Origin of the sequence: Acetobacter okinawensis JCM 25146 (assembly GCF_000613865.1) — a bacterium.
GTDB classification, from domain to species: Bacteria; Pseudomonadota; Alphaproteobacteria; order Acetobacterales; family Acetobacteraceae; genus Acetobacter; species Acetobacter okinawensis.
The window spans coordinates 1-51,608 of sequence record NZ_BAJU01000016.1 but is presented as its reverse complement, the minus strand read 5'-3'; the positions used below and the strand labels follow the sequence as shown (position 1 = coordinate 51,608).

Here is a 51,608-nt window from a genome sequence, read left to right as displayed (position 1 = left end):
GGGGGCTGGGCACAGGGCCGCGCTGCTGCTCTGGGCATGCAGCGTGGTGGGTTGGCACAACAGCAGAATGGCCAGCACAACGCCGGGCAGGTGCAACTGGTGTTGCACAATGGCACGGACGTAGCCGCGTAAAGGCAGGTCATTACGCATGGGTGGAGGACGCCAGTAGCACACGCCACGTGCCGGGCAGGTTGCCAGCAGATCTGCCATAAGCAGAGCCCCGTTCTGGACAGGGGGCGTGTAGCGGTCGGCAATGCTGCCGTGCAGCGAGTCGTCATTCATCCTTGCGTAATCCGGAAAAGCAGACCACGGCAGCAAAGACGGAGTTCCAGTTTTCGTCAATCGCACGCAAAGGCCATGCCGTGTTGTTGTGGTGACATGGATGTTCACGTTTTGCCCTATGTCTGGGCGCAAAAAGGCCGCTGCCAGCCGATTTTGGCTGTCCTGAGCACTTCTGGCGGCCCTGCGTTCGGTAAAATTAAGGTGCGACGCCAACGTGCGATCCTGCATGTCTGGTGGCGCGCAGGCCACAGTAGCGGTGGTATTTCCAACACACCATGTACTGATGGCCCGGTGCGTCACCAGATCGGCATAGCGGCGGATGGGGCTGGTAAAATGAGTATAAAGTGGTAGCCCCAGCCCGTTATGGCGGCCTGCCGTGGCGCTATAACGTGCGGCAGGGCGGGGGGGTGTGGTTGTTGGAGCCGCATGCACCCTGTACAGGATCGGCAGGTGGTGCTCATGCGCCAGACTGGCGGCCAGCATGTTTGCGGCGATCATAAAGCTGGCAACCATGTCGTGGGTTGCAAGGCGCTCGCGGGGTACAAAGGCAGCAGGCTGCCCATCGGGATGGAAGGTGATGGCCCAGGCATCTTCATCCAAACGCATGGGCGCGCGTTTGGTTGCGGCCTTTTCCAGAGCACTGGCTGCGGCACTGAGGGTTTGCAGCAGTGTGGCGGGCAATGCGTGCGCCGGATGCGTGGGCGGCAGGGGGGTGCCGTCCAGCAGGGCCTGTGCATCATGGTAGGTCAGGCGGGCGGCACTCCGCATGATGCCGCGCTTGATTGTGCCTGCCACTACCTCTCCCTCATGCGTGATCTGGATGTCCGCAAACAGGCAGAGCCTGTCCTGACCCGGCAGGAGCGAGCAGGCATTGGCCGACAGGCTGGGCGGCAGCATGGGGACTGTGCGGTCAGGCAGGTAAATGGATGTGCCACGCAGTCGGGCCTCCCTGTCCAGCGCGGACCCGGCTGGTACGGCGTGGCTGACATCTGCAATGGCAATTAGGAGATGGAACCCGGCATCGGTGGGTTCCGCCCATATGGCATCGTCAAAGTCCTGCGCGGTTTCATCATCCAGCGTGATCAGGGGCAGGGCGCGCAGGTCCTGCCGGTCTGCGGGGGCGGGTTGGCCTTGCATGGCGGCTGTGCAGTCGGCTACGCGCTGCCCCTCCTGCTCGGCAGCATCGGAAAAAATGGTTGGTGCTGCGTGTGTGAGCAGGCTGAGCTGGCTGGCCATGCCCGGCGTGTCCGCCCGTCCGTGTGCTACGGGGTTGTGTACGGCCAATGTGCCGTCGGGCATGGTGCACAAAGTTCCCATGACCACCGCCCCGGGTTCGGGCAGGCTATGGTGCTCGGGTGTTGCGAGTGCAAATGTGCCCGCAATCTGGGGGTTGCAGGCCCATAACCGCTCCATGGGGGTGCCAGTCGGGTCAATGGCGCGGGAGAATGCTTGCTTTTCTGCCACGCGGGCCAGCAGGTGCTCCGCCCGTGCCTCTCTGCGGTGGGTGCCGCATGCGGGGCGTAAGCGGGCCAGTACATATCCCCCGGTATGGGGCAGGGCAGGTCTGGTGCGCGGGTGGTCAGGGCAACAGGAGTTGCCGCCGGGTCGTCTGCCAGAACGCCGCAGGGTGTGCCGTCCATACGCAGGTGGGTTACGCGGACCCGTGCAGTTTCGGGCAGGCCTATGGCGGCCCTGAGCCGGCCTGCAGGCAGGTCCAGCAACGCGCCGCTCAGGGCCATGTCGTGTAGTATGGCTTTGAGCCGGGCCTTGTCACGGATGGGGCGTTCAAATGCCCGGAGAATATCCGTCAGTCCAACAGGGGCCGTTCCATCCAGTAGGAAGGCCCGAAGTGCTGCGCTGGAAGGAAGGGCAGCAACTTCAGACCTGCCGGGCATGGGTTATTCAGCCTTTTTTTTGCGTGTTGTGGTGGTGCTGGCCTTACGGGCTTTTGGCTTGGCGGGTTCTGCGTCCCCTTGTGCGGTTGGTGTGGCTTTTGCCTTGGTTGTGCTTTTTGCCGCCGTTTTTGTTGCTGTTTTGGTCGCTGCCTTGGTGGTGGTTTTGGCAGCGCTTTTGGGGCGGCTTTTTTCTTGGGCGCGGCCTTTTTGGCACCTGCTTTGGCTTTGAGCGGTTTGCCTTTGTCTGCCAGCAGGGCCACGGCCTCTTCCAGCGTGACTGCATCCATATCCGTGCCGCGTGGCAGGGTGGCTACAAGCTGCCCATGCTGGGCGTAAGGGCCAAACCGGCCTTTGCGCACCATAACCGGCTCGCCGTCCTTGGGGTGGTTACCCAGATTGCGGATGGAGGCCAGTTTTTTGGCCAGTGCATCCACCGCCCGGTTCAGCCCCACGGTCAGGACATCATCATCCTTGTCGAGCGAGCCATAGACCGCGCCCATTTTAACGTAAGGCCCAAACCGGCCCAGACCGGCCTCTATGGGTTCGCCCGTTTCGGGGTGCAGGCCCACAAGGCGGGGGAGGGAGAGCAGACCCACAGCCTGCTCCAGCGTAATGCTGGCGCCATCCATGCCTTTGGGCAGGGAGGCCCGGCGGGGTTTGGCTTTTTTGTCGGCAGGATCAGGCTCGCCCTGCTGCGCGTACAGCCCCCACGGCCCTTGGCGGACTGTAATGTCCTCGCCCGTCTGGGGGTGCTGGCCGAGCAGGCGCATGCCGTCCTTGAGCGCAGAGCTGCCATCGCCTTCCTCAGCGCTGTCGGCTGTCAGCCTGCGGGTAAACTGGCATTCGGGGTAGTTGGAGCAGCCAATGAACGCACCATAACGCCCGAGCTTGAGCCCAAGCCGACCCGTGCCACAGGACGTGCAATGCCGTGGGTCTGACCCATCCGCACGGGGGGGGAAGAAGAATGGCCCAAGGTCCTTGTCCAATGCGTTAAGCACATCGGTAATGGTCAGTTCCTTGGTGTCACCCACCGCCTTGGAAAAATCGTGCCAGAAGGAGGCAAGAACTTCCTTCCACTTGGCCTGCCCGTCTGAAATATCGTCGAGCAGTTCTTCCAGGCTGGCGGTAAAGCCCGTGTCCACATACCGTTCGAAGAAGGACACAAGGAATGCCGTTACCAGCCGCCCGCGGGCCTCGGGGACAAAGCGCCGGTTTTCAAGCTGCACGTAGCTGCGGTCCTGCAACACGCTCAGGATGGAGGCGTAGGTTGATGGGCGGCCAATGCCCAGCTCTTCCATTTTTTTGACCAAAGACGCTTCGGAGTAGCGTGGCGGAGGCTGCGTAAAGTGCTGCTCGGCTTCCACGCCCTCACGCTTGAGCGGGTCTTTTTCATGCATGGGGGGGAGCATGCGGGAATCGTCATCGGCTGCGGCTTTCTCGCTATCATCGCGTCCTTCGCGGTAGAGCTTGAGAAAACCGTCAAACGTAAGGATTGAGCCATTGGCGCGCAGCACGGTCTGTGCGGAGGGGCCAGCAATATCCACCGCAACCTGATCCAGCGTTGCCGATTCCATCTGGCTGGCAACAGCACGCTTCCACACCAGCTCGTACAGGCGGCGCTGGTCGTTGTTGAGGTAGCGGGCCATGGATTCGGGCGTGCGCGAAATATCCGTGGGGCGGATGGCCTCATGCGCTTCCTGCGCGTTTTTGGCTTTGGATGTGTAGTGGCGTGGCTGGGCAGGCACGTAGTCAGGGCCGATCTTGCTGCCAATATGGCCACGAATGGCCTGCACGGCCTCCTGCGCCATGGTCACGCCATCGGTTCGCATATAGGTGATGAGACCAACGGTCTCTCCCCCCAGTTCCATCCCTTCATAGAGCTGCTGGGCGGTGCGCATGGTGGTCTGTGCGCTCATGCCCAGTTTGCGCGATGCCTCCTGCTGCAAGGTGGAGGTGGTAAAGGGTGGCTGTGGGTTACGCCGGACCTTGCGCCGCTCAATGGAGCGGACACTCATCTCTTCCGCTTCCACCGCACGTTTGGCCGCCTCGGCCTGCTCGGCAGTGCCAAGGTCGAACTGGTCGAGCTTTTTGCCGTTCAGATGCGTCAGGCGCGCGGTAAAAGGCGCGCTGGCGGGGGTGAGCAGGGAGGCGGTAACGCTCCAGTATTCCCGGGGCTTGAAAACTCGATCTCGGCTTCACGCTCACAGATCAGGCGCAGGGCCACGGATTGTACACGCCCCGCGCTGCGCGAGCCGGGCAGCTTGCGCCACAATACGGGCGAGAGGGTAAAGCCGACCAGATAATCCAGCGCACGGCGGGCCAGATATGCCTCAATCAGCGGCATATCCAACTCACGCGGGTGCGCCATGGCGTGTTTGATCGCGCTTTTGGTAATTTCGTTAAAGGTAACGCGCTGGACGTCCACGCCTTTGAGCGCATTGCGCTCCTCCAGCATGGCGCGCACATGCCACGATATGGCCTCCCCCTCCCTGTCAGGGTCAGTGGCGAGGTAGAGGTGCTTTGCCCCCTTGAGCGCCTTGATGATGGCGGCAACCTGCTTTGTGCCGCGCTCATCGGCCTGCCATTTCATGGAAAAGCCATCATCAGGCAGAACGGAGCCGTCTTTGGGCGGAAGGTCACGCACATGCCCAAATGATGCGAGCACCGTGTAGCCATCGCCCAGATATTTGTTGATCGTTTTAGCCTTGGCTGGGCTCTCGACCACAACAACGTCAGTCATACTCTCTCCGACCTGCCCGGAAGCAGCACTTACCTACTCGTTTCTGCCTGCCCGTTAGTGAGTCCAACGCGACCATCCTGATAGGTGGTTACCTGACCTGACAGCTCAAGCTGGGTGAGCGCGGCCAGAACGGCAGAAGCCGAGAACTGGCAGCGCCTTATAAGATCGTCAACAGCTATGGGTGTAAAGGACAGAAGATCAAGCAGGTGTTGGGCGGGGTCCAGGGCTGTAGCCGGGGGGGCAGATGGTGGAGGAGTGTTTCTTTTAACTAATTGTTTTTTATCTATATTTTTAAAATTTCTGTCTTCTGCTCCACGCGGTGCGGAGGGCAGCAAGGGGGTAAACAGATCGGGTGTGGATTTTGTGCCGTGTTGTTCCGCAACGGCCTGTTCGGGGTCAAAGAGTGCAATATGGGGCAGAATGTCGGCGGCGCGTTCGGTCAGTATGGCCCCTTTGCGCAGCAGGTCATTGCTCCCCCGGCAACGCGGGTCGAGCGGGGAGCCGGGTACGGCAAAGACCTCCCGCCCATAATCGGCGGCCATGCGTGCGGTAATGAGTGTGCCCGAATGGGGGGCCGCCTCCACCACAACACAGCCAAGGGCCAGCCCGGCAATAAGCCTGTTACGGCGCGGAAAATGGCGCCCTTGGGGGGCTGTGCCAAGAGGGGCTTCGGTTACAACCGCACCCATTTGGGCAATATGGTCCTGTAGGGCGGCGTTCTGTGGTGGGTAAGGGCAGTCCAGCCCACCGGCAATGGCTGCAATGGTCAGCCCCTGCCGGTACAGTGCTCCCTTGTGGGCAGCAGCATCAATCCCGCGGGCAAGGCCGGAAATAATGGTTAACCCGGAGTCGGATAGTTCAGTCGCAAGGCTTTCTGCCAGCCGTAACCCGTGGGCCGAGGCATTGCGCGCCCCCACAATGCCAATACCGGGTTTGCGCAGGCAGGCTATATTGCCCAGCACGCTCAGGACTGGCGGCGCATCAGGGATGTGGCGCAGCAGGGGTGGGTAATCCGCATCCAGCAGGGTCAGGAACTGCCCGCCCATGGCAAGGGTCGCGTCAATCTCGCGCGTAATGCTGTCCAGCGGGGGAATAACAGGCTGTGTGCGGCCTCTGGCGGGTAGGCCCGGCAGGGCGTCCAGTGCAGCGGCTGGCGTACCATACTGGGTGACCAGCCGGAGCCATGTGCGTGGCCCCACCTGCTCGGTCCGGGCAAGGCGCAGGGCAGCGCACAGGCTGTTCATGCCGTGGGGTGGCTCAACCGGCGCAAGGGCCGGTCAGTCCTTTTTCTGGCCAATGCGGGACTCGGTACCCCGTAGAATACGGCCAATGTTTTCGTGGTGGCGGGCAAGGACCAGCAGGCTGATCAGCAATGTGGCCATAGGCTTGGGGCTGGCCTGAAAGGAAAACCCATAAAGTGCCAGAATAACAACCGGCATGGCCACAAATGCGGCCAGTGCCCCGGCAGAGGAAATACGCGTGATCCGGGCCACGCCCAGCCACACCGCACACCCCACAAGCCCGGTAATGGGGGACAGGGCAAGTAATGCGCCCAGCCCGGTTGCAACGCCCTTACCCCCACGAAAACCCAGAAAAATGGGGAAGCAGTGCCCCACCACAGCTGCCAGAGCCGCAAGGGAGGCCGTATGGTCGGAATAATCCGGCGAGGTCATGACCCATGCGATCAGCACCGCCAGAAAACCCTTGGCCGCATCCAGCCCAAGGGTGGCTGCGGCAAGGTCCTTGCGCCCGGTGCGCAACACGTTGGTGGCACCAATATTGCCTGACCCAATGTTGCGCAGATCGCCTGCACCACCAAGGTTGGTCAGGATAAGCCCGAATGGCACGCTACCCAGCGCATAACCCATGAACGCCATGGCCGCCATGAGCCACAGCACGTAGGTGGGGAGTTGCCCGCTCATGCCGCATCTGCCTCGTACACGCGCTGCCCGGCTTTCCATGTGCCCAGCACGCGGCCTTCAAGCGGGCGGCGGTCGAAGGGGGTGTTCTGGGCCCGCCCGGCCAGCTTGCCTGCGGTCACAAGCCAGCTTTGCTCGGGGGCAAACAGGCACAGGTCTGCGGCAGCGCCCACGGCCAGCGTTCCGCCTTCCGCACCCAGTAGTCTGGCGGGGCGGTAGGTCAGCAGACCAAGGGCCTGTGGCAGGCTCAGCGTACCGTCATGCACACGTGCAAGGGTGACACCCAGCAAGGTGACCATGCCGGTGCCACCTGTTGCCGCCTGCGCAAAAGGCAGGCGCTTGTCATCCGCATCACGCGGGAGGTGGTCGGAGGCTATGGCGTCAATCGTGCCATCGGCCAGCCCTGCGCAGATGGCCAGCCTGTCTTCTTCGCTGCGCAGCGGGGGAGAGAACTTGGCGTAAGTTCTAAAGTCGCCAATCGCGTTTTCGTTCAGGTCAAAATACGGTGGAGCCGTGTCACACGTAACATTCAGCCCCCGTTCCTTGGCGCGGCGGATCAGTTCCAGCCCTTCCCCGGTGGAGACGTGGCCAAAGTGCAGGCGACCACCGGTCAGTTCGGCCAGACGGATGTCCCGCGCGATCATGATCGATTCGGCAGCGGTGGGAATTCCTGCAAGTCCAAGCCGTGTGGCCAGCGCGCCCGACGTCGCACAGCCCGAACCCGCCAGAGACGGGTCTTCGGGGTGCTGGACCACCATGGCGTTGAACCCGCTGGCATAAGCCAGCGCCAGCCGCATCAGGCGGGAGGGGTCTATGGCGCGGTTACCATCGGTAAAGGCGACGGCCCCAGCCTCGTGCAGCAGGCCGATTTCGGCCAGTTCCTTGCCTTCACACCCTTTGGTTAAGGCACCATAGGGCAGAATGGTCACGGCCCCGGTTTCTTCCCCACGGGAGCGGAGCATGCGAACAAGGGCAGGGTTATCAATGGCAGGCTTGCAGGTGGGGAGCACTGCAAGGGTGGTAATGCCCCCCGCAGAGGCTGCGCGTGTGGCGGAGGCTATGGTTTCGCGGTATTCATAACCGGGTTCACCAATTTCTACCCGCATGTCCACAAGACCGGGGCATAGCACAGCCCCTTGTCCGTCCACGTGGGTAGCGCCTTCGGGCACACCCTGTGCGCCGGGTTTGTCCGTGCCTGTAATCCGGCCGTTCTCAACCAGCAGGCGGCCGGGCTGGTCCAGCCCGGATACGGGGTCGATCAGGCGGACATTGTCAAAAACAACGGTGGTCATGGGGTTTGCCTGCTGCGAGTAAGGCGGTCCAGCACGGCCATGCGCACGGCCACGCCCATTTCCACCTGTTCCTGAATGACGCTCTGGTCAGAATCGGCAACGGAGCTGTCAATTTCCACGCCCCGGTTCATGGGGCCGGGGTGCATGACCAGCGCATTTTTGTGCGCAAGGTCCAGCCGCCTGCGGTCCAGACCAAAAAAACGGAAGTATTCACGCGCGCTGGGGATCAGCCCGGAGGACATACGCTCGCGTTGCAGGCGCAGCATCATCACCACGTCCACATCACGCAGGCCGTCCTCCATGCTGTGGTGGATATCCACCCCAAGCTGGCCAAGGTTGCCCGGCACCAGTGTTGGCGGGCCAACAAGGCGGACCGAACTGCCCATGGTGGTCAGCAGGTGAATATTGGAGCGCGCCACGCGTGAATGGGCCACATCCCCACAGATGGCGACCTTAAGACCACCCAGCGTGCCGTGGTGGCGGCGGATGGTCAGTGCGTCCAGCAGGGCCTGTGTCGGGTGTTCGTGCATACCGTCGCCCGCGTTCACGACCGAGGCTTCCACCTTGCGCGCCAGCAGGGCGGGTGCGCCGGACTGGGAATGGCGGACCACCAGCAGGTCGGTGCGCATGGCGTTGAGTGTGGCTGCGGTGTCCAGCAGGGTTTCCCCCTTGTTCACCGAGGACTGGGCGACGGACATGTTGATTACGTCTGCCCCCAGCCGCTTGCCTGCCAGCTCAAAGGACGTACGCGTGCGCGTACTGTCCTCAAAGAACAGGTTTATCAGCGTGCGCCCGCGCAGCACGTCGCGCGGGACCTTGCGGGAGCGGTTGAGCAGGGCATAGCTCTCGGCCAGATCCAGCAGCGGCTCGATCTGGTCTGGCGTCATGCCCTCCAGCCCGAGCAGATGCCGGGTGTGGCGGCCGGGAAAGCTAGCCATGCAGTACGGCTCCTATTCTGGCCAGTGTCTCATCCCGGCCCAGCGCGTGCAGGGTGGCATCAATACCGGGGGAGGAGTTGGAGCCGGTTACTGCCGCGCGCAGCGGCTGGGCAACCTGCCCGAGTTTGTGCTCACCCCGCTCGGCAAAGGCGCGCAGAGCGGCGTCAATGTTTTCGGGGTTGAAGGGGTCAACGACCGCCAGATCACGTGCCAGTTCACCCAGCAGGGCGCGGCCTTCGGGCGTGAGCAGTTTTTCGGCCTTGGCGTTCATGGGCAGGGGCACATGGCGACCAAGGAAGGCGGCGTTCTCGGTCAGTTCAACCAGAGTGCGGGCGCGCTCCTTCAGCCCCGGCATCAGGGAGAGCACGCGCGCACGTGTGGTTTCGTCCACGGTCACGCCATCAACTTTTTTCAGGCGTTCCATCACGTCGTCACTCAGGCGTACGTCATCGGCCTGACGCAGCCATACGGCGTTGATGTGGTCGAGCTTGGCGTAATCCATGCGTGAGGGCGCGCGGCCCACACCATCGATATCAAACAGCTTGATCTGTTCTTCGCGGGAGAGGATTTCCGCATCCCCGTGTCCCCAGCCCAGACGCAGCAGGTAGTTGCACAGGGCTTCGGGCAGGTAGCCCATGTCGCGGAATTCCACCACGGACTGTGCGCCGTGGCGTTTGGACAGCTTGGCGCCATCGGGGCCATGGATAAGGGGCAGGTGGCCAAAGCGCGGCAGGTCCCAGCCCATGGCGCGGTAGATCATGGCCTGACGGAAGGTGTTGGTCAGGTGGTCATCACCACGGATGACGTGGGTAATGGCCATGTCGTGGTCATCCACCACAACAGCGTGCTGGTAGGTGGGTGTGCCATCGGAGCGCAGGATAATCATGTCATCCAGCTCAACATTGGCGACGCGCACTTCGCCCTGCACCAGATCGTCAATAATCGCCTCGCCCTCACGCGGGGCTTTAATGCGGATCGCGTAGGGTGCGCCCTGTGGGGCATCTGCGGGGTCGCGGTCGCGCCATAGGCCATTATAGCGTGGGGGCAGGCCGTTTTTTGTGGCGTCTTCGCGCATCTGCTTGAGTTCTTCCGGCGTGCAGTAGCACTTGTAGGCCAGACCTTTTTCAAGCAGTTCCAGCGCAACCTCGCGGTGGCGTGCCTCCCGCGTGGACTGGAAGACGGGTTCCTCATCCGGCGTAATGCCCATCCACCCCAGGCCTGCAAAAATAACATCTACAGCCTGTTGGGTGGACCGTTCGCGGTCGGTATCTTCAATACGCAGGAGGAATTGACCGCCATGGTGACGGGCAAAGAGGAAGTTGAACAGGGCTGCGCGGGCGTTGCCAATATGCAGCAGGCCTGTCGGACTCGGAGCGAAGCGTGTGCGGATGGTCGTCATGGGTCGTGTCTTTATCACGCGCGGGCGCAAGGGGCTATATGCTGAACCCGATGTCTGTCATGGTGTTGTTTGCTGGCGAGCACAGGCGGCTTGTGCTGTGGGTGCCGGTGCTGCTCGCACTGGGCGCGCTCACCTATTTTCAGTGGCCCTGCGAGCCGGGGGTCGGTGTCGGGTGTGTGCTCCCCGCAGGGGTGGTGGCGCTGGGGCTTGGGGTGTGCCTTTACTGGCCGCACACTCTTGCTGCACGGCTGGGCGGTGGGGGCGTTACGGCACTGGCGGTGGGGTTTGCCGCAGCATGGCTTGCTGCGCATACGCAACCCGCCATGCCTGAACTACCGCGCCGGGCGGTTGAGGTGCAGGGGATTGTGCGTGATGTGGCCTATTATCCCGCGCCTGCAGGGCAGGGGGAGCCGGTGCGCCACGTCACACTGGTGGATGCCGTCATGCAGGATTTTGTGGATGATGGCATGCGCCCTCTACGCCGTAGTCTGGACATACGTCTGGCTGTGCAGGATGCGACCCCGCTGGTACCCGGCGATGGCCTGCGCGTGCGCGCATGGTGCGCCCTCCACCTTTTCCTGCTCTGCCCGGTGGGCGGGACAGGCAGTTCGAGGCATGGTTCGCCGCGCAGGCGGGGAGTGGTTACGCGCTGGAGTCGGTGCAGGTGGAGCCCGGCCTGCAACTCCCGCAGAGCAATCTCTGGCTTGCTGTGGACAGGTTGCGGGTACTGGTGGATGCGCGGATACGCCATGTTCTGCCGGTGCCTCCGGGTCGGTTGTGGCCACGCTGCTGGATGGCAGGGCCAGCGCGGTGCCGCAAAACATACGGGCTGAGTTTGCGGCCTCCGGGCTTGCGCATCTGCTGGCGGTGGCGGGGCTGCACCTTGGTCTTGTCGTGGGGGCGGCCATGCTGGCGTGCCGTCTGGTGCTGGCGGTGTGGCAATATGCTGCCCTGCGTTGGCCCTGCAAGGCTATTTCCGCCGTTGTGGCATGGGTGGTGGGCGGTGGTTATGTCCTGCTTACGGGGGCGCACCTGCCAGCCGAGCGAAGCTGGATGATGTCCAGCATTGTGGTGCTGGGGCTTGTTGTCGGGCGTAGGGCTGTGTCCATGCGTGGGCTGGCGCTGGCTGCCACCCTTATGCTGCTGCTAGCCCCGCAGATTGTGCTGGATGTGGCTTTTCAGATGTCCATGGCAGCCGTTATGGCGCTTGTGGCGGGGTATGAGGTGTTGCAACCGATCCTGCTCCGTAGCCTGTCCGGGTTGCGTGGGGCGAGCCATGCCTGTGCCCGGCATGGCGCCATGCTGGTGCTGACCAGCCTGCTGGCAGGCACGGCGACCCTGCCAGTGGTTATGGCGCATTTTGGCGTTGTGCAGCCGTTTTTTGTGCTGGCCAACCTGCTGGCCGTACCACTGATGGGGGTGTGGATTATGCCCTTGGGGTTGCTGGCGCTGCTGGCCATGCCATTCCATGCCGATGCCCCGTTTTTGCACATGATGAATGCCGGTGTGTGCGGTGTGCTGTGGCTGGCGCATAAGGTGGCAGGCTGGCCGGGGGCAAGCATTGCCGTGCCTGCCATGCCGGGCTGGGGGCTTGGCTGTGTTTTGCTGGGATTATGCTGGTTGTGCCTGTGGCGCGGCAACTGGCGGTGGTGGGGAGCCTGTGCCGTGCTGTGTGGTACGCTCACGCCGTGGCTTGTGCCACAGCCTGATATTCTGGTCAGCCCGGATGCCCAACTGGTTGGGGTGCGTGACCGCGCGGCGGTGCTGGTCATGGGGCATGCGCGTGATGCGCGCGCCATAACGGCGGCATGGGCGCAGGCACTGGCTCTGCCGGTTGTGGCGTTTTCCACCACTGCCGCGCAGGAGGCGCAGAGCCCCGATGGCAGCCTGATCTGTGGGGAGGAGGGGGCGGAGGGAAGCTGCGTCCTGCTCCGCCGTGGGCATGAGGCGGTTGTGCGGATACATGACCCATCGGACGGTCGGGTAAGCTTGCCGCAGAGCCTGTGCGCGCAGGCTGACCTGGTGCTCAGCGTTGCGCCACTCAGGGCATCATGCCTGAATGTACCTGTCCGGCTCGACCGTTTTACGGCATGGCATGCGGGGGCGCAGGCAGTTTTTCTGGGCAGTGGTGTTCGGGTTGTTACGGACCGGCAGGAGCGGGGCGAGCGGTTGTGGGTGCTCAAACCCGGCGGGCACGGCATGCCCACGCTGCCTCTGGCGCAGGCCGAGTAGGCAGGGGTGCGCACCCCTGCCTGCCGAAGAGCCGGGTTAACCTTCCGTGCTGTCGAACGCTTCCATCACTCGGCTGGAATAGACAAGAGCCGCGCCAGCGTTGAGCGCTACGGCCACGCCCAGTGCCTCGGCAATTTCCTCCTTGCTTGCCCCTTCCTTGCGGGCGGCTGCGGAATGTACGGCAATGCAGCCATCACACCGGGTTGTCACGGCCACGGCAAGCGCGATGAGCTCGCGCGTTTTGGCGTCCAGATGCCGGAGTTCGGGCAGGGGTGTTTCCAATGTTTGCAACCCCTTGAGCGTATTGGGGCTCAACTGCGCCAGCGCTTTGACATTTTTTTGCATATTGGCGCGATAAGCGTTCCAGTCGGTCATGACGAGGACTCCGATATGGGTATGATGGACCCATCAACAGCACCAGAGCGCTCCCACCTTGTCACGACACGGTTAGGAGAGGTGATGGTGCTTGCTTAAAGAGCCATCAAGCCGTTATCGGGCAGAATTATGACAGATATGAACACGAGCGGGGCCTCCGCTGCGACCGCACAGGGGCCTCTGGCAGTTTACCGGCAGCGTATTGCTGGCGGGGACATAAAGAGCGATCCGGATCAGGCCCGTGTGGTCGAACGTCTGGACCAGTTGTGGCGTGAACTGGCGAGCATGCCCGAACGCGCGCCACAGGCAGCCCCAGCCGCAGGCCGGAGCCGTGGCTTTTTGGCCGGTCTGGCCAAAAAGCTGATGAGCCAGCCAGCACAGGCCGCACAGGCCCGCCCGCGCGGACTATATATTGTGGGGCGTGTAGGGCGTGGCAAAACCATGGTCATGGACCTGTTTTTTGCCTGCGCGCCCGTGCGGCTCAAGGAGCGTATCCATTTTTTGCGCTTCATGCAGGATGTGCACCAGAAGCTGCATGCCCTCAAGGCGGCCAACCCCGGTATGACGGACCCCATTCCCCCCCTTGCCAAAGCCATTGCCGCACGTGTGCAGCTTTTGTGCTTTGACGAGTTTCAGGTGAACGATATTGCAGACGCCATGATTTTGGGCCGCCTGTTCGAGGCTCTGTTTGCTGATGGTGTGGTGATTGTGGCCACATCCAACACCGAGCCGTCACAACTGTTCCAGAATAGGCCGGGGGCAGATGCCTTCAAGCCGTTTATCGCCATCATCCGGCGGGAGCTGGATACGATCGAGCTGGATTCGCCGCGTGATTACCGGCGTGGGCGTGAGCAGGATCGTCAGACATGGCTGGTCCCTGCCAATGCACAGGCCCACGCAACGCTCGATTGTATTTTTGCGCATCAGGCGGCCTCGGCCAGTGTCGCGCCGGTTACGCTGGAGTTCATTGGTCGCAGCTTTGTGGTGGAGCAGGCGGCGGGGCCGGTCTGCCGGTTCGATTTCAACTCTTTGTGTGGAAAACCGCTGGGGCCGAACGATTATCTGGCGCTGGCAAAGCGTTTTCCCGTTGTCGTGATCGACAACATCCCCCTCATGGGACAGGACGAGGCCAATCTGGCACGGCGCTTTATTACCCTCATAGATGCCCTGTACGATAACGGAAACCTGCTGTTTGCCTCGGCTGCGGCGGCACCTGACAAACTGTTTACCGAGGGTGAGGGATCGGATGCATTCGCCCGCACTGCCTCCCGTCTGGCGGAAATGGGCAGTGAAAGCTGGCTGGAGCATGGCGCACAGGCGGCACAGGCGGCGCACAGCCTCGCTAGAGCGTGACAGGCGGTGCCCTTGTTACGGCCACATGGCCGGTCTAGCTCTTGAGACAGAAAGAGGCCGGGGGCTGTCTGCTTCTGGCAAGGGATATCAAGGGCACCTCGCCGTATGGGTGGGGTGAAGGAAAAGATGGTCCGGCTTACGTTGGAGTGTGACACAACATCTGGTCTGCGGCGCGTGAGCACCCCGCGACAGGGAGGAATGTGAGATGGCGGTATCGGATATGCTGGCAACCGCTCTGAACGGTGCCAATATCGCGTACCTTGCGGATTTGTATGCCCAATGGGCCAAGGATCCAAAAAGTGTAGATCCCTCCTTCGATATTCTCTTCAGCTCGCTGGGGGATGACGAGGCGGCCGTACTGCATGACGCGCTTGGTGCATCCTGGGCGCCGCGCCCGTCCATTATTACGGGGGAAGAGCCACCACCACCGGCCAAGGGCGGTCCCGCTGGCGGGCTTGCAGCACAGGATAGTCTGGCCATTGCCCGGCTGGTGCGCGCCTACCGCGAATTTGGCCATCTGGAAGCCACGCTGGACCCGCTGGGGCTCAAGGTTCCCGCCCCGCGTGCGGAGTTGGACCCGCAGACCTATGGCTTTGGCCCCAAGGACCTGAGCCGCGAGGTGTTTATTGGCTCCTTGCTCGAACCCCTGCTCAAGGGGCGCAGCACAGCCAGCGTTAAAGATGTTGTGGCCGCCCTGCGCGGTGTTTACTGCGGCAATATCGGGGCTGAATATCTGTATGCCCGCAATAGCGAGCAGCGTGAATGGTTCCGCAACCGGCTGGAAGGCGACAACTGGCAGCAAAATGTCAGCGTAGCCGAACGCAAAAGCATTCTCAAAAATCTGGCAGAAGCTGAAGGGTTCGAGGCTTTTTGCCAGAAGCGTTATGTGGGTGCCAAGCGCTTTGGCTGGAAGGGGGAGAAATCTCCATTCCCTCCCTGCACGCTATTGTGGACCAGTCTGCCGGGCAGGGTGTTGGCTCTGTCACTATTGGCATGGCGCACCGTGGCCGGTTGAACACGCTGGTTAACGTGGTGCGCAAACCCTACGTAGCCATTTTTAACGAATTCGCCGGTGGGTCCTTCAAGCCTGACAATGTGGAAGGCTCGGGGGACGTCAAATACCATCTGGGCTCTTCTGCCGATGTGGAGGTCAATGGGCGTTCGGTCCATATTTCCCTCCTGCCCAACCCCTCCCATCTGGAGGCGGTGGATACCGTTGTGCTGGGCAAGGTCCGCGCAACGCAGGATGATGCAGGTGATACGCAAAACCGCAGTGGCAGCATGGGTATTGTTATCCATGGTGATGCAGCATTTGCCGGTCAGGGCATTGTGTACGAAACCTTTGCCATGTCCCAGTTGCCCGGCTACCGCACGGGTGGAACCATCCATATGGTGGTCAACAACCAGATCGGCTTTACCACCAACCCGGAATGTGGGCATTCGGGCGTGTATGGCACGGACCTTGCCAAATCCATTGAAGCTCCGGTCCTGCATGTGAATGGGGATGATGCGGAGGCTGTTATCTATGCCTCGCGCCTTGCCGCAGATTACCGGCACGCTTTTGCCAGCGACATTGTGCTCGATATTGTCTGCTACCGCCGCCATGGCCACAACGAAACCGACGAGCCGGTCTTTACCCAGCCCGTCATGTACAAGGCCATTGCCAGCCACGAAACGCCCCATACCCTGTACGCACGCCGCGTGGTTGAAGCCGGTGCGATGACCGAGGCCGAAGCACAGGCCCAGTGGGATGCATTTCAGGACCGGCTGGAGGCCGACTACAAGGCCGCCGAGTCCTACAAGGTTAACAAGGCAGACTGGCTGGAAGGTGGCTGGAAAGGGCTGACCGCACCGGGGCAGAAGCCCGAACAGGCATGGCCCGAAACCGGTGTGGCCCTTGATGTGCTGCAAAAAATCGGCACGGCCATGACCACGGTGCCCGAAGGGTTTAACCTGAATTCCAAGATCGCGCGCCAGCTCAAGGCCAAGAGTGGCATGTTCAGCTCGGGTGAGGGGTTTGACTGGGCAACGGGTGAGGCTCTGGGTTTTGGCTCCCTGCTGCTGGAAGGCCACCGCGTGCGCCTGTCGGGTGAGGACTGCCAGCGTGGCACCTTCAGCCAGCGCCATGCCACATGGACCGATCAGGTCAACCAGACGCCCTGCACACCGCTCAATCATATTCAGGCTGATCAGGCAAAGATCGAAATCTGGAACTCGCTGCTGTCCGAATACGGCGTGCTGGGGTTTGAATACGGGTATTCCGTGCGCAACCCGCAAACGCTGGTGCTGTGGGAGGCGCAGTTCGGGGACTTTGCCAACTGTGCACAGGTTATTATTGACCAGTTCATTGCCTCGGGCGAGACCAAATGGCTGCGCATGTCCGGGCTGGTGCTGCTGCTGCCCCATGGGTACGAAGGGCAGGGGCCTGAACACTCCTCCGCCCGTCTGGAACGGTATCTCCAGCTCTGTGCTGAAGACAACATATTCGTGTGCAACATTACCACGCCTGCCAACTACTTCCATGCCCTGCGCCGCCAGCTCAAGCTGGATTACCGCAAGCCTCTGGTGCTGATGGAGCCCAAATCGCTGCTGCGGCACAAACTGGCTGTGTCCGCTCTGGCAGACTTTGGGCCGGGTACGCGCTTTAGCCCCGTTCTGCCGGAAGTCGATGCGCTGGGGCCGGATGCCAAGGTCCGCCGCGTGGTGCTCTGCTCGGGCAAGGTCTATTATGACCTGCTGGCCGCCCGGCGCGAAAAAGACATCAAGGATGTGGCTATCGTGCGTGTGGAGCAACTCTACCCCTTCCCCGAAGCAGCACTCGCAGCCGAACTAAAGCGTTATCCTGAAGCTGACATTGTCTGGTGTCAGGAAGAAACGGAAAACGGTGGCGCGTGGCACTTTGTGGATCGGCGTATTGAAAAATCCCTGACGCGGGCAGGCCATAAGGCCGGTCGTCCGCAATATGTGGGGCGTGCCGCTGCTGCCAGCCCGGCTACGGGTCTGGCCCGCATTCATGCTGCCGAACAGGCGGATCTGGTGGAGCGTGCCCTTGGGCTCAAGGCCGCACGCTGAGCAGGGTCTGGAATTTTAGAAAAATTGTCCGCCTTACGCGGAAGAAAAATCCTGTGTGGAAAAACCATTGCCCCACACAGGAGCTTTCTTGAGAAGAATGGGGAACAGGATGTCAGTCGAGATCAAGGTACCAACACTGGGCGAGAGCGTGACCACGGCAACCATTGCCAAATGGCTGAAGCAGCCCGGCGATGCGGTCAAGGAAGACGAGCCGGTCGTTGAACTTGAAACTGATAAGGTCAGTGTGGAAGTTGCAGCCCCTCAGGCAGGTGTGCTTGGCCCGCAGGCAGTCAAGGAAGGGGATGAGGTTGAGGTAGGAGCCCTGCTCGCAACCGTTGAACCCGGCAAGGCAGGGGCAGCCCCCGCAGCCAAGGCCGCCGCACCGGAAAAAAAGGTGGAAGCACCAGCCGCACCTGCAGCCAAACCCGCTGCCCCCGCGGTTGATTCTGCCGCCGCCCTGCCTGCTGCACGCAAGATCATGGCGGAAAATGGCCTGAACGCAGGGCAGGTTGGTCAGGGTAGCGGCCTTGGTGGGCGTATTACCAAGGGCGATGTGCTGGGCTTTTTGTCCCAGCCACAGGCGGCGGCCCCCGCCGCAGCGCCCAAGGCTGCCCGCAAGGATGACCCGCGTGAAGAACGCGTGAAGATGACCCGCCTGCGCCGCACCATTGCCCGTCGTCTGAAGGAAGCGCAGAACACGGCAGCCATGCTGACCACGTTCAACGAGATCGATATGTCTGGCGCCATGGCGCTGCGTGCCGAATTTCAGGACAGCTTTGTCAAAAAACATGGTGTGAAGCTGGGCTACATGTCCATCTTCTCCCGTGGGGTTATTGCAGCACTCAAGGAATTTCCCGCCATTAACGCTGAAATTGACGGCGAGGACGTGATTTACCGCGACTTCATCAACCTTGGTATTGCGGTTGGTGGCCCCAATGGTCTGGTTGTGCCAGTTATCCGCGATGCGGATAAAATGGGTTTTGCCCAGATTGAAAAAACCATCGCAGGTTTTGGCAAGGCTGCGCGTGAAGGTACGCTCAAGCTGGATGAACTCTCCGGCGGTACGTTCTCCATCACCAATGGCGGTATTTACGGCTCGCTGCTGTCCACCCCGATCCTGAACTCCCCGCAGTCGGGTATTCTGGGCATGCACTCCATTCAGGAACGCCCGGTTGCCGTAAACGGTCAGGTGGTTATTCGCCCCATGATGTATGTGGCCCTCTCCTACGATCACCGCATCGTGGATGGTAAGGAGGCTGTCAGCTTCCTTGTGCGGCTCAAACAGAATGTGGAAGACCCCCGCCGCCTGTTGATTGACGTCTGATCTGACACTGGCACAGGCCGGAGGCAGCATATATGCGGCGCTCCGGCCTTTCCTTTTTTGCAGACCCTAACGTGAGCGAGACAAGACCCATGCCGACCGAAATTAAAGTACCCACCCTTGGAGAAAGCGTAACCACCGCCACGGTAGGGAAGTGGCTGAAGCAGCCGGGTGAGACAGTCAGGGAAGACGAACCGGTGGTGGAGCTGGAAACGGACAAGGTGAGCGTGGAAGTGCCTGCACCTGCTGCCGGTCGGCTGGAAAACCACGCGGTAAAGGAAGGGGATGAGGTAGAAGTTGGCGCCGTGCTGGCCCTGCTCGAAGCCGGAGCGGCAGGCAAAACTGCCGCACCCGCAGCGCAGCCTGCACCCGCCGCTGCGGCTCCTGCACCCAAGGCGCAGGCACAGGCAGCCCCCCCGGCGCAGACGGATTACGATGTCGTGGTGATTGGTGCGGGGCCGGGTGGTTATGTCTGCGCTATTCGTGCCGCACAGCTCGGCTTTAAGGTGGCCTGCGTGGAAAAACGCGCAACTCTTGGCGGCACCTGCCTTAACGTTGGCTGCATTCCGTCCAAGGCGCTGCTCCAGTCCTCGGAAAACTACCACGCCGCTGGGCATGACTTTGCAGCCCATGGTGTGCTGATTGAGAGCGTTAAGCTTGATCTGGCCAAGATGCAGGCCCGCAAGGCCGACATTGTGGGTGCCAATGTGAAGGGCGTTGAATTCCTCTTCAAGAAAAACGGCATCACTTGGCTCAAGGGCCACGGCAAGGTGGAAGGCACGGGGCGGTTGAGTGTGGATGGCAAGCCGGTGACTGCCAAACACATCATCATTGCCAGCGGGAGCGATAGCGCCAACCTTGCAGGTATTGAGGTGGACGAAAAGGTGATTGTCACCTCTACGGGTGCGCTGGAACTGTCCGAGGTACCCAAGCGGCTGGTCGTAATTGGCGGCGGCGTGATCGGGCTGGAACTGGGCAGTGTGTGGCACCGCCTTGGTGCGGAAGTGACTGTGGTTGAATTCCTTGATCGTCTGGTACCCGGCACGGACAATGAAGTGGCTGCACAGTTCAAGAAACTGCTGACCAAGCAGGGCTTTAAAATGAAGCTGGGTCACAAGGTGACCAAAGCTGAAAAAACCAAAAAAGGCGTGGTGCTCAGCATAGAACCCTCCGCCGGTGGTGCTGTGGAAACACTGGAAGCCGACGTGGTTCTGGTCGCTGTTGGTCGCACGGCAGCCAGCAAGAACATGGGGCTGGAAGAAGCCGGCATTGCGCTGGACAAACGTGGCCGCGTGGAAGTGGACGCACATTACGCCACCAATGTCCCCGGTATTTATGCCATTGGGGACGTGATTGCAGGCCCCATGCTGGCCCACAAGGCGGAAGAGGAAGGCGTGGCTCTGGCCGAACTGCTGGCCGGTCAGGCGGGGCATGTCAATTACGACGCTATTCCCGGTGTGATCTACACATGGCCAGAAGTGGCCTCTGTCGGCTTTACGGAGGAGCAGCTCAAGGACAAGGGCGTTGCTTACAAAACCGGCAAATTCCCCTTCCTTGCCAACGGTCGGGCCCGCGCTCTGGGCATGACGGATGGCTTTGTCAAAGTGCTGGCAGACAAGCAGACAGACCGCGTGCTGGGTGTGCATATTATTGGCCCCGCCGCAGGTGAACTGATTGCTGAAGCCACAATGGCGATCGAGTTTGGTGCATCGGCCGAGGATATTGGCCGTGTCTGCCACGCGCACCCAACCCTGAGCGAAGCGGTTAAGGAAGCTGCACTGGGTGCAGATAACCGCTCCATCAACATCTGATAATTTTCTTATTGTTAGGACTAATGCCATACTCTCCCCCGTAGTTGCCTACGGGGGAGCATGTATGTGCAGGATTGGAAAACTGGCAGTCTGCTCGGCTATGGCTGGCAGTTTTCTTGCCATGGCCGATGTGCCCGGCGTATGGTGGCGTGGTGCGGGGGTGTTCCCTCAGGCTTATGCCGCCACACAACCCAGCCCCCAGCCAGATACAGTGGGGGATAGTGGCCTTGACCCCGATTATGCGGGGCAGGCAGGTGCTTCACAAACATCTTTCCCCCATCCTGCCGAACAGGGCGCTTCTCCGGTTGTAGCAATTGGGGAGGAGGAAGCGCGGCAGGAGGCTTGGGCGCTGACCTTGGCCTTCCGGCATGAAGTGCCAGTCGCTCTGGCGGTATCTGCTGCATATAAAGCGGCATGGGTGGCGCTGGCCCGGCAGCAACTTGAGCAGTCCGGCATTGTACTGGACCGGCCACAGGTGCTTGTTGTGGTGGATCGCAACCCCAAAGTGCAACGTCTGTGCCTGATTCTGGCTTTACCGGGCAGCAGTGCGGACTGGCAGGTCATAGGCAGCACCAAAGTGTCCACCGGCACAACAGGTCGGCAGTATTATTACATTACACCTACCGGGGTTTTTCCCAATTCGGCGCAGCGTCTTGGTTACCGGGCTTTGGGTACCAAGAACGAAAACGGCATTATGGGCAACGGCACCACCGGCATGCGCGTATGGGATTTTGGTTGGCAATGGGCGCAAAAAGGGTGGCTGCCAAGCCGGGACAAAGTGCAGATCCGGCTGGAAATGCATGCAACAGACCCGGTTTATCTGGAGCAGCGGCTCGGGCATACAGCCTCTGAGGGGTGTATCCGTATTCCATCATCATTGAATGTGTTTATTGACCGGCATGGCCTGCTTGATGCCGAATATGAGCAGAAAGCTAAAGTGGACCGCCGTTTTGCAGCCCTTTTGCGCAAAGACAGGGTCATCTCCTCCATAGCGGGTCTGTTTGTGGTGGTGGTGGATACGGCGGGTTATGCAACTACCCAGCCGGCAGATGCCCTTAAAAATGCAGAAACCCTGCACAGGCACGCCATGCAGGGTTAAAGCACTATAGTCCTCCCTCCAGAATGGTGTGCCGGAGGGATAGGGTCTTACAGGCCTGCGGGAATTTTGCCGCCGTTTTCTGCCAGTTTCTGGCGAACTTCCTTAATCAGCCAGATGTTCATGCTCGCGCTGTCTTCGGTATTGCCGGAGTAGGCGAGTTCTGCTGCCAGCTTTTTGCGGGCATCAAGCGAGCTATCCAGCCCCAGCAGCTTGAGCAGGTCCACAATGGACTCTTTCCAGTTCAGGTTCTGCCCGTTCTGTGCGGCAAGGCTACTCAGAACTGCGTCAACATTTACTGGGGTGCCAGCCGGGGGCACGGTGCCGGGGGCGGCGGTTGCTGCTGCGCTGGGTTGCTGGTTGGCATTGGCGGGGGAGGTCGTATCGGGCGTTGCGGCTTTGGCGTGATGAAAAATTGCGGACAGAATGGAACCAAAAATGCTCATGCTCAAAAATCCTTTTGTTATGGGCCGTGTGGTCTTGTCTGGCAGGGTAGCCTGATAAATCTGTCAGCAAAGAGACAGTTTTGCGTAAAGTCTGTGGTGTTGTGCGTGTGCACGGCCATGCCGCGCGCAGTGTAGCGCAAGGAGCCGCGTCGTGCATTGCTGTTTTGGGGCCGATGCCCGCAAAGCATCATCTTCCGCCCAGCAGGGGGGACGGATTTAAGAGCCATAATACATTGGCCGAAGCATTTGCAGGGAGGAGATGGCGTGTGACGTGTTGCCGCAGGAGTTTGCGTGCGACAGAGCGTCTATATCTCAAGAAAAGCTGCCGGGGAGGCAGTTCAGCGCCCCCGGCAGCCGTTCAGGCAGGCTTAGTAGCGGTATTCTTCGTGTTTGAAGGGGCCGCTGACTGGAACGTCAATGTATTTGGCCTGTGTTTCGCTCAGCTTGCTCAGCTGCGCGCCAACCTTGGCAGATGCAGGGCTGCAACTTTTTCGTCCAGCTTTTTGGGCAGGGTGTAAACCTTGACCTCGTACTTGCCTTCCGGAGCTGTCCACAGTTCGATCTGGGCCAGTGTCTGGTTGGTAAAGGACGCGGACATGACAAAGGACGGGTGGCCGGTTGCGTTGCCCAGATTGACCAGACGGCCTTCGGACAGAACAATCAGGCGCTTGCCATCGGGGAACACCACCTCATCAACCTGCGGTTTGATGTTGTCCCATGTGAAGTTGCGCAGCCCGCCGATCTGGATTTCGGAGTCAAAGTGGCCGATGTTGCACACAATGGCGCGGTTTTTCATGGCGCGCATGTGGTCAACGGTAATGACGTCCACGTTGCCGGTTGCGGTAACAAAAATGTCCCCACGCGGTGCGGCGTCTTCCATGGTGACCACTTCGTAGCCTTCCATGGCGGCCTGCAGGGCGCAGATCGGGTCAACTTCGGTTACCAGCACGCGGCAGCTGCATTGCGCAGGGAGGCGGCGGAGCCTTTGCCCACGTCACCATAACCGGCAACAACGGCAACCTTGCCAGCCATCATGACGTCGGTGCCACGGCGGATGGCGTCCACCAGACTTTCGCGGCAGCCGTACAGGTTATCAAACTTGGACTTGGTAACGCTGTCGTTCACGTTGATGGCGGGGACCTTCAGCGTGCCTTTTTTCTGCATTTCCCACAGACGGTGCACACCTGTTGTGGTTTCCTCCGACAGACCCTTAACCTGCGCCAGCAGTTCGGGGTACTGGTCATGCATCATGACCGTCAGGTCGCCGCCGTCATCGAGGATCATGTTCGGGGTCCAGCCATCGGGGCCCTGAATGGTCTGCTCGATACACCAGTTGAATTCGTCTTCTGTCAGGCCTTTCCATGCAAACACGGGAATGCCAGCCGCAGCAATGGCCGCAGCCGCATGGTCCTGCGTGGAGAAAATGTTGCAAGAAGACCAGCGCACGGTAGCGCCAAGAGCGACCAGCGTTTCGATCAGAACCGCAGTCTGGATGGTCATGTGCAGGCAGCCTGCAATACGTGCGCCTTTAAGGGGCTGGCTTGCGCCATATTCCTCGCGCAGCGCCATGAGACCGGGCATTTCGCCTTCCGCAATGGAAATTTCCTTGCGACCCCATTCGGCCAGCGAGAGGTCCTTTACCTTGTAGTCGCTCATATTATCCTGTCTTTCTATGCAAAGTGCTGGTTTGCTATACAGCCATAGCGGGCCATAGGCCAGACGCAACAGGTATGGCTGCTCTGGCTTTGTATGGTTTTCCTTGCCGGAGTCGTGGTTTTTGGGTGGCCAGCATGGCGGGGCAAGGGCTGGTGTGCTGGGTGTAACGGGTTGGTTTTTATGGCTGTTCTACGTTCCGTCATGTTTAATGTCGTGGCTTTTGTACTGACCGGGGTCATGGGCGTTGGCGCGTTGCCCATTCGCTGGTTCATGCCCGGGCGTGCGCTGGCTTATGCCAGATTGTGGTCGCGGCTGGTACTGTGGCTGTTCCGCTCCATCTGTGGGGTGCGTGTGTGCATCAGTGGGCTGGAATATCTGCCAAAGTCCGGCCCGGCCCTTATCGCATCTCAGCACCAGTCCGCATTTGATACACTGGTGTGGATGCTCCTCCTCCCCCGCCCGTGTTATGTGATGAAAGGGGAATTAACCCGTATTCCCCTGCTCGGGCCCATGCTGGTGCTGACGGGCATGATGCCCGTGGAGCGCGCAGCCGGAGCGCGGGCTATGCGCCTGCTGCTGGCCGGGACGGACAAGGCCGTTGCGGACAACCGCCAGATTGTCATTTTCCCCGAGGGAACGCGCACCCTGCCGGGTGAGCAGGTGGCGCTCAAACCCGGTATTGCCGCCATGTCCAGCCATACCGGTTTGCCGGTTATTCCCGTAGCCACAAATTCCGGCCTGTTCTGGGGGCGCAATGCGTTTGTCAAACGCTCTGGCGTGCTGCACGTATGCATAGGCCCCGCTGTTGGTCCTGCCAAAAGGGTTGTGCTGCTTGAAGAAATTGAGAAGAGCTGGCGTGCGCTGGAGCAGGATTGGGTTCAGTAAACGTGCTGACAGGCAGGGTATGGAAGGGGATAAAGTTCTTCGCTCTGTGGATAACTTTGTGGAGTATGGTCGGCTCCACAAAAGGGGTATGGCAGTAAAACGGCTGGATTTACTGGCGGGATCAAAGTAAATCGGATTGAATTCTTTTGCTTGTGCCAAGAGTTCCTGATAAGGATTTTTTAAAATATCCTTACTTCAAAAGGGAATTTTTTGTTTTATGTGCGCTTTTGTTTTGTCGACAAAACTGGCCGTGGTAAGGGGTAAGTCGTTATCAGGCGGGGGATGTCCACTCATGTTATGGGGGTGTGGATAACTTTGCGCGACAGGCGGAAGACTGCCATTTGAGGTGGGGATGAAGCACTTTGTAAAACCGGCCCTTGGCGTGTTGTCGGCGGTGTTGCTGCTTGGCGGCGGACTGGGTGTATTTAACTGGAAGAGCCAGCAGTATCTGAACCAGCTTGTCACCCATCCTTCCGGTTTGTGCCAGATTGCTTACCAGAGCCGGCAACGTGCAGGGGGGCTTTTGGGGAGCAGGCTGGTGCTGCGTGGTGTGCAGGTGGCCTGCGCACCCAGCACACATGCCGGGCCTGCCCCACGTGCTGTGGAATACACGGCCAGCACTGTTACGCTGGAGGCCGTGCCATGGCACCCCATGCAGGTGCGCATGCAACTGGGGGGAGCGCAGTCCCTGAGTGTGCCGTATGAGCATGATGGCGTGGAAGACAGGCGTGTGTTTGTGCTTGAGGGCAGCCCTGTGGCCGTTGTGCTGCCTGTGCGCTCGTGGCCTGCCGGGCGGGCCACCTTTACGGCGCCCTTTGTGCATTTGCGCGCCTCGGGCGTGAGCATGACCAATGTGCAGGGCGAATGGCTGTGGAACACGCAGGCCACGTTTCAGGCCAGTGTGCTGGGTCTTTCCCTCTCTGTTGCGCAGATGAGTGTTCCCACGTGGCCCCAGCATCTGGAGAACGTCAAGGCTGCCTTTTCCATGCCCGGCCCATATGAGCGTTTGCGTGTGCTGGAGGAGGAGGAGGAAAGTGGGCAGGCCATCTGGCCGGAACTGCTTGTGCAAAAAGCCTCGGCGGACTGGAACGGCCTCAGGCTGGGGGTGACAGGGCATGTGCGTGGTGGCCATGCTACGGCTGTGACCGGGGATTTCTGGCTTACGGTCAGGGACTGGAAGCCCTTTTTGGAGCGGTTGCACCCCGAAAAAATCCTGCCTCCCCAACAGGCGGCGGCCTTTAAGGACATGCTGGAAGACATGATCGACCGGGGGGACAGGTCCGGCGGCAAGCTTGTTCTGTCGCTCTCGGCACGGAATGGGTATGTGTATATGGGCGCTATGCCGCTGGAGCAGCTACTGCCGGTTGTACGGCTGGTTCAGCCTGACACCGGTGCTGCCTCTGCGCAATAAAGCCCCGGTACCGGCATATAGTGGGTTGTTAGAAAACGTCTTTTTGCTTGCGCAGGGTGGCAAGGGTTTGTGCGGAACCTGCCCGTAGGAACGGGTTTGTCGCACGCTCCTGCCCCAGTGTGGAGGGTACGGTTGGCAGGCCTTTGTCGCGCAGGGTCCGTACCTCCTGCGTTCGGGCGGCCAGAGCCTGGTTGTCGGGGTCCACATGCCGGGCAAAAAGGGCGTTGGAGGCTGTGTATTCATGCCCGCAGCACACAAGGGTCTGTTCTGGCAGGTCGTGTAGCCTACCAAGCTTGCAAACATCTGTTCCGCCGTGCCTTCAAACAGGCGGCCACACCCCAGACTGAACAGGACATCCCCGCAGAACAGGGCCGGGGGCTGGTCAAAATAATAGGCAATATGCCCCAGCGTATGCCCCGGCATGGCCAGAACCTGCCCGGTACTTTGGCCAAGTTCAATCCGGTCATTATCGTTCAGGGCCAGATCAAGGTGGGGCATGCGGTGCTGTTCGGCAGCAGGGCCTGCCACTTTGGCATTGTAGCGTGCGCGCAGGGCATCTGTGCCGCCAATATGGTCCTGATGGTGGTGGGTCAGCAGAATAAAGTCCAGCCTGCCGCCCTCCTTCTCCAGTGCGCGTTCTATGGCTGTGGCTTCGCCGGGGTCCACAACAGCGGTTATGCCGGTTGCCTCATCCCGCACGAACCACGCGTAATTGTCACTCAGAACCGGGATGGCGCGGATGGTAAGGGGCATGGGGGCCTCGTGCTCTGGTTGGGGGCTGGTCATGGCTTTGGTTGGCTAACATATGATAGGCATGAACCATGCAGAATGCCACGTTGCGCGAAGAAAGCTTTTACGGGACTCCATCGGGCCGGGTGTGTGTAAGCCTGCTGGGCGAGCGTTTGCGGTGGTTCTGGCCCGAGCTGGCAAACCAGTCCGTTCTGGGGCTTGGTTCTGGCGGGGCCATGCCGTACCTGCATACGCTGGGAGATAGCACGACCCTGCGGATAGGGGCATGCCTTGGCAGTGGCCGGGTGGACATGGCGTTGCAGCACGGCCAGACATGTGTTGTGGACCCGGCGGGTCTGCCGTTTGAGGAGCAGAAGTTTGACCGGATTGTGCTTGTGCACGCCTTGCATGGGCGGGAAAATCCACTGACCCTGCTCCGTTCAGCAGCCCGCGTGCTCAAGGATGATGGGCGGCTGCTTATGGTTGTCCCCAGTCGGCTGGGGGGGCGGGCACGGTTGCGGCGCACACCCTTTGCGCGGGATGCGGCGTTTACGCGCTCCAAGTTGCGGCAGGTGCTGGCCGGGGCCATGCTGCGGGCCGAGCAATGGGATGAGGCCGTGTTTTTGCCAGCCAGTCAGGCGTGCCGCACGCTCAGGCGGGGCAGGCGGATGGATATTGCGGGCAAGGTGCTTTGTCCGGGCGGGGGGAGTCTTATTCTGGTTGAGGCCGTGCCGGATATTTATTCGGCCCTGTCTTTGCCAGTGCAGCTTAAAAAAGGGTGGTTCGCACGCATGCGTCTGCCCGCAGCCGGTATGGCAGGTGCGTCCAGATCGGGAAAAACGCCCTAACCACGGTGGTGCGTGGCTGAACAGATTGTATTGTGCCTGCACTCATGGTGTTATCCGCCGGTTTTGTGTTCACTGTCTTTGGGGCCGGGTTCCATTCTTCTTTCTATCATTCTTTGTGGCCTGCTTCTGGTGCTGGTGTGGCTGGGTGTTTTTGCGGTCGTGCCCAACGCGCTTTTGCGTGGGGTGGCGTTCTGGCGGGCCGAAATTCTGGTGGGGCTGTGGGTCCTTGCTGGCGGGCTGGCGCTGGGTGGTGCCTCTTTTCGGGTGGAAGGGGAGCTGGGGTGGTTCCCTGTATTCGGGGCGGATGGACCATCCTTGCCCATGCTGGCCATTCTGGCCTGCGTAGGAGCGTTGGTGGGCCGGGGGCGTGCGGGTGTTGCCTGCGTACTGGCCTGTCTGGGCGTGCTGGCGCTTTCGCCTTTGGTGTTTGGTCTGTTTACGGGTACGGCGCTTGTGCTGCTCTGCGGGCGTGGCAAGCGTGGTCTGTGCCTGCCTTTTGCGGTGCTTCCCGCCTGTATTCCTGCTGACAGTGCTCTGTCCGTGCCGTTGCTGGGGGTCATGGTGCTGCTTATAGGGTGGGCGGTTAGTGTCCAGCGAGGTCCGCTGGCTGTTCTGCCCGCCTGTATTGGCCTGTTCCTGCTTGGCCGTCTGCTGGCGGAGGTTGGGGAGCTGCCCCTGTTTTCTCAGGCTGTGCTGCTGCTGTGTGGGGGTTTTGTGGCGTGCGCAGGGCTGGCGCAGGCCATGCGCAGCCAGCAGGGCATGGCACTGGTGGCGGGTTTGGCGGCGTGCTGGTATGGCATGCTGGTCTTTGCACTTGTGCTGGCTCTGGCCTCCCCTCTGGGTGGGGCAGACACGTTTCGTACAACGGTCATTCTGGGCATGGGTGCGCCTGTTGTTGCACTTCTGGGGCTGCTGTGGGTTGCCCAGAAGCAGGAAGCAGGTGGGGCTGCGGGGCTGATGAGTACCACCCGTAGCCGGTGGCTGCTGTGGGGGCTTCTGGCCCAGTGTTCCATATTGCCGCCATGCGGTGGCTTTGCCGTTCTATGGACGGCCTTGGCCGGGGGCGAGTATTCGGTCGAGGCGACGCAGCCGGTCATGGCGTTGCTGGCCGTTGTGCTGATGGTATTTTTTGTAGCCCTTGTGGGCATGTTCAATGCCGGGCTGGTGCGGGCGGGTCTGATGTTCCTGCCCGCTCAGGGGCAGGGAGCAGGCACACCGTCTGCCATGGTCCTGCCTTTGTGGGTCTGTGCGTTGCTGTCCTGTGTGCTGGCATTTTTGCCCGGTATCTGGTTGTTTGTGGCGGACCATCTTGTCGTAGGCCCCCCTCTGCCGCCCGCCACATGGCAGGACATGCTTGCCGTGCATTTTGCTGGGCATACGGCCAGCCTGACCCCTCTGCTGGTTCTGGTGGGGGTAGGGCTGGCTTTGCTGGTTACGGGTGTGCTTGTGCGGTTGTTTGGTTTTGTGCCCATGGCTCCAGTGGCGCGGCAGGTTGCCCCGTGGCGGCAGGGTGCCCCGCTGTGTGAGCAGGACATGGCCACATCTGTTGCGCAGGCAGAGAGACACACCGTGGTGGATGCCCTGCCACTGTGGTCCGCGTGGCGTGGTTTTTTTTCCACGCCTGCGGCTGTTACGGCTTTGCGTGGGCGGGGGCAGGGGAGTGCCCTGTTCCGCCGTGGTACGGTTTTGTGGCGCTACGGGCGCAGGAGCCTGTTTGTGGCCGTCGGCTGGTGCGAGGCACAGGGCATGGTTCTTATCCTGCTCCTGGATGGGGGCAGGGCTGCTGGCGGGGCTGTTTGTGGGTAAATGACGCATTCTTTCCCCTTGGGCTGGGCCTTTCTTTTTTTGCCATTTGCCATGCTGCAAACACTGGCCATGGTCATGGCTGCTCCGTGGCTGACGGGCCTGGTTGGCCGCTTGTCTGGGCGTTTGTCTGGTGTGTCCTCTTTTCCCGTCATGGGGCGTTGGCAGGACATTGGCCACCAGTTCCGCCGTCCCCGGTTGGGAGGAGATACAGGAACATTGCGCGCTGTGGCCTGTGCGGGTGCACTGGTTCTGGCGGTGCTGGGGTGTGGGTTAACGCCCGCATTTACGCTTGTTGTGCCGGGCCTGCCCGCTCCGGGGCTGCTGCTGATTTGCTGTGTGTTGGTTCTGGCCCTTGTGTTGCTGAATGTACTGCGTGCTTGGTGGCGGATTGGGGGCGGTACAGGGTGCGCGCGCCATGCTGGGGACCTTGCTGCTACTCCCTGCGCTGGTGCCGGTTTTTCTGCTCTGCGGAGCACGTGATTTTTCAGACTTTCTGGCCACGGTGCATGGGCTTTCCCCCGTGACGGATGGCGCACCTTACGTGCTGGCCGGGGTTGCCCTGTTTTTGGTGCCTGCATTGGCATGGCCTGTGCAGGACCACCAGCTGGCTCTGCTGGCCGGGCCAGAGCGCGCTATGTGGTTATGGGCTGCGGATTGCGTGCAGATGGCTTGGGTTGTGCTGGCGCTGGATATGGCATGGCCCGGAGTTCTTGCTTTGCCGGATGACGGGGCAATGGAGCCATGGTTGAGCCAGTGTCTTGCTGATTTTGCCATTTGGGGGGGCAAACTCCTGTTTGCCGCTTTGCTGCTGGCCTTTGTCCGGCTGGTTGTGCTGCCGCCCTTAAGGCTGGCGCGTGTCCGGCTTGTCAGTATTTTTCTGCTTGGCGTGCTGGCCTTGCAGGTTACATGGTCTGTCCACCCCCCGCAGGATATGCGCGAGGCAGGGGCCGCGTCTGCCACTGTGCAGGATGGGGCTCAGGCTGCCACCACTGGTGTGGAGGATATGTCGCCATGACCCTGCTCGCCATTCTTGTGCCACTCGTGGCTTTGTGCGTTGTTGCGCGGGGTGTGGGCTTTCTGCTGCTGGTGGGGGTCGTGACCGCCCTTGCCATGCTGGTGGATGGTCTGGCCCCGTTGCAGGAGGTCGGGGCCGGTCTGGCATTGCTGTTTGCCATACCGCCGCAGGTTTTTCTGGCCCGTTACCAGCATGACGCCACGCTTGAGCGTAGTGGCGCTGCAGTGCCATTTTTTGCGCTGGGGCTCATGGTGCTGTTGCTGCTGGCCTGTGGGCGTGCGGGCAGCACGGTTTTTCCCGCAGGGTTATGCACCATGGTTGCGGGGCTGGTGGCTGTTGTGTGCCGCCAGAGCATGGTCTGGCAATGGGCGGGGCTGCTGACCTGTATTGAGGGCGTACTGCTGTCTGCCGTGCTGGGCCGCCAGCCTGTGGTGCTGGGTGTAGCTGCACTGGCCGGGGCTGTGGTGCTGCTGCTGGGGGGGATGTGTATCCACCGCATTATGCCCCGCCTTGTTGCCGTGCGTGCTGCCGGGCGGCATGGCAGGCGCACAGGTCCGGCTGGCGGAGGAAGCAACACATGAGCGCTGGCATGGAAGCCGCGGTCTTTCTGGCAGCTCTGGCCTTTGTGTGGCCTTTTCTCGGGGCTGTTGTGGTGGCGGCCCTCCCGGCTCCGCATAGCCGGGAGGTTGCCATATGGATGGCGGCTCTGGGCTGTGTGCTTTCGGTGATCGTGTTTACATTCCCCTCGGTTGGGGGAGGTGCCAGTGGCTGGGATGATGACCCGGTGCAACGGGCTGGCCGCGTTATGCTGGCGTTTGGCCTGCTGCTTATGGTGCTGGAAAACGGCATTCAGCCAGACCGCCTGCTCCGCAGCCTGCCACATGTGTGTACTGCGCTGGCGGGGCTTGCCTGCGTTGCCCCCGAACCTGCGGTGGGGCTGGGTATTCTGGAACTGGCACTGGCGTGGGGTGTTTTTGTTTTCACCCGCCCTGCCGGGCAGGCCAAAACCGGGTGGGGGCTGATCCGCACCGGCTCGGTGGGGACGGTGCTTGTGCTCTCCGGTCTGTTGTTGCCGCAGGGGAGCGTCGTGTCGGGCCTGATGATGGCCTGCGGCCTTGTCATTTTAACCGGGCTGGCCCCGTTTGGTCAGTTCTGGCGTGATGAGAACGATAGCTTTCTGTTCCTCCCCTTTGCGGGTGCGTCCATTCTGCTGGCCATGCGTTTGCGCGGGCATGGCGGTATGGCGTTTGAAATGGCTTTGGTGGCGGCGGGCCTTGTCTCGGTCTGGCTAACGGCCTGCGCAGGCCGCTCGCGCGACAGGCAAAGGTTGTTCCGCACCTTTCCATCAGCGTTGGCGCTTATGGCGGTGGGGGTGGAGGCGGATGTTGCGGCCCTGCTGTTCCTGTGTGGGTGGTGTCTGGCCGGGGGGAACCGTAGCGGGCGTGGCTGGGCGGTAAATGTTCTGGCGTGCTTCCCCCCCGGTGCGCCGTTTGTGGGGTGCCTGCTTCTGCTTTCCGTCATGACCGACTGGTCGTGGTCTGTTGCGGTGCTGACCGTATGCGGCATTCTGGCCGCCGTGCTGCGCGCCGTACCTGACCGCGAGGCGGCGCGCCTGTTCTGGCCGGAGGATACGGCCGGGCGTGTGGCGTGCTCTGTTCTTACGGTCATGGGTTTTCTGGTGCCGCTGGCCATGATGCTCGGAGCGTTCTGATGGATGTTGTCGCCCATATTCAGGCCGGGGAGCAGACGGACACGCCATGGCGCTTCCGGCTGGATGAATTGGCCTGGCGGGACATGGTGGATCTGCTCAGGCATGATGATCTACTTGTCGGCCTGTGGTGCGATGGGGTGGATGTGCATGCCCTGTTTCTGCCCGATGGCTACCCGCTTGCAGCAACACTGGCGCTGGAGGGCGGGCGCTACCCGGCTCTCTCCCCCGCTCGGGTTGCCTCCAGCCTGTATGAGCGTGCGATTTACGACCTGTATGGCGCAGAGGCCATGTGGGCGGTGGATGTACGCCCCCTGCTAGACCATGACGTCTGGTCCGCAACCGCGCCTTTGTCCTCTGCCCCCGGGCGCGGCGGGCAACACAAGGGGCTTGTGAGCTTCCAGCCATCCGATGCCATGAGTGCCGCCAAGGGCCGGTCGATGGGCGCGGACCAGCAACGGGTGGTCTGGCCCCGCCGTTTTATACGCGGCTTGTTCTGTCCGGTTCTTTAGTCGCCTGTGGTGAAACACAGACAGGGTATGCTCATCGCGGGGTTGCCGCACGTGCGCGCCATGCGCGGGTGGAGGATGTCTGCCGCCTGAGTGCCCGTGTTGCGGCTGGGTGTTCGGTTGCCCATCAGGTTGCCTTCTGTCAGGCGGTGGAAAATGCCTGTGGCCAGAATGTGGGGGGCGAAATTGCATTGCTCAGGGTCGCTCTGCTGGAAATGGAGCGCTTGTTCCAGCATCTTTACACGCTTGCGGCACTGGCGCGGCTGGCGGGGGCGCATCTTGTGGCGTCGCACTGCATGGCCCTGCGTGAAAAACTGGTGGCTGAGGCAGCGCCCGTAACCGGGTCGCGGTTGTTGATGGATGTGTGCATACCCGGCGGCCTGTCCGTGCGGGAGACGGCACAGATGGCGCAACTCTGCACACAACTGTACGAGATAGGGCAGCAGGCCTACCCCCAACTGGTGCTGTTATGGCGCGAATACCCCGGTCTTTCCGCGTTGCTGGCAGGGGTGGGGCAGGTGCAGGCCGATGATCTGGAACGTATAGGACTTGATGGACCCGTTGCCCGCGCCGCAGGGTGGGATTGCGATGGCAGGCGCATTATGCCCGCATATGACGGGCTGTGGCGCTACACATCAGGCAGGCAGGGCGGTACGGCGGAAGACCGCGCACTCCTCCTGCTGGACGAGATGGAGGAAAGCCTGCGGATACTCGATCTGGCGTCCGCCCGTATTGGCCTTGCACCTGCGGCCAATCATGCCCTGTCCGTGCATGATGGGGAGGGCACAGGTCTGGTGGAGGGGCCATGGGGCGGGGTGCTGTACTGGGTGCGTCTGGCGCATGGCCGTGTGGCAGAAGCATTCTGCCGCAAACCCGAAACCGCCGCCCTGCTGGTGTTTGAGCAGGTATTGCCCACCCATGTAGCAGAAGACGTGGAGCTACTGGCGTGCTCACTGGGTGTGAATGCAGCAGCGCTGGATGGCTAGGAGAATGCATATGAACACGCATACGGCAGAACTGTCATGGGGCTGATCCGTGCGGTTATGGATACGGCGTTCTGGAAGGGGAGGCAAAAACGCAAACCCCTTGGCCCACGTTGGCCTTTGCTGCTGTTTCATGTGGATACGGGGGGGTGTGGTGGCTGTGGCATGGAGCTACAGGCCATGACCTGCCTGCCGTACGATATGCAGGGTGCGGGCTTCGGGTTTGTAACGTCCCCGCGTTCTGCCGATGTGCTGCTGGTTACAGGCCCGCTTACGCGCACCATGGCGCCGGTTTTGCAAGCTGCGTGGGAGGCCATGCCAGACCCCAAAGGTCTTATCAGCGTTGGCGCCTGCGCACTTGATGGCGGACTATTTGGCGAAAACTATGCCGTTATGGGGGGGCTGGAGCGCAGGGTCTCCGTCGATCTGGCCATTGCTGGCTGCCCGCCCAGCCCGCAGGAGATTCTCAACGGCCTTTGCGCTTTGCTGGGCAGTGCCGCACAGGGCAAGGAAAAGGAAACGCCCTCAAGGGGTTGAGGGCGTTTCGGTATCATCCTTTTGCAAATCTTCCGCAGCTTTTTTCAGTTTAAGAAAACTGCGGCGGCTGAGTGGCAGCAGCACCATGTAAATAATGCCTGCCGTAGCGAGTGCTGCCCATGGGTCGGCCACCAGAATAACGGCGTAAATGCCTGTTCCCAGCATAAGCGGCAGCACAAACTGCGCAGGGACCTTGAAGTTCTTGAACGACCAGACCGGCAGGGTAGAGACCAGCAGCAACGCGGTGCTGGTTAATGTAAAGTCTGGCAGCCAAGGCAGGCGGGTCAGGTTATACAGCCAGTCTATGCCCAGCTTTTGCGCCTCCAGCCCCAGAAAAAGAGGGAAAAGAGCCAGACCCGCCCCTGCGGGAGCCGGTACGCCAGTAAAAAAATTGCTGGCGTATTTGGGCTTGAGTTCCTCACCATCCAGATTGGCGTTAAAGCGTGCCAGTCTGAGCGCCATGCACACCGTAAACAGCAGGCAGGGTAGGAACGCGTACCGATTGCTGTCCTTGATCGCCCAGAAATACAGCAAAAAAGAGGGGGCAACCCCAAAGCACAAAAAGTCTGAAAGACTGTCAAACTCCGCGCCAAACCGCGTAGCACCACGCAGCATGCGCGCAATGCGGCCATCCAGCCCGTCTATGAATGCGGAAATAAGCAGAGCCGCCGCTGCGGCCTGAAAGCGCCCTTCAATAGCAAAGCGCATGCCGGTCAGCCCCGCGCAAAGCCCCAGCATTGTCAGAATATTGGGGATCAGGCGGTTAAAGGAGGGGCCACGGCTTTTGTTGCGCACACGCCGCTTGCGGCGGCGTGGGGGCTGCTGGGCGTCTTTGGCCTGCGGCGGAGGGGATATGGGGGCAGGGAGTGTCACGGTCTTATCAGAGACGGGCCATAACGGTTTCACCACCCACCATGGTCTGGCCGACGGCAACAAGTGGCTCCACACCCGGTGGCAGGTACAGGTCGGTACGTGAGCCAAAGCGGATCAGGCCAAAGCGTTCGCCCGCTTCCATCTGCATGCCTTCGCTTACGGAGCAGACAATGCGGCGCGCAACCAGCCCTGCAATCTGCACCACGGCGAGCATGCGGCCATCGGGCAGGGTCAGGCTGAGTGCATTACGCTCATTCTGCTCGGAGGCCTTGTCCAGGCTGGCGTTCAGGAACAGGCCGGGGTGGTAGGCAATGCGGGTTACGGTCCCGGCGGCAGGCATGCGGTTAACGTGTACATCCAGCACGGACAGGAAGGTGGCAATCCGCCATACGGGGGTTTCCCCCATGCCCAGTTCGGCGGGAGGGGCAATTTTTTCGATGGAGACAATATGACCATCGGCAGGGGCAACTGCCACGTCACTGCGTGCAGGCGTTACCCGTTCCGGATCGCGGAAAAAATAGAGGCAGAAGCCAAAAAAACCTGTGCTGGCATGGCCAAGCAGGCGCAGCTTGGGGCACCGCAGCTTGCGGCCCAGCAGGTAGGACACAACGGACGCTGCACCCGAGGCCAGCAGAAAAGGGCGCGCTTCCGGATGGGGGCGCGACACAACAAGTTTAAGGGATTCAAGTAAAGACATAACGCAATCCTTACGCCAAAAGCAGACCAAGAGGAAGCGGCAGAACAGGGACACATGCCCCCATTCCGCGCTTGGGTTTATGGCCGGATGTGTCAGACCGTGTTTTTAAGCACGTCACGCACGGCGGCAAATGCGGCGTCGGCCGCATGGCCATCCGGTCCACCGGCCTGCGCCATGTCCGCACGGCCACCACCGCCCTTGCCGCCCATGGCAATGCTGGCTGCCTTGACCAGAGCCACGGCATCCACCTTGTCTGTCAGGGTAGGGGCTACGGCTGCAACAACGCTCCCTTTGCCCTCGGTGCAGGAGATCAGGACGACCACATTGGCCTCGCCCTGCTTGAGAATGGTTTCGGCCAGCCCCTTGAGTTCCCGCGCAGGTGTTTCGCCCACATTGCGCGCGGCCAGACTTGCGCCCCCCACTTTTTCCACCCCGGCAGCGGCAACGCTACCGGTCGCCATCTGGCGTTGCAGATTGGCAATCTGGCGCTCCATGGCACGCCGTTCTTCCAGTAGGGTTGCCAGACGTTCGGGTGCTTCGGCAACGCTGACCTTCATCATGCTGGCGAGCTGGAGCAGTCTTTGCTCGTTTGTGGCCGTCAGGGTTTCGGCTGCCTTGCCTGCTACGGCTTCAATACGCCGCACACCGGCGGAAACACCGTTTTCGGCAACAATGCGGAACTGGCCAATATCCCCCGTGCGGCTGACATGCGTGCCACCACACAGTTCCATGGACCACGCCCCCTTGCCATCTTCCGCCGGACCCATGGCCACAACGCGGACCTCATCACCATATTTTTCGCCAAACAGGGCGGTTGCCCCCTCGGCAATGGCTTCTTCCGGGGTCATGGAGCGGGTGGTTACAGCCGCATTCTGGCGGATGCGGTGGTTGACCTCGGCTTCTATGTCGGCCAGTTCCTCCGCCGTAATGGGGCGGGGCTGGCTGACGTCAAAGCGCAGGCGGTCTGGTGTGTTCAGGCTGCCCTTCTGTGCCACATGCGCACCAAGGCGGCGGCGCATGGCTTCATGTAGCAAGTGGGTGGCGGAGTGATGCGCACGAATGGCCGAGCGACGGTCATGATCCACCGTGGCGGTGACGGCCATGCCGGGCTTGAGCGTACCTTCGGTCACTGTGCCGTAATGTACGATCAGGTCTCCCGCCTTTTTCTGGGTATCGCGGATAGCGACTTTAAGCCCCTTGGCGCTCAAAAAGCCTGTATCCCCGGCCTGACCACCACTTTCGCCGTAAAAGGGGGTCTGGTTGAGCAGGATGGCAACATCCTGACCGATTGTGGCTTCTGGCACAAACGCATTGCCTGCGATAATGCCCAGAACCTCACCATCGGCCTGTTCGGTGGAATAGCCCAGGAATTCGGATGCCCCGAATTTGTCACGGGCTTCAAACCAGACAGTTTCAACCGCGGTATCGCCAGAGCCGGTCCATGCCGCACGCGCACGCTGGCGCTGGATGGCCATGGCGTCGTCAAAGCCTTTGACGTCCACATCATGCCCGCTGCCGCGCAGGGCGTCCTGCGTCAGGTCCAGCGGAAAGCCGAATGTGTCATACAGGCGGAAGGCGACGTCACCGGGGAGCGGTGCGCCCGAGGCAAGCTTGCTTTTTCGTCGTCCAGCAGGTGCAGGCCACGGTCGAGCATGGCCTTGAAGCGTTCTTCCTCACCACGCATGGTTTCGCGGATCAGGGCTTCACCCTGCACCAGTTCGGGGTAGGCAGTACCCATCTGCTGTATGAGTGCGGGCAGCAGTTTGTAAAAAACAGGGTCGGTTGTACCCATCATGTGCAAATGGCGCATGGCGCGGCGCATGATCCGGCGCAGTACATACCCACGGCCATCCTTGGCGGGCAGAACACCATCGGCGATCAGGAACGCAGTCGAACGCAGATGGTCAGCCACAACGCGGTGGCTGGCCTTGAACGGGCCATCCACAGCCTGATGTGTCAGGTCTGATGAGGCGTTGATGAGCGAGACAAATGTGTCGGTATCATAGTTGTCGCGCTTGCCCTGCATGATGGCGGCAAAGCGCTCCAGCCCCAGCCCCGTATCAATGGACGGCGCGGCAGGGGGGAGCGGGTGCCCGGTGGGTCCTCGAAATACTGCATGAACACAAGGTTCCAGATTTCGACAAACCGGTCGCCATCCTCATCGGGGGAGCCGGGGGGGCCGCCGGGGACATCGGGGCCGTGATCATAAAAAATTTCAGAGCAGGGGCCGCAGGGGCCTGTATCACCCATCCGCCAGAAGTTGTCGGAGGTGGGGATGCGAATAATGCGGCTGTCATCAAGCCCGGCAATGGAGCGCCACAGACCGGCCGCCTCCTCGTCCTCGGCATAGACGGTAACGAGCAGCTTGTCCTTGGGCAGGCCAAACCCTTTGGTAATCAGGTTCCATGCCAGTTCTATGGCCTGTGGCTTGAAGTAATCCCCAAAGGAGAAATTTCCCATCATTTCAAAAAATGTATGGTGCCGGGCAGTGTAGCCTACATTGTCCAGATCATTGTGTTTGCCGCCTGCGCGGACCACTTTCTGCGCGGTTGTTGCGCGTGAGTAGGGGCGCGTTTCCTGCCCTGTGAACACGTTTTTGAACTGGACCATGCCTGCGTTGGTAAACAGCAGGGTCGGGTCATTGCTCGGCACAAGGGACGAGGAGGGGACGATCTGGTGGCCCTTGCTGGCAAAATAGTCCAGAAAAGCGGTGCGGATTTCATTTGTTGTCAGCATGGCGTGAGGCAGCAAAGTCCTGAAAACTGGTTAAGCGCGCCACACCTTGCCACACAGCGCAGGGCGATGCTCAAGGCCGGGTGATCGCGCGGTATTCTCTTAATCTGTCGGCAAATGTAGCGCACCCCGTGCATCTCTGAAAGAGGGCAGGATTATGGCCCTGCATCATGGGTGTGGTCGGTGGGGGATATCTCCACCGTCATTTCGGCCAGATCAAGCGCGGATGATGGGGGTTTTGAGCGGAAAACCATCTTCTGGCTGAGTTTGAAATTGGCGATCAGTCCAGCAAAACTGCCAGCCGCAAGTGCTATAACCGGGTGCCGGATGCACAGCGGAAATGCGTAAAACAGTGTGTAAACCGTTCCACGGTTAAGAAAAAAGCCAAGGCTGTTGGCCGAGAGGAATCGCAGCCATTGCAAAACGGGGTGGTCGTGGTGGCCCATGCCACGGAACGTCCACAAGCGGTTGAGAATCCAGTTGAGTGTCGCCGCAAAAAAATAGGCGATCAGAGTGGCTGCCGTCAGCCCGATGAAGGGACGCAGCCCATAAACCGCACCCGTATCCCAGATAAAACCAAGACTGCCGACAATGCCAAATTTTAAAAAGCGCAGTAGACGGTGCGGAGCAATGGAGGGAGGAGTAAGGCGCATGAGTGTGCAAAGGTCAGAAAAACAAAATCTGGGCAAGACCAAAAACGCAAGGCGCGCTTTTGTGCGCTGCCTTCCATGCTGCTGAGCTCTTTTATCCAGCCTGAAGAAACCGGGAGTAGAGTGGGTGTGCGCCCGGTGGATTTTTAATGCGGTGGAGGAGGTATTTTTCAGGGCTAATGGATGTGGTGCTGAAAGCGGTTTGCCAGAAACTGTGTTCTGTTTGCAACAGTCTGAGGAGGCTGAATGCGCTCCTTACTAGCGGGAGGAGTAGCGGTGTGCGCTAGATATTTTTGTTTGCGAATACCAAACATAAGCCAACTGTTCTTGGAGACAGCTTTATATAAGGTATAAAAAATAGGTTTTATTAACGTTTACAGGCCGAGGTCAGGCTTGGAGAGTATTTTTGCTTTTGGCGGCCTGTCTGCGCACGCATAATGCGCATAAAAAAAGAGGTGCCCGAAGGCACCTCCCTTTTCTGTTCCGAAGTAACCCGGAGCAGACCGATTAGTGGAGGATGATTTCCACGCGGCGGTTCTGCGGTTCGCGGGTGTTCGGGCCGGTCGGGACCAGCGGGTGAGCTTCACCGTAACCATGGATGTCGATGGCAGCAGCCGGAACACCGTCATGGATCAGTTCAGCCTTCACGCTTTCAGCACGATGCAGGGACAGGCCCAGATTGTACTTTTCGCCGCGCGGGCCGGGGTGTGCAGCGGAGTTATCGGTGTAACCGTTAACTTCAATGCGGGTGGTCTGCACGTGGGTGGAAGCCTGAGCAGCTTCAGCCACGATCTGACGTGCACGTGCGCTCAGGACAGATTTGTCCCAATCGAAGAACACGAGGTAGGAGCGTGCGGGCAGCGGAGCAGGAGCAGCCACGATCGGAGCAGCCGGCGGCGGGGGCGGGGGAGCCGTGTCGAACGCATAACGCAGGCCAACCATGAACAGGTGGTTGAAGCGATGGTCAACGCTGGTTTCGTTCGTCGGGACAGAAGCGTCACGGAACTGACCGTTACGGAAGGTGCCCGGCTGACCGATCAGGCGGTACTGTGCGGTCACCTGGAAGCCCGGGATGCCCGTGTCAAATGCTGCACCGACGATGGCCTGGTAAGCAAAGCCACCCTTTGTGCCACGGTAACCAGCAGCAGTTTCACCGCCGCCCGTGTAGCTGTGGTGTTCCTGCGTCCACAGGTAGCCAGCACCGGCACCGATGAACGGGGTCACCGGAACATTGTTGATGCCGAACTTGGCCAGATCGAAGTCATACAGCGCGTTGACGAAACCGCCGTAGGACGAATCCTTGCCTTTGTTGCGGACGCCATCGTTGCCCGTGGGGCCGCTCAGGTTGGAGCGCAGGTAGGTGCCTTCAACTTCAGCGCGCAGGCCGTTGCCAAAGCCCCAGCCAACGGAGCCGTAACCGGTCCAGCCGCTCTTGTGGCCAACTTTATTGCGAGTAACATCGCCGTCGTCGTTGGTCTTGAAGTGCTGGGTCTGGGTCAGGTCGTAGCCGCCGCCAAGGTCGACATACGGGCCGGTGATGGTGGTGGCAGATGCGGCCGCCGGAGCCGCTGCCATCAGGGTTGTTACGAGTAACGCCGTGCGGAGACGCATTTTTTGCCCTCAATATTTCATTTAGGTGACGCTGTTCTACCAATTACTGGCGTAACTGACCACCCAATGCACCAAAAAATCGTATAGAGCGATAACTTCAGCTGAGCGGGTTCAAGCACATCACTCATACTCTTGTCGACTAAAAGACACAGCAGTGATTTAGTTGCAACAGATCATTTTGCAGCATGAACATGAACTGACTGCATGCGACATGTTGTTGCTTCATTTACTGCGCCTAATAGCTCTGCAATAGCAGATGTGAGGCATGCTCTCGCGCCAGAATAAGGCGGAATTGAGGCTGGGTTGCAAATTTGCAACGCCCCAAAAATAAAGTGCATGCCCTCCTGCAAATCACCCCCCGTGCGCCATCGGTAATCAGAACTTCCCTTACTGCATCAGCAGGAACGTCCTGCGTGGTAAAGGCGCGACCGATTCCGTGGGCGAGCACAAAGGACAGACGACCGTCCTGCATTTTCTTGTCACGCTGCATGTGGGCCATCAGATCCTCCACACCAAAGGTCTGGGGCAATTCGTGAATATGGGCTGGCATGCCCAGACTCTCCAGATGACGTGTCACGCGGATTTGATCTTCCACCGGGCACAGCCCAAGCCTGACCGATAGCGCAAATGCCAGGTGCAGCCCGATGGATACGGCCTCGCCATGCAGTAGGCGACCATCGTAACCCAGCTCTGCTTCCAGCGCGTGGCCAAAGGTATGCCCAAGGTTGAGTAGGGCACGCCCGTTGCTCTTCTGCTCCTCGCGTTCGTCTGCGGCGACCACGCGGGCCTTGAAGGCGCATGCCTGCCGCACCGCTTCGGCCAGTGCCTCGGGGTCCTGATCAAGCACGTCGGCACCGTGTTTTTCGCACCAGTCAAACAGGGCCGGGTCACCGATCAGCCCGGATTTGACAATCTCGGCATAGCCCGCGACCAGTTCGCGCCGGGGGAGGGTGCCAAGTGTTGTGACATCGGCGAGCACGCACAGGGGTTGGTGGAAGGCCCCCAGCAGGTTTTTGCCCCAGCGTGTGTTAATGCCGGTTTTGCCACCCACGGAGGAATCGACCTGCGAGAGCAAAGTGGTCGGGATTTGTATAAAGGGCAGGCCGCGCAATGTGGTGGCGGCCACAAACCCGGCCAGATCGCCCACGACTCCCCCGCCAAGGGCGATAATGCTGGTGCGTCGCTCCACGCCCTGTTCCAGAATGGCATCGGTCAGGTGCTGATAAACGGTCAGGCACTTGCTCTGCTCGCCCGGTGTTACGCGCAGGCTGCGGGTGCGCACGCCTGTATCATGCAGCGAATCCTCAAGCGTTTTCAGGTAAAGCGGGGCGACTGTGCTGTCGGTGATGATGATGACGTTTTTCTGGGGCAGCACAGGGGCCAAAAGCCCGCCTGCGCGCGCAAGCAGCTCCGTGCCGATCACCACATCATAGGACGCTCTGTCCAAAGAAACGGGAAGCCGCAGCGGGCGGCGGGACAGGGCAAGCGCTTCCATAACGCGGGTTGTGGTGTGTTCCACGTTGTTATCTCCACAATCGACTATAATCTCGGCTTCGGCATAAACCGGGTGGCGTATGGTCATCAGCCTGTCCAGCACATCCCGTGGAGATGCGGTGTTGAGCAGGGGGCGGTGGGTGCGCCCGGCCACACGGCGGAGCAGGACGGGCAGCGGGCAGCGCAGCCAGACCGAAACGGCCTGCCTGCGTACCAGCGCACGGGTCTGGGAATCCATGAATGCACCGCCTCCCGTGGCCAGCACCATGGGTGGGCCTTCAAGCAGGCGGCGGATGACCCTGCGCTCACCATCACGGAACGCACTTTCGCCATAGAGTTCGAACACATCGGCAATGGAGCAGCCTGCGGCCCGTTCGATCTCCACATCGGCATCAACAAAGGGCAGGCCGAGTCTGGTGGCAAGGTGGCGGCCAACGGTGGTTTTGCCCGCTCCCATTAGCCCGACCAGCACAATACTGCGGCCTGACGTCATGCCGTTGCTGCCGGGGGTGCGGACAATCCGCTCCAGGTCAAGCGGGATGGGTGGTGGGTCGGTTGGTTGGGGGGGGGAGGAGATACGTGATGACATAAAGCCTAGCTTAACATAGAGCAGAAAGAACACACCTATATCTGTTGTTAGGGGAGCCTGCCTGTATGAGCCGTACGGTTCTGATTGTTTTTGCCGTTGTTGTGCTTGCTGCCGTGGGGGGCTTTGCCGCTCTGGGGCTGACCGGTCGGCCACCTGTGCAGCAGCAGGTACACCGTGACCTGCCATTTGCTGCGGATGTAGCAGCGGCAACCCCGTCTGTTGCCGTACCTCCGCCCCCCGCTGCACCGGTTGTAACACCCGTTGTGCCTGCTGCTCCGGCCCAGATCAGCGTTGCTCCCACGGGACCGGCCCCCGCCCACCCGTGAGTGGGGCGGAAGGCAGCGTAGAGCTTTTTTGGAGATGCAGGCGGCTGAACGTGCCGCCGCCCCCAATACGCTGGCTGCGTATCAGGCCGACCTCGAATCCTGTGCGCATAGTCTTGCCCGTGCAGGCAGAGTCTGCGCACAGCCGGGACCGAAGATTTGCGGGGCTGGCTGGCAGATCTGTCCGCTCAGGGGCAGTCGCGCCGGACTGTGGCGCGCCGTCTATCCTGTATCAGGCAGTTTTATCTGTTTTTGCTGCGTGAGGGCCTGCGGGCAGATAACCCGGCAGAACATCTCGATTCGCCACGGGCGGAGCAGTCCCTGCCACGGTTTTTATCCGAATCGGAGGTGCTGGCGCTGCTGGATGCCTGCGAGGAGCCAGAGGGAGCCTCGGCCGCCAAAACGCGCCGTGCGCTGGTGGGGCGGGCTGCGCTGGAACTGCTGTATGCGTCGGGGTTGCGTATTTCCGAACTGCTGGCGTTACCGCGGCAGGCTCTGGCGGGGGACCAGCGTATGCTCAGTGTCCGTGGTAAAGGCGGGCGGGAGCGGCTTGTGCCTTTGTCGGACAGTGCGCGCCTTGCCGCGCAGGCTCTTGTTGCTGCGGATGCGGGGCTTGGCAGCCCGTATCTTTTCCCCGGGCGTGACCCCCAGCGCGCCATGACCCGGCAGGCTTTTGACCGGATTTTGCATGATATCGGGTGCAAGGCCGGGCTTGAGCCTGAGCGCCTCTCCCCCCATGTGCTGCGTCATTCCTTTGCCACCCACCTGCTCGCGCATGGGGCGGACCTGCGTGCGCTGCAAATGCTGCTGGGGCATGCGGACATTGCGACCACCCAGATTTATACGCATGTGCAGACTGAGCGATTGCAGCGTGCTGTGGCTGAACACCACCCGCTTTCTACCTCCCAAACAGGGAATTCGGAGGGGTAAAGGCTAAAAAGCACGTCCAGAACACATTTGGATGCACGAAGTGACTTGGCTTTAAACGCCATTGTGCTATCGGCTTTGCTCATGCGTCAGTTCCTGGATTTTGAAAAGCCCGTCGCCGAACTTGAGAACAAGATCGACGAACTGCGGCAGATGACCGACCCCGAAGGGTCAACATTGAAGAAGAAACGGCCCGCCTTTCTGATAAGGCGGAAAAGCACCTGCGCACGATCTATGCCAAGCTTACGCCATGGCAGAAAGTGCAGGTGGCCCGTCATGCCCAGCGTCCGCACACGCAGGACTATATTGGTCGGCTGATAACGGATTTTACACCGTTGGCAGGCGACCGGCTGTATGGCGATGACAAGGCCATTATCGGTGGTATTGGCCGTTTTGATGGCATGCCGGTGGTCGTGATCGGGACCGAGCGTGGCTCGGACCTGGAAACACGGCTCCAGCACAACTTTGGCATGGCCAGACCAGAAGGCTATCGCAAGGCCCAGCGACTGATGAAGATGGCTGGCCAGTTTAAAATGCCGATTCTCACCTTTATTGACACAGCAGGTGCGTGGCCCGGTATTGATGCGGAACAGCGTGGGCAGGCCGAGGCCATTGCCCGTTCCATCGCCACCTGTTTTGATGCCCCGGTCCCCCTGATTGCGACAGTGATTGGCGAGGGTGGGTCTGGTGGCGCAGTGGCTCTGGGCGCGGGTGATCGGGTGCTTATGCTCGAACACGCCATTTATTCCGTTATCTCGCCCGAGGCCTGTGCCTCCATTTTGTGGCGTGACCCCAAGCAGGCCAGCACGGCGGCGGAAACCCTGCGCCTGACAGCTCAGGACCTCAAACGCCTTGGGCTGATTGACCAGATTATTCCCGAACCCGTTGGTGGGGCTCAGCGCGACCCCGCTGCCGCCATGGATGGTGTGCGCAGCGTGCTGGCCACAATGCTCAAGGACCTGCTGCCACTGGCACCGGGGAAGTTGAAGGAATTGCGGCGCGAGAAGTTTTTAGCCATGGGGCGTGAAGCCCTGCACTGACCATTCTGTCAGAACTCTTTTGAGTGCGGTTGGCCAGCGTTTGCTGGCCAGTCGGGGTTACGCAGGCGGTTCACCTTCCACGGGTGAGCCGCCTTTTGCGTTGAGCAGGTCATGAATGGCCTGTGCCGCAGCATTGACGCGCTGCATGTCCTGCCCCTTGGCGACCAGAGCCACGCCATGGCGGCCATCCTCACGGTGGAAGGGGTAGGAGCCAAGGTCCAGATCGCTGAACTGGTCCTGAATGGCTTCCAGCCCATCTGCCAGAGCGCCTTCGCCCAGTAATGTCGTGTGCCATGTGCGTGAAAAGACGGGTGCGCCTTTTTGCAGGGTTGGGGCGAGTTCCTCAAACATGGCACGCATGATTCGGGGGACCCCGGCCAGCACATGCACATTGCCAATGCTAAAGCCCGGCGCAATGGATACAGGGTTGGCAATTGGGGTGGCCCCTCTGGGCAGCTTGGCCATGCGCTGGCGCGCGGTATTGAAGTTTTCAACCCCAAAGCGCTCTTCGAGCACGGCAAAGGTTGGGGGATGAATTTCCCACGGCACGCCAAAGGCTTCGGCTACGCAGGGGGATGTAATGTCATCATGCGTGGGGCCAATGCCACCTGTCGTAAAAACCTCGTCAAAGCGGGCGCGTAGCTCGGTCACCGTGTTGACGATGGTCGCGCGAATGTCGGGGATGACACGGATTTCGACCAGTGGAATACCCATCTCCCCCAATCGTAGAGCCAGAAACTGGATATTGTCGTCCCGTGTGCGGCCAGAAAGGATTTCGTTACCAATAAGGATGAGTGCGGAAGTGCGGCGCATGACTCGGGTTTGACCTTCTTGTTCTGGGCTTCTTGAATACGGGTAAAGGATGGAGCGGAGTGTTTGCGGGGTCAATGGGCGTAAAAATTACACTCAGGGGGGGTCCTGCGCGTTTTTGCATTGACCGGGTGCTGTGCAATTCATAGCTTCCCGCGCATGTCAGACAGCCAAACAGCATCCGCTTCCGATCTTCCGCGCGCGTGGCCTTTTGAAGAGGCACGCAAACTGGCCGATCACGTTGCAACGCGTAGCAGCACAGGCACCGATGAGCGCCCGGCCCTGCTGGAAACTGGGTATGGTCCCTCGGGCCTGCCCCATATCGGCACCTTTGGTGAGGTCGCCCGCACATCCTGGGTGCGGCAGGCCTATACCGCCCTTACGGGCCGTCCTTCCCGTCTGCTGGCTTTTTCGGACGATATGGACGCCTTGCGCAAGGTGCCCGATAACGTGCCCCAGCGTGAGATGCTGCAAAAATATATTGGCCAGCCGCTCTCCCGCGTGCCGGACCCGTTTGGCACGCACGACTCGTTTGCGGCCCATAACAACGCGCGGCTGTGCTCGTTCCTCGACAGTTTCGGGTTTGAATACGAGTTTGCATCGTCCACCCAGTATTATACGTCCGGCCGGTTTGATGCGGCTTTGCTGCGCGTGCTGGAAGTGCATGACCAGATTCTGGCCGTGATCCTGCCCACACTGGGGCCGGACCGCCGAGCAACCTATTCCCCCGTTCTGCCGCTGCACCCCCACACGGGGGAGGTCATGCAGGTTAAGATGGACGCCATTGACGCGGTCGCAGGCACCGTACGCTGGACAGACCCCACCACGGGTGAGGTGTTTGAAACACCAGTAACGGGTGGCCATGCCAAAATGCAGTGGAAGGCCGACTGGGCCATGCGCTGGTATGCACTTGGTGTGGATTACGAAATGTCGGGCAAGGATTTGATCGACAGCGTGCGCCTGTCTGGCCGTATCTGCAAAATTCTGGGCGGCACGCCGCCTGCGGGTCTGACATACGAACTGTTTTTGGATGAGCAGGGGCAGAAAATCTCCAAGTCCAAGGGCAATGGCCTGTCGGTGGAGGAATGGCTGCGTTACGCCCCGCCAGAAAGTCTGGGCCAGTTCATGTTCAACCAGCCCCAGCGCGCCAAACGGCTGTATTTTGACGTGATTCCCAAAACGGCGGATGACTATCTGACGCACGCTGACAAGCACGTGCATTGCAGGTGGAAAACCCGGCAGGCAATGACCTGCGCGCCAACCCTGCGTGGTTTATCCACAAAGGGAGTGTGCCGCAGGATGCAGGCAGCCCGGTGCCATTTGGCATGCTGCTCAACCTTGCCAGTGTTGCCAATGCCGACACACCCGAAGTGCTGTGGGGCTTTATCCGCCGTTATGACGCGGCTGTCTCCCCGCAAACGCACCCCATGCTGGCGGAACTGGTCAAACACGCCATCGCCTATTACGCGGACTTTGTGCGCCCGGCCAAAACCTTCCGTGCCCCCGATGAGCGGGAGCGCGCAGCACTGGTTGACCTTGCTGAAACCCTGCGGGGTTTTGAAGGGGAGGCGGCGGATGCCTCCACCTTGCAGAATCTGGTGTTTGAGATTGGCAAAAGGCACGGATTTGAACCGCTGAGAAGCTGGTTTGGCTGCCTGTACGAAGTGCTGCTTGGGCAGAAGGAAGGGCCACGTTTTGGTGGGTTTGTTGCGCTGTATGGCGTGGCAGAGACCATCGCCCTGATTGACGCTGCCCTCCTGCGAGATACGCAGGTCTAAGCAGGGTCTGGCCGCAGATGACGCAGATGCCTCAGCCCCCCAGCCAGCAACCGGACCTTCATGAAGGGGGCAAGGGGTGGAAAAAAAGGCTGAAGCATCTGCCCCATCTGCTCGGGCTGGTGCTGATGGTGGCAGCCATTGTGGTGGTGCAGCATGAACTGCGACACCTTAAAATGGCCGACATCCGCATGGCCATGGAGGCTATTCCCCCCTCCCAGCTCTGGGCGGCGGTTGGCTGCACGCTGCTGTCCTACTTTATTCTTTCTTTTTATGACCGGCTGGCCGTTATTCAGGTCGGGTATGGGCAGTTGCCGTTCCGCAGAGCGGCGTTTGCGGCTTTCTGCTCCTATGTTTTGTCGCATAATCTGGGGTTTTCTGCGGTTTCTGGTGCTGCGGTGCGGTATCGGCTGTACCGGAACTGGGGCGTTAATGCCTTTGCCATTACCCAGATTATTGCCTTTTGTTCTGCAACATATCTGCTTGGTGCGGCAGTCCTGATTGGCGCGGTGCTTATTCTGGAACCCTCTGTTCTGCCGGTGTGGGGCACCGTGTGCCGCAGTGGGTTCTGGCCTGTGTGGGTGGGTTTTTGTGGCTGGCGGTGGCCGGGTATGTCGGGCTGGCCTTTTGGGTGCGCGAGTTCCGGTTCCGCAAATGGGTGGTTGCACTCCCGTCTCCTCGCATGGCCATCATGCAGACCGTGGTTGCTGCGGCCGAGGTTGCGGCAACGGCCAGCATTGCGTTTGTGCTGCTGCCCAAAGGGTGTGGGGTAGATTTCGGGTCTTTTCTGGCCATTTATATCGCGTCTTACACGGCGGGGCTGGTGGCCAGCGTGCCCGGTGGGCTGGGGGTGTTTGACGGGGCCATGCTGCTGGCGCTCGGCCCTTACATGCCCGCTCCCCAGATTTTGGGTGTCGTCCTGATCTTCAGGCTTTTCTACTACATTATTCCCCTTTTTATGGCTGGCATCATGTTTGCAGGGCATGAGCTTTTCCTGCGTGGGGATGCAGCCCTTGCCAAAAAGAAGAACCCCGGCCAGAGCACGGACGCGCAGCTTGTAAGGCGCAGGCCCAGTCAGGTCGTGCGTGAGAGCGAGGCGGCTTTTTCCGTCGCTGTGGCAACAGGTACGGTTACCCTTTGTGGCGTGCTGCTGCTCTGCCTTGTGTTGATGGAGCCTGTGCCCAAATTCTCCATGCTACCAGACACGTTTGCAGGGCTGGTGCATATGGGTGGGAACTACCTGCTATCGCTCATGGGGGTGGCGCTTATCAGCCTTGCCATTGGCCTTTCGCAGCGGGTGACGCTGGCGTGGCGTGGTGCACTGGGGCTGCTGCTGCTGGCAACGGTCATGACCTTTTTGCGCGGCAATACCATTTTGGTGCCGTTCATGCTGGGGCTGTCCGCGCTGTTTATTGCGCCTTTCCGCACCTGTTATTACCGCCATGCCAAGTTGCTGAGTGAGCCGCTCTCGCTTTCCAACCTGTTGTGCCTGCTGCTGTTTTTTTGTTGCATTATTGCCTTGGCCACCCGCAATGCGGGGGAGGGGAGCTGGTGGCAGCTCATGCTTGCCTCCCCCACACATGGAGCTGTGCGCTGGACTGTAGCCCTTGCTGTGCTGCTGGCATTGGTGGTGCTGGCACGGCTGATGTGGCCTGCCAGAATTCCCATTCAGCCATGGACGCAGGACATTGCCGAGTATTACAAAACACTCGAACACGCCCTGCCTGACATTGCAGACATGAACCCCGAAGGCTTTGTGGAGGGGGAGGCCGGCGAGGCTGTTATTCCCTTTACGCACCGTGAGAACATGCTCATCGGTCTGGGCGACCCCGCGGGGGAAGAGGATGACAGCATTTCCGCCATCTGGCGGCTGCGTGATCTGGCCTTGCAACAGGGGTTGCGGCTGGCCTTCTGGCAGGTAGGGGACAGTTTTGTCCGGATATATAACGATATCGGGCTTAACGTCTGGCCGCTGGAGGATGGTAGCAGGACGCATCTGTGCTACCCGCCCGGTGATATTGCTTTGGTATCACGGTTTGTGAAAACATATACGGACAACAAGACAGCACCCAACGTGCCTCTCTGAGCGGTTTGGGGCGGCTGCTTTTGGTGTTGGAGTGCTGGGCGGGGTTATGTCGGTTCATCTTTCCGAGGTTCTGTTAAGCGGCAGTATGGTCCGGACTGGTGTTTCGGCCTTTCTGCTGGCGTTTCCCGCACTTTTTTCCATTGTTAATCCGTTTGGTGCGGCCCTTATTTTTGCGCAGGCATCCGCTGGACGGTCCCAAAAAGAGATTATGGCCCTTGCGCGGCTGGTCTCTTTTTACTCCTTTATGATTGTGGTCATCTCCCTCTGGCTGGGGGGGATTGTACTGGCGTTTTTTGGTGTAACCGTGAACGCGCTGCGTGTTGCAGGCGGTCTGGTTGTGGCCGTGCGGGCATGGGACCTGTTGCAAAGTCCGGAGAGCGTGGAGGCGCAGAAGGAAAAACAGGCCCTACAGGGTGGGCGTACAGTTATGGCCCCCAACTGGGCAGATTCCGCGTTTTTTCCGCTGGCCATGCCCTTTACCGTGGGGCCGGGTACTATTGCCGTGGCTATTGCTCTGGGGTCTGGCTGTCCGTCTGGGCATTCGTTCTGGGCTTATACGGCAGGCACCACCGCCGCTGCCGTGGGTGTGGTGCTGATCGTGTGGGCAGCTTATTCCAGTTCCGAAAAACTGGTTGCCATGCTGGGCGTGACCGGCACGCGTATTGTCAGCCGTATGGCGGCTCTGGTCCTGCTGTGTATTGGTGTGCAGATTTTGGCCGCAGGCGTGCAGGGCTTTGCAACCGATATGTGGCATAATCTGCTCAAGGACATACGCCACCCAGCCTGACCCGATAGGATCATGGTTGCCCCCTGCGCGTGGCAGGGGGAGGCGTTGTGCTTATTCGGGTACAAGCTCACTGACGGTGGCTTCAAACGCATCAAGGGCGGTTTTTAGCCGGTGGAGCTGTGTCTTGGCCTGTTCGGCAAAACCATAAGGCGGTTTGATCACCAGAAGACCTGCGCCGTTAAGGGCATCGGGGTTATGGGGTGGGCGCATCAGCAGTTCGGCTACCAGAACATTGCGATACCCTGCCTGCTCCACATTGGTGTGGAACTGGCGCACCGGAGTTCTGTGCTTGATGGGGTACCACACAGCAATCATGCCTGCGGCAAAGCGGGTGTGAATGGTCTGGAGTGCTTGGGCTAGGCGGTCAAACTCTCCGGGTTCTTCAAACGGAGGGTCGATGAGCACAAGACCGCGTCGGGCGGTTTTGGGGGGGAGGAGTGCGCGCAGGCTCTCATACGCATCGCGCTCATGCACACTGATGTTGGGCTGGCCTGCAAAAAGCCGGTAGAGCGCGCGCTTGTCCACGGGGTGTTTTTCGCAGCAGATCAACTGGTCCTGTGGGCGGAGCATAAGGGAGGCCAGCAGGGGCGAGCCGGGATAAAAGCGCGGCCCCCCGGCCTTGCGCACCAGTTCCAGCCATGGCGTAAGCGGGCTGTCAGGCGCTTCTGCCCAGAGCTTGCCAATACCGTCGTGGTATTCGCCCGTTTTTTCGGCCTCCGGGCTTTCAAGGTCGTAGCGGCCAATGCCTGCGTGGGTGTCCAGCACGACAAAGGGCGAATCCTTGCGCAAAAAATGCTGGAGCAGGCTTACCAGCAGCGTGTGCTTCATGCAGTCGGCAAAATTGCCAGCGTGGTAGATGTGGCGGTAATTCATGCTTGGGTCAGACCGGGTTCAAAGCGCTGGGCCATGTCTTCAAGCGGCCAGCGCGGGCGGGGGCGCAGGGTGGTGTCGTTGG

General features: G+C 60.6%; 36 protein-coding genes and 8 pseudogenes. 24 read left to right on the top strand and 20 right to left on the bottom strand.

Features of this window, described 5'->3' with window-relative positions; genetic code table 11:
- The 8 genes and pseudogenes from JCM25146_RS18300 to gltX all read right to left on the bottom strand — a co-directional run.
- On the bottom strand, positions 1-1,581 hold a 1,581-nt coding region (locus JCM25146_RS18300; RefSeq protein WP_242401016.1), incomplete at its 3' end, for an RNB domain-containing ribonuclease.
- Positions 1,545-2,177 carry a hypothetical protein gene (locus JCM25146_RS23715; protein ID WP_242401015.1) on the bottom strand — a complete coding sequence of 211 codons (633 nt, stop codon included), beginning with the start codon at positions 2,175-2,177 and terminating at the stop codon, positions 1,545-1,547. The genes JCM25146_RS23715 and JCM25146_RS18300, both read right to left, overlap by 37 nt.
- A 3-nt stretch (positions 2,178-2,180) precedes the next feature.
- Positions 2,181-4,917, bottom strand: a pseudogene (topA, locus tag JCM25146_RS18295) (type I DNA topoisomerase).
- 29 nt (positions 4,918-4,946) lie between these two features.
- Positions 4,947-6,161, bottom strand: coding sequence for a DNA-processing protein DprA (gene dprA / locus JCM25146_RS08445; RefSeq protein ID WP_025827267.1), 1,215 nt, complete (start codon positions 6,159-6,161; stop codon positions 4,947-4,949).
- A 33-nt stretch (positions 6,162-6,194) separates the two neighbouring features.
- A complete protein-coding gene (plsY, locus tag JCM25146_RS08440; RefSeq protein ID WP_025827265.1) occupies positions 6,195-6,839 on the bottom strand; it encodes a glycerol-3-phosphate 1-O-acyltransferase PlsY in 645 nt (214 codons plus the stop codon).
- Complete coding sequence (locus tag JCM25146_RS08435; RefSeq protein ID WP_025827262.1) at positions 6,836-8,128, bottom strand: dihydroorotase; 1,293 nt, start codon at positions 8,126-8,128, stop codon at positions 6,836-6,838. The genes plsY and JCM25146_RS08435 overlap by 4 nt, the downstream gene beginning before the upstream one ends.
- A complete protein-coding gene (locus tag JCM25146_RS08430; protein WP_025827260.1) occupies positions 8,125-9,066 on the bottom strand; it encodes an aspartate carbamoyltransferase catalytic subunit in 942 nt (313 codons plus the stop codon). The genes JCM25146_RS08435 and JCM25146_RS08430 overlap by 4 nt, the downstream gene beginning before the upstream one ends.
- On the bottom strand, positions 9,059-10,465 hold the full coding sequence (gltX, locus tag JCM25146_RS08425; RefSeq protein WP_025827258.1) for a glutamate--tRNA ligase: 1,407 nt from the start codon (positions 10,463-10,465) through the stop codon (positions 9,059-9,061). The genes JCM25146_RS08430 and gltX overlap by 8 nt, the downstream gene beginning before the upstream one ends.
- A gap of 38 nt (positions 10,466-10,503) precedes the next feature.
- On the opposite strand from gltX, the gene JCM25146_RS23710 reads away from it, so the two are divergent.
- Positions 10,504-11,298, top strand: a complete 795-nt coding sequence (locus JCM25146_RS23710; RefSeq protein WP_242401014.1) for a DUF4131 domain-containing protein — start codon at positions 10,504-10,506, stop codon at positions 11,296-11,298.
- On the top strand, positions 11,243-12,697 hold the full coding sequence (locus tag JCM25146_RS18290) for a ComEC/Rec2 family competence protein (protein ID WP_242401013.1): 1,455 nt from the start codon (positions 11,243-11,245) through the stop codon (positions 12,695-12,697). Before JCM25146_RS23710 ends, JCM25146_RS18290 begins: the two co-directional genes overlap by 56 nt.
- Before the next feature lie 36 nt (positions 12,698-12,733).
- On the opposite strand, the gene JCM25146_RS08415 is transcribed toward JCM25146_RS18290, so the two are convergent.
- On the bottom strand, positions 12,734-13,072 hold the full coding sequence (locus tag JCM25146_RS08415) for a carboxymuconolactone decarboxylase family protein (RefSeq protein WP_025827256.1): 339 nt from the start codon (positions 13,070-13,072) through the stop codon (positions 12,734-12,736).
- Positions 13,073-13,201: 129 nt separating this feature from the next.
- Between JCM25146_RS08415 and zapE the strand changes: the two genes are divergently transcribed.
- From zapE to JCM25146_RS18280, 5 genes and pseudogenes are all read left to right on the top strand, one after another.
- On the top strand, positions 13,202-14,425 hold the full coding sequence (gene zapE / locus JCM25146_RS08410) for a cell division protein ZapE (protein ID WP_035372249.1): 1,224 nt from the start codon (positions 13,202-13,204) through the stop codon (positions 14,423-14,425).
- Between the two features lie 205 nt (positions 14,426-14,630).
- A pseudogene (locus JCM25146_RS18285) lies at positions 14,631-17,497 on the top strand (2-oxoglutarate dehydrogenase E1 component).
- 109 nt (positions 17,498-17,606) lie between these two features.
- Positions 17,607-18,821, top strand: coding sequence for a 2-oxoglutarate dehydrogenase complex dihydrolipoyllysine-residue succinyltransferase (gene odhB, locus JCM25146_RS08400; RefSeq protein WP_025827252.1), 1,215 nt, complete (start codon positions 17,607-17,609; stop codon positions 18,819-18,821).
- A gap of 89 nt (positions 18,822-18,910) precedes the next feature.
- A complete protein-coding gene (gene lpdA, locus JCM25146_RS08395; protein WP_025827250.1) occupies positions 18,911-20,629 on the top strand; it encodes a dihydrolipoyl dehydrogenase in 1,719 nt (572 codons plus the stop codon).
- Between the two features lie 64 nt (positions 20,630-20,693).
- Positions 20,694-21,728, top strand: a complete 1,035-nt coding sequence (locus tag JCM25146_RS18280; RefSeq protein ID WP_242401012.1) for a L,D-transpeptidase — start codon at positions 20,694-20,696, stop codon at positions 21,726-21,728.
- 47 nt (positions 21,729-21,775) lie between these two features.
- Here JCM25146_RS18280 and JCM25146_RS08385 read toward each other — a convergent pair whose 3' ends face one another.
- The gene (locus tag JCM25146_RS08385; RefSeq protein ID WP_025827246.1) at positions 21,776-22,171 is read right to left on the bottom strand and encodes a DUF3597 domain-containing protein; all 396 of its coding nucleotides are present in this window, start codon (positions 22,169-22,171) and stop codon (positions 21,776-21,778) included.
- Between the two features lie 368 nt (positions 22,172-22,539).
- Positions 22,540-23,827: pseudogene (ahcY, locus tag JCM25146_RS18275) on the bottom strand (adenosylhomocysteinase).
- Between the two features lie 180 nt (positions 23,828-24,007).
- Between ahcY and JCM25146_RS08375 the strand changes: the two are divergent.
- Both JCM25146_RS08375 and JCM25146_RS08370 read left to right on the top strand, forming a co-directional pair.
- Positions 24,008-24,712, top strand: coding sequence for a lysophospholipid acyltransferase family protein (locus JCM25146_RS08375; RefSeq protein ID WP_025827244.1), 705 nt, complete (start codon positions 24,008-24,010; stop codon positions 24,710-24,712).
- Between the two features lie 352 nt (positions 24,713-25,064).
- On the top strand, positions 25,065-26,123 hold the full coding sequence (locus tag JCM25146_RS08370; protein WP_025827242.1) for a DUF2125 domain-containing protein: 1,059 nt from the start codon (positions 25,065-25,067) through the stop codon (positions 26,121-26,123).
- Positions 26,124-26,151: 28 nt separating this feature from the next.
- Here the strand turns inward: JCM25146_RS08370 and gloB are convergent.
- Positions 26,152-26,876: pseudogene (gene gloB, locus JCM25146_RS18270) on the bottom strand (hydroxyacylglutathione hydrolase).
- 68 nt (positions 26,877-26,944) lie between these two features.
- Between gloB and JCM25146_RS08360 the strand changes: the two are divergent.
- The 9 genes from JCM25146_RS08360 to JCM25146_RS08330 all read left to right on the top strand — a co-directional run bounded on the left by JCM25146_RS08360 (position 26,945) and on the right by JCM25146_RS08330 (position 34,258).
- Positions 26,945-27,700 carry a methyltransferase domain-containing protein gene (locus JCM25146_RS08360; RefSeq protein ID WP_025827241.1) on the top strand — a complete coding sequence of 252 codons (756 nt, stop codon included), beginning with the start codon at positions 26,945-26,947 and terminating at the stop codon, positions 27,698-27,700.
- 12 nt (positions 27,701-27,712) lie between these two features.
- Entirely contained in the window at positions 27,713-29,506 is a 1,794-nt protein-coding gene (locus JCM25146_RS18265) for a hypothetical protein (protein ID WP_242401011.1), read from the top strand.
- Entirely contained in the window at positions 29,507-29,986 is a 480-nt protein-coding gene (locus JCM25146_RS20740; protein ID WP_051544137.1) for a hypothetical protein, read from the top strand.
- Positions 29,922-30,521: a hypothetical protein gene (locus JCM25146_RS20735; RefSeq protein ID WP_148299010.1), complete on the top strand. Its 600-nt coding sequence runs from the start codon at positions 29,922-29,924 to the stop codon at positions 30,519-30,521. Before JCM25146_RS20740 ends, JCM25146_RS20735 begins: the two co-directional genes overlap by 65 nt.
- Complete coding sequence (locus JCM25146_RS08345) at positions 30,518-31,102, top strand: hypothetical protein (protein WP_025827239.1); 585 nt, start codon at positions 30,518-30,520, stop codon at positions 31,100-31,102. The genes JCM25146_RS20735 and JCM25146_RS08345 overlap by 4 nt, the downstream gene beginning before the upstream one ends.
- The gene (locus JCM25146_RS08340) at positions 31,099-32,232 is read left to right on the top strand and encodes a hypothetical protein (protein WP_025827237.1); all 1,134 of its coding nucleotides are present in this window, start codon (positions 31,099-31,101) and stop codon (positions 32,230-32,232) included. Before JCM25146_RS08345 ends, JCM25146_RS08340 begins: the two co-directional genes overlap by 4 nt.
- Positions 32,232-32,741 (top strand): hypothetical protein, encoded by a 510-nt coding sequence (locus JCM25146_RS23705; RefSeq protein ID WP_242401010.1) that lies wholly within the window; start codon positions 32,232-32,234, stop codon positions 32,739-32,741. The genes JCM25146_RS08340 and JCM25146_RS23705 overlap by 1 nt, the downstream gene beginning before the upstream one ends.
- Before the next feature lie 68 nt (positions 32,742-32,809).
- Complete coding sequence (locus JCM25146_RS23700; RefSeq protein ID WP_242401009.1) at positions 32,810-33,724, top strand: NADH-quinone oxidoreductase subunit D-related protein; 915 nt, start codon at positions 32,810-32,812, stop codon at positions 33,722-33,724.
- A 36-nt stretch (positions 33,725-33,760) separates the two neighbouring features.
- Positions 33,761-34,258: an NADH-quinone oxidoreductase subunit B family protein gene (locus JCM25146_RS08330; protein WP_025827236.1), complete on the top strand. Its 498-nt coding sequence runs from the start codon at positions 33,761-33,763 to the stop codon at positions 34,256-34,258.
- Here the strand turns inward: JCM25146_RS08330 and JCM25146_RS08325 are convergent.
- From JCM25146_RS08325 to aroB, 6 genes and pseudogenes are all read right to left on the bottom strand, one after another.
- The gene (locus JCM25146_RS08325) at positions 34,247-35,131 is read right to left on the bottom strand and encodes a CDP-alcohol phosphatidyltransferase family protein (RefSeq protein WP_025827234.1); all 885 of its coding nucleotides are present in this window, start codon (positions 35,129-35,131) and stop codon (positions 34,247-34,249) included. The two genes, JCM25146_RS08330 and JCM25146_RS08325, sit on opposite strands and share 12 nt — an antisense overlap.
- A 7-nt stretch (positions 35,132-35,138) precedes the next feature.
- Positions 35,139-35,828 (bottom strand): phosphatidylserine decarboxylase, encoded by a 690-nt coding sequence (locus JCM25146_RS08320; RefSeq protein ID WP_025827232.1) that lies wholly within the window; start codon positions 35,826-35,828, stop codon positions 35,139-35,141.
- Between the two features lie 92 nt (positions 35,829-35,920).
- Positions 35,921-38,564, bottom strand: a pseudogene (gene alaS / locus JCM25146_RS18250) (alanine--tRNA ligase).
- Between the two features lie 152 nt (positions 38,565-38,716).
- A complete protein-coding gene (locus tag JCM25146_RS08310) occupies positions 38,717-39,214 on the bottom strand; it encodes a GtrA family protein (RefSeq protein ID WP_025827230.1) in 498 nt (165 codons plus the stop codon).
- A gap of 504 nt (positions 39,215-39,718) precedes the next feature.
- Complete coding sequence (locus JCM25146_RS08305; RefSeq protein ID WP_025827228.1) at positions 39,719-40,822, bottom strand: OmpA family protein; 1,104 nt, start codon at positions 40,820-40,822, stop codon at positions 39,719-39,721.
- Positions 40,823-41,057: 235 nt separating this feature from the next.
- Positions 41,058-42,905: a 3-dehydroquinate synthase gene (gene aroB, locus JCM25146_RS08300; protein ID WP_081774792.1), complete on the bottom strand. Its 1,848-nt coding sequence runs from the start codon at positions 42,903-42,905 to the stop codon at positions 41,058-41,060.
- 65 nt (positions 42,906-42,970) lie between these two features.
- On the opposite strand from aroB, the gene JCM25146_RS08295 reads away from it, so the two are divergent.
- From JCM25146_RS08295 to JCM25146_RS18240, 3 genes and pseudogenes are all read left to right on the top strand, one after another.
- Positions 42,971-43,231, top strand: coding sequence for a hypothetical protein (locus tag JCM25146_RS08295; protein WP_025827225.1), 261 nt, complete (start codon positions 42,971-42,973; stop codon positions 43,229-43,231).
- 34 nt (positions 43,232-43,265) lie between these two features.
- A pseudogene (locus JCM25146_RS18245) lies at positions 43,266-44,158 on the top strand (tyrosine recombinase).
- 81 nt (positions 44,159-44,239) lie between these two features.
- Positions 44,240-45,195 (top strand): annotated as a pseudogene (locus JCM25146_RS18240) (acetyl-CoA carboxylase carboxyltransferase subunit alpha).
- A gap of 57 nt (positions 45,196-45,252) precedes the next feature.
- On the opposite strand, the gene JCM25146_RS08280 reads toward JCM25146_RS18240, so the two are convergent.
- A complete protein-coding gene (locus JCM25146_RS08280; protein WP_025827224.1) occupies positions 45,253-46,008 on the bottom strand; it encodes a competence/damage-inducible protein A in 756 nt (251 codons plus the stop codon).
- 156 nt (positions 46,009-46,164) lie between these two features.
- On the opposite strand from JCM25146_RS08280, the pseudogene JCM25146_RS18235 reads away from it, so the two are divergent.
- From JCM25146_RS18235 to JCM25146_RS08260, 3 genes and pseudogenes are all read left to right on the top strand, one after another.
- Positions 46,165-47,783: pseudogene (locus JCM25146_RS18235) on the top strand (lysine--tRNA ligase).
- A 538-nt stretch (positions 47,784-48,321) separates the two neighbouring features.
- Positions 48,322-49,866 carry a lysylphosphatidylglycerol synthase domain-containing protein gene (locus JCM25146_RS18230; RefSeq protein ID WP_408734912.1) on the top strand — a complete coding sequence of 515 codons (1,545 nt, stop codon included), beginning with the start codon at positions 48,322-48,324 and terminating at the stop codon, positions 49,864-49,866.
- A gap of 46 nt (positions 49,867-49,912) precedes the next feature.
- Positions 49,913-50,653, top strand: coding sequence for a MarC family protein (locus JCM25146_RS08260; RefSeq protein ID WP_025827219.1), 741 nt, complete (start codon positions 49,913-49,915; stop codon positions 50,651-50,653).
- Positions 50,654-50,704: 51 nt separating this feature from the next.
- Here JCM25146_RS08260 and JCM25146_RS08255 read toward each other — a convergent pair whose 3' ends face one another.
- On the bottom strand, positions 50,705-51,526 hold the full coding sequence (locus JCM25146_RS08255) for a 23S rRNA (adenine(2030)-N(6))-methyltransferase RlmJ (RefSeq protein WP_025827217.1): 822 nt from the start codon (positions 51,524-51,526) through the stop codon (positions 50,705-50,707).
- Between the last annotated feature and the right edge of the window lie 82 nt (positions 51,527-51,608).

Bases quoted from the DNA above. Each gene is read 5' to 3' on its own strand.
- JCM25146_RS08360 (WP_025827241.1), top strand. From the start codon at position 26,945: ATGCAGAATGCCACGTTGCGCGAAGAAAGCTTTTACGGGACTCCATCG.
- lpdA (WP_025827250.1), top strand. From the start codon at position 18,911: ATGCCGACCGAAATTAAAGTACCCACCCTTGGAGAAAGCGTAACCACC.
- gltX (WP_025827258.1), bottom strand. From the start codon at position 10,465: ATGACGACCATCCGCACACGCTTCGCTCCGAGTCCGACAGGCCTGCTG.
- JCM25146_RS18280 (WP_242401012.1), top strand. From the start codon at position 20,694: ATGTGCAGGATTGGAAAACTGGCAGTCTGCTCGGCTATGGCTGGCAGT.
- JCM25146_RS20735 (WP_148299010.1), top strand. From the start codon at position 29,922: ATGCTGGGGACCTTGCTGCTACTCCCTGCGCTGGTGCCGGTTTTTCTG.
- JCM25146_RS23710 (WP_242401014.1), top strand. From the start codon at position 10,504: ATGCTGAACCCGATGTCTGTCATGGTGTTGTTTGCTGGCGAGCACAGG.
- odhB (WP_025827252.1), top strand. From the start codon at position 17,607: ATGTCAGTCGAGATCAAGGTACCAACACTGGGCGAGAGCGTGACCACG.
- JCM25146_RS08280 (WP_025827224.1), bottom strand. From the start codon at position 46,008: ATGCGCCGCACTTCCGCACTCATCCTTATTGGTAACGAAATCCTTTCT.
- JCM25146_RS08375 (WP_025827244.1), top strand. From the start codon at position 24,008: ATGGCTGTTCTACGTTCCGTCATGTTTAATGTCGTGGCTTTTGTACTG.
- JCM25146_RS08340 (WP_025827237.1), top strand. From the start codon at position 31,099: ATGAGCGCTGGCATGGAAGCCGCGGTCTTTCTGGCAGCTCTGGCCTTT.
- JCM25146_RS08305 (WP_025827228.1), bottom strand. From the start codon at position 40,822: ATGCGTCTCCGCACGGCGTTACTCGTAACAACCCTGATGGCAGCGGCT.
- JCM25146_RS08295 (WP_025827225.1), top strand. From the start codon at position 42,971: ATGAGCCGTACGGTTCTGATTGTTTTTGCCGTTGTTGTGCTTGCTGCC.
- dprA (WP_025827267.1), bottom strand. From the start codon at position 6,161: ATGAACAGCCTGTGCGCTGCCCTGCGCCTTGCCCGGACCGAGCAGGTG.
- JCM25146_RS08385 (WP_025827246.1), bottom strand. From the start codon at position 22,171: ATGAGCATTTTTGGTTCCATTCTGTCCGCAATTTTTCATCACGCCAAA.
- aroB (WP_081774792.1), bottom strand. From the start codon at position 42,905: ATGTCATCACGTATCTCCTCCCCCCCCCAACCAACCGACCCACCACCC.
- zapE (WP_035372249.1), top strand. From the start codon at position 13,202: ATGACAGATATGAACACGAGCGGGGCCTCCGCTGCGACCGCACAGGGG.
- JCM25146_RS08345 (WP_025827239.1), top strand. From the start codon at position 30,518: ATGACCCTGCTCGCCATTCTTGTGCCACTCGTGGCTTTGTGCGTTGTT.
- JCM25146_RS08370 (WP_025827242.1), top strand. From the start codon at position 25,065: ATGAAGCACTTTGTAAAACCGGCCCTTGGCGTGTTGTCGGCGGTGTTG.
- JCM25146_RS08435 (WP_025827262.1), bottom strand. From the start codon at position 8,128: ATGACCACCGTTGTTTTTGACAATGTCCGCCTGATCGACCCCGTATCC.
- JCM25146_RS08260 (WP_025827219.1), top strand. From the start codon at position 49,913: ATGTCGGTTCATCTTTCCGAGGTTCTGTTAAGCGGCAGTATGGTCCGG.
- JCM25146_RS20740 (WP_051544137.1), top strand. From the start codon at position 29,507: ATGACGCATTCTTTCCCCTTGGGCTGGGCCTTTCTTTTTTTGCCATTT.
- JCM25146_RS08415 (WP_025827256.1), bottom strand. From the start codon at position 13,072: ATGACCGACTGGAACGCTTATCGCGCCAATATGCAAAAAAATGTCAAA.
- JCM25146_RS08320 (WP_025827232.1), bottom strand. From the start codon at position 35,828: ATGTCTTTACTTGAATCCCTTAAACTTGTTGTGTCGCGCCCCCATCCG.
- JCM25146_RS08255 (WP_025827217.1), bottom strand. From the start codon at position 51,526: ATGAATTACCGCCACATCTACCACGCTGGCAATTTTGCCGACTGCATG.
- JCM25146_RS23705 (WP_242401010.1), top strand. From the start codon at position 32,232: ATGGATGTTGTCGCCCATATTCAGGCCGGGGAGCAGACGGACACGCCA.
- JCM25146_RS08310 (WP_025827230.1), bottom strand. From the start codon at position 39,214: ATGCGCCTTACTCCTCCCTCCATTGCTCCGCACCGTCTACTGCGCTTT.
- JCM25146_RS23715 (WP_242401015.1), bottom strand. From the start codon at position 2,177: ATGCCCGGCAGGTCTGAAGTTGCTGCCCTTCCTTCCAGCGCAGCACTT.
- JCM25146_RS08330 (WP_025827236.1), top strand. From the start codon at position 33,761: ATGGGGCTGATCCGTGCGGTTATGGATACGGCGTTCTGGAAGGGGAGG.
- plsY (WP_025827265.1), bottom strand. From the start codon at position 6,839: ATGAGCGGGCAACTCCCCACCTACGTGCTGTGGCTCATGGCGGCCATG.
- JCM25146_RS08430 (WP_025827260.1), bottom strand. From the start codon at position 9,066: ATGGCTAGCTTTCCCGGCCGCCACACCCGGCATCTGCTCGGGCTGGAG.